Annotated in this window: 49 protein-coding genes and 1 pseudogene; 12 read left to right on the top strand and 38 right to left on the bottom strand. The window is 60.2% G+C overall.

All coding sequences use genetic code 11. From position 1 onward, the window contains the following. Positions 1-235: 235 nt before the first annotated feature. On the bottom strand, positions 236-1,411 hold the full coding sequence (locus AOA62_RS04165; protein ID WP_056861813.1) for a cell wall metabolism sensor histidine kinase WalK: 1,176 nt from the start codon (positions 1,409-1,411) through the stop codon (positions 236-238). A 5-nt stretch (positions 1,412-1,416) separates the two neighbouring features. Continuing rightward, complete coding sequence (locus AOA62_RS04160; RefSeq protein WP_056861814.1) at positions 1,417-2,106, bottom strand: response regulator; 690 nt, start codon at positions 2,104-2,106, stop codon at positions 1,417-1,419. A gap of 218 nt (positions 2,107-2,324) precedes the next feature. On the opposite strand from AOA62_RS04160, the gene AOA62_RS04155 reads away from it, so the two are divergent. Further along, a complete protein-coding gene (locus AOA62_RS04155; protein ID WP_099547933.1) occupies positions 2,325-3,137 on the top strand; it encodes a MipA/OmpV family protein in 813 nt (270 codons plus the stop codon). 114 nt (positions 3,138-3,251) lie between these two features. Next, positions 3,252-4,472 carry an alginate lyase family protein gene (locus tag AOA62_RS04150; protein ID WP_082463698.1) on the top strand — a complete coding sequence of 407 codons (1,221 nt, stop codon included), beginning with the start codon at positions 3,252-3,254 and terminating at the stop codon, positions 4,470-4,472. A gap of 684 nt (positions 4,473-5,156) precedes the next feature. Here AOA62_RS04150 and AOA62_RS32430 read toward each other — a convergent pair. From AOA62_RS32430 to AOA62_RS04090, 10 genes and pseudogenes are all read right to left on the bottom strand, one after another. Then, a pseudogene (locus AOA62_RS32430) lies at positions 5,157-5,333 on the bottom strand (integrase); the annotation flags it as partial. Positions 5,334-5,478: 145 nt separating this feature from the next. Next, positions 5,479-6,039 (bottom strand): fasciclin domain-containing protein, encoded by a 561-nt coding sequence (locus AOA62_RS04140; protein ID WP_017136558.1) that lies wholly within the window; start codon positions 6,037-6,039, stop codon positions 5,479-5,481. Positions 6,040-7,030: 991 nt separating this feature from the next. Then, complete coding sequence (locus AOA62_RS04125; RefSeq protein ID WP_099547932.1) at positions 7,031-7,441, bottom strand: VOC family protein; 411 nt, start codon at positions 7,439-7,441, stop codon at positions 7,031-7,033. 217 nt (positions 7,442-7,658) lie between these two features. Beyond that, positions 7,659-7,985, bottom strand: a complete 327-nt coding sequence (locus tag AOA62_RS04120) for a DUF2388 domain-containing protein (protein WP_099547931.1) — start codon at positions 7,983-7,985, stop codon at positions 7,659-7,661. 110 nt (positions 7,986-8,095) lie between these two features. Continuing rightward, positions 8,096-8,527 (bottom strand): hypothetical protein, encoded by a 432-nt coding sequence (locus AOA62_RS04115; protein WP_099547930.1) that lies wholly within the window; start codon positions 8,525-8,527, stop codon positions 8,096-8,098. A gap of 144 nt (positions 8,528-8,671) precedes the next feature. Further along, entirely contained in the window at positions 8,672-8,890 is a 219-nt protein-coding gene (locus tag AOA62_RS32425; RefSeq protein WP_099547929.1) for a hypothetical protein, read from the bottom strand. Positions 8,891-8,937: 47 nt separating this feature from the next. After that, positions 8,938-9,279 carry a hypothetical protein gene (locus AOA62_RS04105; RefSeq protein WP_099547928.1) on the bottom strand — a complete coding sequence of 114 codons (342 nt, stop codon included), beginning with the start codon at positions 9,277-9,279 and terminating at the stop codon, positions 8,938-8,940. A 647-nt stretch (positions 9,280-9,926) separates the two neighbouring features. Further along, complete coding sequence (locus AOA62_RS04100) at positions 9,927-11,396, bottom strand: serralysin family metalloprotease (protein WP_256592281.1); 1,470 nt, start codon at positions 11,394-11,396, stop codon at positions 9,927-9,929. 224 nt (positions 11,397-11,620) lie between these two features. After that, the gene (locus AOA62_RS04095; protein ID WP_017136551.1) at positions 11,621-11,986 is read right to left on the bottom strand and encodes a hypothetical protein; all 366 of its coding nucleotides are present in this window, start codon (positions 11,984-11,986) and stop codon (positions 11,621-11,623) included. Positions 11,987-12,164: 178 nt separating this feature from the next. Further along, a complete protein-coding gene (locus AOA62_RS04090; protein WP_017136550.1) occupies positions 12,165-12,545 on the bottom strand; it encodes a DUF1090 family protein in 381 nt (126 codons plus the stop codon). Positions 12,546-12,948: 403 nt separating this feature from the next. On the opposite strand from AOA62_RS04090, the gene AOA62_RS04085 reads away from it, so the two are divergent. Beyond that, entirely contained in the window at positions 12,949-13,245 is a 297-nt protein-coding gene (locus AOA62_RS04085) for a putative quinol monooxygenase (protein WP_099547926.1), read from the top strand. A 260-nt stretch (positions 13,246-13,505) separates the two neighbouring features. On the opposite strand, the gene AOA62_RS04080 is transcribed toward AOA62_RS04085, so the two are convergent. The 15 genes from AOA62_RS04080 to AOA62_RS04010 form a co-directional block, all read right to left on the bottom strand. Continuing rightward, a complete protein-coding gene (locus tag AOA62_RS04080) occupies positions 13,506-14,555 on the bottom strand; it encodes a hypothetical protein (protein WP_099547925.1) in 1,050 nt (349 codons plus the stop codon). 11 nt (positions 14,556-14,566) lie between these two features. Then, complete coding sequence (locus AOA62_RS04075) at positions 14,567-16,375, bottom strand: hypothetical protein (RefSeq protein WP_099547924.1); 1,809 nt, start codon at positions 16,373-16,375, stop codon at positions 14,567-14,569. Positions 16,376-16,378: 3 nt separating this feature from the next. Beyond that, the gene (locus AOA62_RS04070) at positions 16,379-17,665 is read right to left on the bottom strand and encodes a hypothetical protein (RefSeq protein WP_017136545.1); all 1,287 of its coding nucleotides are present in this window, start codon (positions 17,663-17,665) and stop codon (positions 16,379-16,381) included. A gap of 11 nt (positions 17,666-17,676) precedes the next feature. Continuing rightward, positions 17,677-18,600 carry a hypothetical protein gene (locus AOA62_RS04065; protein WP_099547923.1) on the bottom strand — a complete coding sequence of 308 codons (924 nt, stop codon included), beginning with the start codon at positions 18,598-18,600 and terminating at the stop codon, positions 17,677-17,679. A gap of 59 nt (positions 18,601-18,659) precedes the next feature. Beyond that, positions 18,660-21,023 (bottom strand): hypothetical protein, encoded by a 2,364-nt coding sequence (locus AOA62_RS04060; protein WP_099547922.1) that lies wholly within the window; start codon positions 21,021-21,023, stop codon positions 18,660-18,662. 10 nt (positions 21,024-21,033) lie between these two features. After that, on the bottom strand, positions 21,034-22,173 hold the full coding sequence (locus AOA62_RS04055; RefSeq protein WP_099547921.1) for a hypothetical protein: 1,140 nt from the start codon (positions 22,171-22,173) through the stop codon (positions 21,034-21,036). Continuing rightward, positions 22,152-23,588 (bottom strand): alkaline phosphatase family protein, encoded by a 1,437-nt coding sequence (locus AOA62_RS04050; protein WP_099548036.1) that lies wholly within the window; start codon positions 23,586-23,588, stop codon positions 22,152-22,154. The genes AOA62_RS04055 and AOA62_RS04050 overlap by 22 nt, the downstream gene beginning before the upstream one ends. Continuing rightward, entirely contained in the window at positions 23,578-24,798 is a 1,221-nt protein-coding gene (gene eboE, locus AOA62_RS04045) for a metabolite traffic protein EboE (RefSeq protein WP_099547920.1), read from the bottom strand. The genes AOA62_RS04050 and eboE overlap by 11 nt, the downstream gene beginning before the upstream one ends. Beyond that, positions 24,795-25,679, bottom strand: coding sequence for a TatD family hydrolase (locus AOA62_RS04040; RefSeq protein ID WP_099547919.1), 885 nt, complete (start codon positions 25,677-25,679; stop codon positions 24,795-24,797). Before AOA62_RS04040 ends, eboE begins: the two co-directional genes overlap by 4 nt. 32 nt (positions 25,680-25,711) lie before the next feature. Further along, positions 25,712-26,395, bottom strand: coding sequence for an EboA domain-containing protein (locus tag AOA62_RS04035; RefSeq protein WP_099547918.1), 684 nt, complete (start codon positions 26,393-26,395; stop codon positions 25,712-25,714). After that, complete coding sequence (locus AOA62_RS04030) at positions 26,392-27,261, bottom strand: UbiA family prenyltransferase (protein ID WP_099548035.1); 870 nt, start codon at positions 27,259-27,261, stop codon at positions 26,392-26,394. Before AOA62_RS04030 ends, AOA62_RS04035 begins: the two co-directional genes overlap by 4 nt. Positions 27,262-27,266: 5 nt before the next feature. Further along, positions 27,267-29,132, bottom strand: a complete 1,866-nt coding sequence (locus AOA62_RS04025) for a 3-dehydroquinate synthase (RefSeq protein WP_099547917.1) — start codon at positions 29,130-29,132, stop codon at positions 27,267-27,269. Between the two features lie 512 nt (positions 29,133-29,644). Further along, on the bottom strand, positions 29,645-29,953 hold the full coding sequence (locus tag AOA62_RS04020) for a hypothetical protein (protein ID WP_099547916.1): 309 nt from the start codon (positions 29,951-29,953) through the stop codon (positions 29,645-29,647). A gap of 609 nt (positions 29,954-30,562) precedes the next feature. Next, positions 30,563-30,829 (bottom strand): acyl-CoA-binding protein, encoded by a 267-nt coding sequence (locus tag AOA62_RS04015; protein ID WP_099547915.1) that lies wholly within the window; start codon positions 30,827-30,829, stop codon positions 30,563-30,565. A 152-nt stretch (positions 30,830-30,981) separates the two neighbouring features. Then, on the bottom strand, positions 30,982-31,920 hold the full coding sequence (locus AOA62_RS04010; RefSeq protein WP_099547914.1) for a LysR family transcriptional regulator: 939 nt from the start codon (positions 31,918-31,920) through the stop codon (positions 30,982-30,984). Between the two features lie 109 nt (positions 31,921-32,029). Between AOA62_RS04010 and AOA62_RS04005 the strand changes: the two genes are divergently transcribed. Then, the gene (locus tag AOA62_RS04005) at positions 32,030-33,529 is read left to right on the top strand and encodes a CoA-acylating methylmalonate-semialdehyde dehydrogenase (RefSeq protein WP_099547913.1); all 1,500 of its coding nucleotides are present in this window, start codon (positions 32,030-32,032) and stop codon (positions 33,527-33,529) included. A 64-nt stretch (positions 33,530-33,593) separates the two neighbouring features. Here the strand turns inward: AOA62_RS04005 and AOA62_RS04000 are convergent, their stop codons facing one another. The 4 genes from AOA62_RS04000 to xylA all read right to left on the bottom strand — a co-directional run bounded on the left by AOA62_RS04000 (position 33,594) and on the right by xylA (position 38,673). Then, on the bottom strand, positions 33,594-34,730 hold the full coding sequence (locus AOA62_RS04000; protein WP_017136532.1) for a sugar ABC transporter permease: 1,137 nt from the start codon (positions 34,728-34,730) through the stop codon (positions 33,594-33,596). Then, positions 34,731-36,275, bottom strand: coding sequence for a D-xylose ABC transporter ATP-binding protein (gene xylG, locus AOA62_RS03995; RefSeq protein WP_169988318.1), 1,545 nt, complete (start codon positions 36,273-36,275; stop codon positions 34,731-34,733). It abuts the gene before it with no gap. Between the two features lie 5 nt (positions 36,276-36,280). Continuing rightward, positions 36,281-37,282, bottom strand: coding sequence for a D-xylose ABC transporter substrate-binding protein (gene xylF, locus AOA62_RS03990; RefSeq protein WP_017136530.1), 1,002 nt, complete (start codon positions 37,280-37,282; stop codon positions 36,281-36,283). A gap of 74 nt (positions 37,283-37,356) precedes the next feature. Next, positions 37,357-38,673, bottom strand: coding sequence for a xylose isomerase (gene xylA / locus AOA62_RS03985; RefSeq protein ID WP_099547911.1), 1,317 nt, complete (start codon positions 38,671-38,673; stop codon positions 37,357-37,359). A gap of 139 nt (positions 38,674-38,812) precedes the next feature. On the opposite strand from xylA, the gene AOA62_RS03980 reads away from it, so the two are divergent. Then, the gene (locus tag AOA62_RS03980) at positions 38,813-39,994 is read left to right on the top strand and encodes a XylR family transcriptional regulator (RefSeq protein ID WP_017136529.1); all 1,182 of its coding nucleotides are present in this window, start codon (positions 38,813-38,815) and stop codon (positions 39,992-39,994) included. A gap of 50 nt (positions 39,995-40,044) precedes the next feature. Here AOA62_RS03980 and AOA62_RS03975 read toward each other — a convergent pair whose 3' ends face one another. The 4 genes from AOA62_RS03975 to AOA62_RS03960 all read right to left on the bottom strand — a co-directional run bounded on the left by AOA62_RS03975 (position 40,045) and on the right by AOA62_RS03960 (position 45,981). Further along, on the bottom strand, positions 40,045-41,310 hold the full coding sequence (locus AOA62_RS03975; protein ID WP_099547910.1) for a carbohydrate porin: 1,266 nt from the start codon (positions 41,308-41,310) through the stop codon (positions 40,045-40,047). A 72-nt stretch (positions 41,311-41,382) separates the two neighbouring features. Then, the gene (locus AOA62_RS03970; RefSeq protein ID WP_017136527.1) at positions 41,383-43,791 is read right to left on the bottom strand and encodes a glucose/quinate/shikimate family membrane-bound PQQ-dependent dehydrogenase; all 2,409 of its coding nucleotides are present in this window, start codon (positions 43,789-43,791) and stop codon (positions 41,383-41,385) included. 321 nt (positions 43,792-44,112) lie between these two features. Further along, complete coding sequence (locus tag AOA62_RS03965) at positions 44,113-45,003, bottom strand: proline iminopeptidase-family hydrolase (protein WP_099547909.1); 891 nt, start codon at positions 45,001-45,003, stop codon at positions 44,113-44,115. Positions 45,004-45,105: 102 nt separating this feature from the next. After that, positions 45,106-45,981: a bestrophin family protein gene (locus tag AOA62_RS03960; protein ID WP_017136525.1), complete on the bottom strand. Its 876-nt coding sequence runs from the start codon at positions 45,979-45,981 to the stop codon at positions 45,106-45,108. 324 nt (positions 45,982-46,305) lie between these two features. Between AOA62_RS03960 and AOA62_RS03955 the strand changes: the two genes are divergently transcribed. Both AOA62_RS03955 and AOA62_RS03950 read left to right on the top strand, forming a co-directional pair. Further along, on the top strand, positions 46,306-47,196 hold the full coding sequence (locus AOA62_RS03955; protein ID WP_017136524.1) for a hypothetical protein: 891 nt from the start codon (positions 46,306-46,308) through the stop codon (positions 47,194-47,196). After that, positions 47,186-48,226, top strand: coding sequence for a GGDEF domain-containing protein (locus AOA62_RS03950; RefSeq protein ID WP_169988330.1), 1,041 nt, complete (start codon positions 47,186-47,188; stop codon positions 48,224-48,226). Before AOA62_RS03955 ends, AOA62_RS03950 begins: the two co-directional genes overlap by 11 nt. A 4-nt stretch (positions 48,227-48,230) precedes the next feature. Here AOA62_RS03950 and AOA62_RS03945 read toward each other — a convergent pair whose 3' ends face one another. The 3 genes from AOA62_RS03945 to AOA62_RS03935 are packed head-to-tail and all read right to left on the bottom strand — an operon-like array spanning position 48,231 to position 51,458. After that, complete coding sequence (locus AOA62_RS03945; RefSeq protein WP_017136522.1) at positions 48,231-48,908, bottom strand: SOS response-associated peptidase family protein; 678 nt, start codon at positions 48,906-48,908, stop codon at positions 48,231-48,233. A 42-nt stretch (positions 48,909-48,950) separates the two neighbouring features. Further along, positions 48,951-49,673 (bottom strand): FadR/GntR family transcriptional regulator, encoded by a 723-nt coding sequence (locus tag AOA62_RS03940; protein ID WP_017136521.1) that lies wholly within the window; start codon positions 49,671-49,673, stop codon positions 48,951-48,953. A 48-nt stretch (positions 49,674-49,721) separates the two neighbouring features. Beyond that, on the bottom strand, positions 49,722-51,458 hold the full coding sequence (locus AOA62_RS03935; RefSeq protein ID WP_099547907.1) for an IlvD/Edd family dehydratase: 1,737 nt from the start codon (positions 51,456-51,458) through the stop codon (positions 49,722-49,724). Positions 51,459-51,650: 192 nt separating this feature from the next. Here AOA62_RS03935 and AOA62_RS03930 point away from each other — a divergent pair, with 192 nt between their 5' ends. Genes AOA62_RS03930 through AOA62_RS03910 form a run of 5 tightly spaced genes read left to right on the top strand, consistent with a single transcriptional unit; the run spans position 51,651 to position 57,489 of the window. Further along, positions 51,651-52,973 (top strand): MFS transporter, encoded by a 1,323-nt coding sequence (locus tag AOA62_RS03930; RefSeq protein WP_099547906.1) that lies wholly within the window; start codon positions 51,651-51,653, stop codon positions 52,971-52,973. Positions 52,974-52,988: 15 nt separating this feature from the next. Beyond that, a complete protein-coding gene (gene araD1 / locus AOA62_RS03925; RefSeq protein WP_099547905.1) occupies positions 52,989-53,978 on the top strand; it encodes an AraD1 family protein in 990 nt (329 codons plus the stop codon). Positions 53,979-53,988: 10 nt separating this feature from the next. Further along, entirely contained in the window at positions 53,989-55,569 is a 1,581-nt protein-coding gene (locus tag AOA62_RS03920) for an aldehyde dehydrogenase (NADP(+)) (protein WP_099547904.1), read from the top strand. Positions 55,570-55,583: 14 nt separating this feature from the next. Beyond that, complete coding sequence (locus AOA62_RS03915; RefSeq protein ID WP_099547903.1) at positions 55,584-56,447, top strand: SMP-30/gluconolactonase/LRE family protein; 864 nt, start codon at positions 55,584-55,586, stop codon at positions 56,445-56,447. 37 nt (positions 56,448-56,484) lie between these two features. After that, positions 56,485-57,489: a substrate-binding domain-containing protein gene (locus AOA62_RS03910; RefSeq protein WP_017136516.1), complete on the top strand. Its 1,005-nt coding sequence runs from the start codon at positions 56,485-56,487 to the stop codon at positions 57,487-57,489. Positions 57,490-57,671 lie beyond the last annotated feature (182 nt).

The raw sequence follows: 57,671 nt of genomic DNA, 5'->3' as shown, positions 1-57,671 counted from the left end.
GCCGCAAGCGACGCGACCTAAGTGTCCGCCCAGTACACCTTCCCGAGACATCATCGCCAATGGCAGGGACGCCAGCTATAGCATGTTCCTGCCGGTCGGCAGCAACGAGATATTCTCGTTGAAATTACTTCACCCCTGATCACGCAAGGCCCTGTTAGCCTTGGCAGTTTTCCGGCTCTACGATCATTACGACTTCACCGCCTTGAGCGCCGGTTGCAAGGCAAGGAAGAAACGCCTACACAGGAACCTCCGTCCTGATCAGCGTACCGCCTTCGGCCAGATTGCGGGCAGTAATGGTACCGCCATGGGCCTGGCAGATCGCACGGGCGATGGACAAGCCTAGCCCGCTCCCCCCTGAGTAACGTGCCCTGGATCGTTCTGCCCGCCAGAAGCGGTCGAACACGCTGTCCAGATGCTGGGCTTCGATACCTGGCCCTCGGTCACCGACTTCAATCACCACCGAACCGTTAACCCTGCGCGCCGTCATATTCAACTCGCCTCCCCCAGCCGCATAGCGCAGCAAGTTATCGACCAGAATGTTGATCACCTGGCCCAGGCGATCACGATCGGCGTGCATTCGAAGCCCATCGGGAATACTGACCTGCGTTCGCACGCAAGCCTCATCCAACTGTGGCTGGAACCAGGCCAACCGCTCCGCCACCAGAGCGCCCAGAGAAAACTCGCTGCGCTCCAGCACCATCCGGCCAGCACGGGCCATCGATAACAGATGCAGGTCATCCACCAGTTTTCTGAGTTGATCGAGCTGACGTTTGACCATGCCCAACTGCGTGGCATCGCTGGGGAACACCTCATCGAGCATACCCTGCACGCGCCCCATGGCGGCGTTCAATGGCGTGCGCAATTCGTGGGCAATGACCGCGCTGGATTCACGCACATCGCGTTCATAGCGCTCCAGTCGCATGGTCATGCTGTTGAAGTCGCTGACCAGTCGTCGCAGCTCGTCGGGGGTATCGCGGTGCACAGGCAGGCGCGTAAGGAAATCACCGCCGGCGACCCGCCGGGCTCCCTGGGCAATCGCAGAGAACTGGCTGGACAATGGCCGCGAAAACCACAGGCCGCAGGCTATGATGGTGGGGATCGCGGCCAGCACCAGGCCGATCAGTATCAGCCAGTCGCGATTGGCGATAGCCGGCTGGAAATAGGCCAGCGGATAGTACTGGGCAACCAATTGACGCAAGCGTGCCTCATTGAGCCCTGGCTCGGCACGCAGCGCCAGCAACTCATCGCGTGGCCCCGGCGGAAGATGCTGCACAAAATACCAATCCGACAGTGTGACGTTGATCCACATGCACACAGAGATCACTACCACCGCGCCAATTGCCAGCAGGCTCATGCGTAGGCCGATCCAGCGCCACATCGGTTTGTCGTTGACCTGCGGTTGCTCAAGCATGTGAGTTACCTGAATCGATAGCCGATAGAGCGCACCGTTACCAGTACGCCGGTGATGCCATGGGTTTCCAGCTTGCGGCGCAGGTTGTGCACGTGGGTGTCGACGACGCGGGCCAGGGCTTCGCTTTCCGGCAGGCAGATTTCCAGTAACTCATCGCGGGTGAAGGCCTTGGACGGCGTCTTGAGCAACGTCACCAGTAGCTTGAACTCCGTTGGGGTCAGGTCCAGCCATTCCGGTGGTTCATCGCCTTGCTCGATGGCCGCGGTAAAGGCGACAAGATCCACTCGCAGGTTTTCATGGCGAAGTAAGTGTTCCACCGGTTGGTTGCCGGTGGTGCGCCGCAACACTGCGTGCACCCGCGCCACTACTTCGCGCGGACTGTAAGGCTTGACCACATAGTCGTCCGCGCCATAGCGCAAGGCACCCAGCTTTTCCGGTTCGTCACCCATGGCCGTTACCATGATCACCGGCGTGTCACTGCTGCGGCGTACGGCCGACAACACCTCGGTACCACTCAAACGCGGCAGCATCACGTCGAGCAAGATAAGGTCGGGCTGCCAGCTTTTGTGCAGGTCGAGCCCGCGCTGGCCGTCTTCGGCCAGGGCCACCTCATAGCCATCCCGGAGCAAGTAGGCTTCAAGAATGCTGGCGCTGTCGGCGTCGTCTTCGACGATGAGAATACGTTTTCCTGACACAAAGAAGCCTCTTGATGAAATCTTGATAATTTACGAACGGTTTATTGAAAGTGTGCTGCCAGTATTGCCCTACGCCCGCTTTCGCGAGCCGATCCTATGCCGACCACTGTATCGCTGTCCAAGCCTATCAACGTGCCTGAACAGCTCGATAAGGGAGAGGCGCCGTATCGCTCGCCGGCGGGCGCACTGCTGTCTTCTTTTGCACAAAGGGCTTGACCATGAACTTCACCGCTCCCCCTACCCGCAAGGTCCTATTGGGCGCCGCCACGCTGATGTGCTTCGCGCTCGCGCCCCAGGCTTACGCGGCCGACGCCAGCCCGGCAGCCGATGAAACCACCATTACCCTGGGCCTTGGCATGGGGGGCACGCCTCGCTACATGGGCGCTGACCGCTATCGTCCGCTCGTACTTCCGATGCTCAGCATCCAGCACGGAGCGTTGTTTGCCGACACCACTCGCGGCGTGGGCCTGCAATTTCAATCCGACAGTGGTTTCGGCACCAGCGCGGCGATCAATTACGACCTGGGCCGCAAGCAGCGGGACACCACAACCAGCCCCGGCGGCGACGAGCTCAGAGGTATGGGCGATATCAACGGCGCAACCGTCGCCAACTTTACCCTCAGTCAACAACTGCTTGATTGGCTGTCGGTCAACGCTGAAGCCGACATACGCATGGCCGGCGAACACCGTGGCAACCGTTACCGATTTGGCCTGGAAGGCATCCTGTTGCACACAGGCCGCGACACCCTGAGTCTGGCCGTGGACGCCCATGCAGGCGACAGCCGCTACAACCAGACTTTCTTCGGGGTCACACAGGCACAGAGCCAACGCTCGATCTACAGCAAATACTCCGCAGACGCTGGGATCTTTGCTTATTCCGCCAGCTTGAACTGGCAGCATACCCTGGATACGAACTGGTCAACGCTGGCCAGCCTGACGGTGACTCAATACGACGACCAGGCCAGCGACAGCCCGCTGGTAAGACACCGAAGCTCAGGCCTGGGCCTGTTTGCAATCAACTACACCTTCTAACAACAAGATCCCAGGTATGCAGGCGCCAGATGAACTATCCCAGGGGCAGATTCTGACTCTGAGCGAATGGCTTTTCGGACCGCGCAAGGTTCTACCCATCCGGGTGAACACATGATGATCCGTTTGAAGCACCTATCCAAAAGAGCCGTGCTGCTCGGCGCGCTATTGATGAGTATCGGCAGTCAAGCTTCCCCCACCCTGCATACCGAAGCGTTCGTGCATCCTGGCCTGCTCCACACTCAGGATGACTTCTCACGAATACGCGAAAAACTAGCCAACTATAACCAGCCGTGGCTGGCCGGCTGGCAGAAGCTGATCGCCAACCCCCATGCCTCATTGGCATGGCAGCCCAACCCGGTGCCGGTGGTTTACCGCACTTCAGAAGAACCGAATAACCACAGCATGCTGTTCAGCGATAACGCCACCGCGTATGCACTGGCCCTGCGCTGGCAGATTTCGAACGACCCGGCATATGCCGACAAGGCGGTGAGCATTTTGAACCGGTTGTCCTCAACCCTCACCGCGACCAAAGGCAAGCCCGTCAAAGCCTTGGCGGCAGGCTTGCACGGTTATCAACTTGCCAATGCGGCCGAACTGCTGCGCACCTATCCGAAGTGGGAGCCGGCAGACTTCCAGCGCTTTCAAAGCCTGATGCTCACTGTCTTCTACCCAATCAATCATGACTTTCTGGTGTACCACGATGGCACCCCGCCTGATCACCATTGGGCCAGTTGGGATTTAGCCAACATGAACTCGATGCTGGCCATCGGCGTACTGACCGATCGCCGCGACCTCTACAACGAGGCTGTCGACTACTTCAAGCACGGCAGGGGTAACGGCGCCATCGAACACGCGGTGTGGAAGATCTACGGCCGTGGCTTGGGTCAAGTCCAGGAAAGCGGGCGTGATCAGGCACACGCCATGCTCGACATCGCGTTGCTCGGCAGTTTCTGCCAAATGGCCTGGAGCCAGGGCGACGATCTGTTCGGCTACCAGAACAACCGCGTGCTGCAAGCCGCCGAGTATGTGGCCAAGTACAACTTGGGCCAGGAGGTGCCGTTTACTCCCGTGATCCGCCGCAGTTTCAAACAGGCGGCCATCTCGACTAAACACCGGGGCGACACCCGGCCGATATGGGAACTACTTTACAACCACTACGCCGTGCGAAAGGACCTCAGCGCGCCGAACGTGCAGGCCATGGCAAATAAAGTACAAGTGGAAGGAGGGGGCGGGGATTATGGGGCTGACAACGGTGGCTACGAGCAACTGGGGTATGGGACGTTGCTGTATTCGTTGGGGGAATACGGTTTGTCGGAGATGCAATTGATGCCGTAGAGATATATCACCAAAGTTGCACTGCGCATTACACAGCGTCGTTTTTACCTATCAATACGCAAAGGTGCGTAGTCAACGAGGAACGTTAGCAGGCGCGCCAAAGAACAAAGACACCGACAGGGGTTGGGCACCGTGGGCCTGCACAGGCTATATGCCGTACTGCCGGTGGATTGCCTCGGGAGTATTCGTTGTTCATAAGCACTGGAAATGGCTGGAACAGCAGTCGATTATCTACCCGTTTGGTTTGAATGTCTGGGTATTTGCTTTGAGTGGATTTCGGACCTCGCGACAGGCAGAGATCGGCCGAACGCGGCCATACGATTGTCTCACGACTCGTGGGCTATTGGTGGTTTGTGTTCGGTCGGCAGGACGCCGGGGAGGGGTGAAAAAGAGTTCCAAAACTAAAACCGCACCCCTTGTAGAATGCGGTCTGTAGCCCGGTCATTTTTCCTGAGTAATGGAACTCCGCAGGCCTTCAACGCCCCGGCCCGCTGGAGTTTGCAAAGCGGTCTTGAAAACCGGCGGACGTTAATAGCGTCTCCAGGGTTCGAATCCCTGGTTTCCCGCCAAGATTTACACGAAAGCCCCGCGAAAGCGGGGCTTTTGCGTTTCTGGGGGTTGGTCGTGGCGGGGTTGTTTTTTTTTCGCGTTCCATAGCTATTATGGAAGTGTTCCAGAACTTTTCTATTTTGACGGCTTCGCAGTGGCGCCAAGCCTTCTGTAAACGCGCTTTGCGATTTCCTGATTGCTATGCCCCAGCAACAGGCTTGCATCGCCAATATCCACGATTTCTGACCCCGCTTTGGGTCGAATATTCCTGAACTGATACCCGCCGATCTTTGCGGCAAGCGCCGGATCTCCCTGCCCAATTCAGTCACTACGATCGCCTCGTTAGCATCTGTGTAAAACAGTAGCGATGACATAGCTCTTCCTTGAATTGACAGTAACTGCCTATATGCGCGCCTCAACACCCGGCAAACTGCACGCCTGCCGGGTTCAAGAGCGTTTAAGGCATCAAGACCGAGTCGATAACGTGGATTACGCCGTTGGACTGCATAACGTCTGCGATGCTGATACTCGCCTTACCGCCTTTGGCATCGACAACCCAAAGCTTGCCGTCGTGCAGCTTAATATTCAGCGACTCCCCCTGAACTGTTTTCAACACAACGGTGCCGCCATTCTTCTTGGCGTCGGCCATCAGCTGTGCTGATGTATGTGTGCCAGCAACTACATGGTAGGTCAGAATTTTAGTCAGGTCGGCTTTGTGCTCAGGCTTGACCAGAGTTTCGACGGTGCCTGCTGGCAGCTTGGCAAAGGCTTCGTTTGTCGGAGCGAATACGGTAAAAGGACCTTTGCTGTTGAGTGTATCAACCAGGCCGGCAGCTTTGACTGCCGCTACCAGTGTGGTGTGGTCCTTTGAATTGACTGCGTTCTCCACGATGGTTTTGCTTGGGTACATCGCTGCGCCTCCGACCATCACAGTGTCGGCAGCAAAGCTGAGTGTTGCAGTAACGGAGAGAAACGCGAAGCAGGCTGCAGCAGCAATTTTTTTGTAAAAGGCGTGCATGATGAATCTCCTTGGCTCTTGTGCCCTCCGAGTGAGGGTATTGAATCTACGAGCCAACGATCAAAGTGGATGCACCTTTTCAGAAAATAACTTTTTAAGCGCAACGCCTGCCGGTTCAAACCTGTCGGTCGCTGTTCCTGACATTCCATCCACACTGAATGCCTGGGCAGGGGCGCAATTGTGATTTGTCCGTTCTTGGTCAAAAATGGTCATTCCACCTGCCTGCCAAATCAGCGACGATTCAGTATGAGTAGTTTAAAAAGCCCGAGATTCAAAAAAATCAGGTCTGTAATTGCGACAGTGTTGGTCGTCGTGATAGCAGGGTTTGTGCTGAGATACTACGAGGCAAAGGATGAGGCGAATATTGCGTTTCAGGAGTATTTACGTTCAAACCAACAGGTGACTACTCAGATAGGTAATGTTGCTTCCTTAACCTTGTTGAAACGGTTTGTATACGATGAAAGTGACACTGGGCCAGGTTTTCATCTTTACCTTTACTTGGTCAAAGGCGAGCATGGGAGCATGACTGTAGAAGTCAAAAGGATCGAGGGGAGCTCGCAGATTGTGATCAGTGATATACAGCAGTAGCTGAATCGCCCCGAATTTCGTAGGCACTCCTGGTGGTCGGCCATTTGCCGATATCCCTGACTCGATATCCTTTCGGCAGGTCGCCAGGCTATTCGACTTTCTCGCCTGGCAGACGGATGACAACGGATCAACGATGACTCGCACCGCTGAGTGCTGGCTCGTCGAAGGCACAGATCTGCGCAAGATTCAGATCGCTCTCAACCTCGAGGTTTACCCGTTTGCGGACGAGCATGAGATGTACCGCGTGTTGTCTGATGTGGCTGTATCCCTCCCGCAGATGGCGGGTAGATGCCAGTTGCTGATTAGCGCTCGGAAAGTCGGTAGATAGCACCTGGTCACACAGTCAATTCAGCACATTCAGCCCGCGCAATGGCGGGCTTCAAGCCAATGCCGTGAGCGGCGCCTATCCCGCCACATGCAAATCGCCACGATGAGCGATGTGCACCTTGTTGCCATCTGGATCACGCAGGTACGCACCGTAGTAACCGTCACCATAGTGAGGGCGTTGGCCAGGTTCACCCTCATCAGATCCACCTGCAAGAAGCCCGGCTGCATAGGCGCTATCTACCGCATTTGGAGAGGGTGCAGTGAAAGCCACCATGCTGCCATTCCCTGCTTCGGCCTCATTGCGGTCATAAGGGCTGTACACATAGAAGCGAGGGAGAGCGTTATCTGGCTTGATCCAGCATGCCGAAGGTGGCCCGCCATCAGGGGTTACAGGCCGACGACAGAGCCCCAAAGGGATCAGCACCGCGTCATAGAAGCTAGACGCCTTATCAAGATCGTTTGTCCCAACGGTTACGTGACTGAACATCCTGTATTCCTGCTTACGAAGGCAAGGCGTTATCGTGTCATTTTGAAGGTGGGCGTGTATAGCGGTCGTCGGGTAAGACGTCGAGGGCACGTCTCGGCTCTCCAAATCGCAGACAAAGAAAAGCCCGCGATGGGGATTAGCGGGCTTAAAGGGATGTTCTCTAGGAGCTGGGGTAACCCTAAGCGCCCGAGTGTGAAAGGGATGTGAAAGGATGCGCTCAGTAGGACGCCGCGATCGCCTTGGCCAGTTGCATATCGGACATGAGCGGTGATCTGTAACTCAATCGATAGTGTCGGCAGGCTTGCTCAAACTGTGCTCCGCGAATCTCGCCGTCCGAACCTATGAACGCCAGTGCGTCAGTCTTGGCTGACTTGAATATCTTTGGCGGCTCGGTGGTGAGGGATGTGGTTGCCCCAATTAAAATGGTTGGCAAGGAAATGGTGATAAATATTCCTGCAGCGACAGGGTTGACGTTGTCACCTGATACGGCCTGTGTGCTGGCCGATGCCAGTAAGGCGATTGCCAGAGTCTTCCATGAATTCATGCTTCGATGCTTCCACTGCGATCAGAGCGGGCCACGATAGCAGAGCAGGGCGCCTGCCAGAAACAAGAAGCCCGGCGCTGGGCCGGGCTTCGATGTAACAGTGTCAGAACCTAACGATGCTTGTTCTTGTGTTTATGCTTGTTGTTGCCTTTGTGCTTTCTGCCATCGGATCGATGATTGCTCTCATCGTCCGCCAGGTTGTTTCCCAGCGCGCCACCCGCCGCGCCGCCGAGACCTGCACCGATAGTCGAGCCGGTTGTACCGCCGAGGCGATTACCAATCAATGAGCCACCCGCGCCGCCAATTCCTCCACCTAATGCAGCTTCCGCTCTATTGCCTTTTTGAGCACCGACAGCACTGCCGGCAGCACCACCTACGCCTGCGCCTACCGCCGCGCCCGTTGAGCCACCGAGCTGTTGACCTACGATGTTGCCAAGTGCACCACCAACGCCGCCTCCAAGGGCGGCTGTGCCATCTCCGGCAGCCATCGCTCCTTGCGAAATGAGGACGCCCAGAAATAGGGCGGGCAGTGTCATTTTCATTTTGTGAACCTCTATGGGTTGTCAGCAGGCGCTCACGGTTTAAAGCACGCCTGGCATTAGGACTAGGACAAAAGTTTGAAGTTCTTTGCGGGTGGTGCCTGCGGGCAAATGGTTGTAACAAGATATAAGCGTACCGCCTTCACCTCATCCTCGCACACCATAGAAGTGGTTCAGCGCTATCAGCTCAACCACAGCCACGAAAACGCACAGCGCAACGAAGCCAGGGCTGAAGACTCGCTTGCGATTGGACGAGCCTGCGCCCATCCAGCCTGCGTCGCAAGCGCCAGGAATGACCATGAGGAACGTCAGCCAGGCAATGACCCCGACCTTGCTCCAGAAGCTCTGATTTCGCCATACTGTCATGCGTTATCTGTTATCCATGAATGTCATCGCCAGTCCACTTTTGGCGTCTACGGCTCGTGATACAAGAACATTCCCTTCTCGTTACTTTCATCGGCAGCGCTGAGCGCTCGAGCCGCCAAGGCCATCGTTTCACGGTATTGAAAGTGATGCCGGGGCGGCAGTACAAGCACGCTTGTCCACGAGGGGTCGCCTTCTATAGCCAGCGGTAGATTATGGCAAATCAGCTGATGCTCAGCAGATCTATTGCCCAGCGCGGCTCTTAATTCCTTAGTCAGATCCGATGCGCCGGGGCGGGTGTAGTAGTTAGCCAGCACCAGACCATAGGCCTTCAGCGCGCCTAAAATCTCACCTTGGTCTGACTCATCATTCAGCACAGCTACCACTGGCATATCGCGCTCCTTGCAATGCAGATTTAAGACTCTCGACTGCCGAATGGATGTCGGCGTTACTGGAACTCCATCCATGCTGGATGGGCCCACAAGCCAATGACAAGTTTTCTGACACAGAGATCACACTTACATACCAAGAGTAGGCATGATTACCCGGCCGCACTCTATGAGTTGGCCGGCTGTTACTTGAAGTTCGCGGGTGGGTTTCGCTGCATACCCGGCAAGGAAGCCAGCGGCGACAAGCGCAATGTACAGTAAGGTGTTTCTCAAAATCATGCTGGGCGCTCGCTAATTGATTGATGTAAAAGCAAGCAGCACTGATTCCAGATTATGGAAAAGGTTCCTGATGGTAGCCCTCATTGAGCTATGGTAATCACTGACGCTGGCGACCAAGGACTGATCATCAGGCACGTGATATTGCACACTGAGAACACTCAACTACTCTGATTGGATGCGTTCGTATTGCCGTCATCCGGTTTTTGATAGGGCACAATGGATAAGCGGCTCGCAGGTCTATCATTTTTGCTTACCCTAGGATGGGTTGCCACCGTGATAGCTGTAATGTGGTACTTCTACGACAATTAGTCTAAAGGCCAGTATCCACTTCTGGCTCCTCAGAACGCAGCGCCGGAGCGCCGCGCTTTACATCACGCCACGATGTCGCTGATGGCCGCCTGGCCCACGGTGGTGACGAGGAAATCGGCCACGCCGTGCCCGGAGAAGTCCACCGCCAAGGTGCCCAGGTTGGTACCCGAGGCATAGCTCAGCACAGCATCGCCGGCATGCCCGGTGAATGCATTGACGAAGCTCAAGCCTGCACCTTTGGTAATGCCCGACAGGTCGATCTTGTCGGAGCCCGAGGTGAAGTCGAAGATCGTATCTGCAGCCCCTGGCCTGGAGTCGGAACTGGCACCATACACGAAGGTGTCGTTACCGGCGCCGCCCCACAGCTGGTCCGCACCGCCACCGCCGTAGATGATGTCGTTGCCGGCACCGCTTTTAATGATGTTGGCAGCGTTGTTGCCAATGATCAGGTCGTTGCCCGCGCCACCAAAAGCGTTCTCGAGGGTAACGCCCTTGGCGATGGACACGTTACCCACCAGGCCGCCGACGTCGGAGAACGCGCCTTCAGTGAGGTTGATCTTCTGGTTCTGGGTGAAGCCGGAGAAGTCCAGGGTGTCGTTGCCGCCACCGTCCCATACCGAGAACACCAGCTTGTCGGTATTGGAGGCGGCACTGTAGAAGTCCCGTCCGGTATTGGAGTTGAACCCGTAAGTGGTGTCGCCGGCGCGGGTGGCGTAGTTGGCGCCGTAGAGCTTCTGGATCGCAGCGATGTCGTCGATCAGCGGGCCGGCTGCATAGGCTTCGCCCCCGCCTTTACTGAAGTTTTGATGGGTGTTGCTCTCGTTCCAGTAACTCATCACGGAGTAACCGTGTGTATCTTCGGCATATTTCACATCCGAATAGGACGGCTGACCCACACTGGCATCGTAGGTGCCTGGGTGTTGCAGGCCAAGCGTGTGACCAATTTCATGGGTTAGCGTTTGACGGCCGTAATTGCCGTTCGCTGGCGTTAAATTTTCCTGGTAGCTTTTATTGGTATAAAACAGGGCGTCACTGTTTCCACTGTTGTTTGGGTAGAACGCGAAAGCCGACCGGGCACCACCATGCTGCAGATCATTGCTATAGTTACCCAAGGATATATGTCCGTCGCCTCCGCTTTTAGATTCACGGAATGAGATATTAGCGACGTCCGACCAGGACTGGAACGAAAGGGCTGCCTGGGACTTTTGTTGTGCGTTGAAAGCGGTGAAGCCGGAAACTTTCTCGGCGGCGTAAGATTTACTTTCTGAGGTCAGAAAGCTGTAGGTGAAATTGTATTTGCCGTTATGGTCATTGTCGCCCCAATAGTAACCGCCTCGGGTTATTTCATCCGCTGCCTGCGTAATGGTGTAAGACGGCTTTCCATTTAAATTAAATCCTCCTCGATCATAAGCGTGTGAAAAATTCAGGAGGCTTTGGTAATCTTCACTCGTCTGGATTCCTGCCGAAGAGGCAGTTGGATTAACAAGATTTTTCGTTGAGACAGTCATAAGTTTACATTCCTTCGTGTCCATTGAGCGTGGAGTGCTATAGGCTTATCACGTGTTCGCTGTTTTCTTGTTGTGTTGATCTTTATAAAGGAGTTATGCGTTTAGTGTTATTTGAAAATTAAATATAATATATAACGTATTGAAATATCCTTAAATATTTTGAGAGCCTCAGTTTGGTGAGAGGTCGCTGACCATGGAGTGGGCGCTCCGTTAGATAAATATGAGCGGGTGGCAATAACTTCCAGCGCTTACTTGTAAGCCTCAGGAAACCAGCGTTGTGCCAGCTTCACCTTGATCGCCAGGTCCTCTTTCGACTTCTGGCATTCGAGTGCTCGCTGCTCAACGCTCGGGATGGCCGGCCAATTGCGCTCACCCCGGGAGACGACTTGCTCGTAGCCTTCATCGTATTCCGCGCTTGGCCCTGCAATCAGCTTGGATGCCTTTACGTAATCGGCGACGAGATCGGCGGGCAGCGCCCCGCAGGTGAATTGCGCCCGGGAGTACATCAGGCCATCGCTTGCCCCGAGTACCTTCCCGTCGGCAGGTTGGGTGGCTGCAACGGATAGCGTGGGGTGGGCAAGCAACATAACGACCAGCAAGGTGCGTCCGTTCATTTGAAATATCCTTAACACTCCGAGCACTGGAGGTATTTTCTCATCGGGCAATTCCCTTTGCAGGGTGATAGGCGTGCATTAAAGCATGTCTACCTCCTCGGGCTGCACACGGCAGATAGCCAAGTACCGGTCGTAAAAAAGCCCGCAACCGCGGGCTCTTCTCACATCAAATTTCGACTTACTTGAACAAACCACCAATGGCATTAATCGCATCCGCAGCCTTGTTCACGTTTTGCTGGTGTTGTGGGTTGGTATCCACCTGCGCCTGGGTGTTGTAACGCGCGTTACTGCAGCTTTTGTTGGTTTGCGTCAGGGCCGCCTGAAAGGCTGTCGCGCGCAAGGTGTCGCCTTTGGCGTTGGCTGCATTGATGTTGGCCTGCAGATCGCGGATCTGCTGCTGGCAGGACGCGTTGTTGGTCGTGGTGTTGACGGTGTTGTTGCTGCTGCCACCCAGGGCGGAGGACAGCGCGCCCGTCAAGGCTGTCAGGTCGGCGGCGTGGGCGGGCAGGGTAAACAGGCTGAACAGGGCGGCGGCGGGTGCGAGTTGGGTAAGACGCATGGCAAACCTCAATGTTTGATTGCCTGCACACGTGTCAGCGCCCGAGCTGGCGCAGAGCAATATCCGTATAAAGTTGGGCGCTCGGGTGGAGGGAAATACTATTGGGGCAATTTTTGTGCTTCAACACTGGCGTTGCGGAAGTGTGAATGCCTTCACGTTGTTGGCGGGGCATGGCCTGGGCTGTCTACACCTCTAACCGCTCGGCACGCAGGTAAAACCAGACAAAGAAAAGCCCACGATGGGGGCGCGGGCTTAAAAGGTGTTCACTTAGGAGCTGAGTTCAGGCTAGGCGCGCCACTGTGAAAAACGCGTGAAATCTGCATGTGAATTATGTTTTTTGCACCCAGGCATCACGCTCAAGTACTGTGCTGCTTCCTTATCCAGCCTAAGTGACGGTGTGTTCATGCCAAATGAAGTGCGGCTTGTCGTGATGATCAATACCCAGCCCGGCAAGGGCTTGCAGCAGTTGGCAGCGTTTCAGGCGCTGGCACCTAAGGTGCGGGCCGAGCACGGGTGCCTGAACTATGATTTGCATCCCGTGGTGGGCAACCCCGACAGCTTTGTCCTCATCGAAAAATGGGCTTCAAAGGCTGCATTGGACGCCCACCATGTCGCCCCTCATATGGTGGAAGCGGCCCAACACAATCCGTCGTTTCGTGCGGGGCCTGCGACCGTCTTGCTGCTGGAGGACGCGGTATAAGGCCGCTTTCAGAGCCAGCGCTTTCAAGGTCTTTGAATAACCCGCGATACCCTTTAATCAAGGACGAACACTGTCACTGTGGCGAGCAGGCTTGCCCTGCGTTGGGTGGCGAAGCCGCCCCAAATCAGGCGACTCGGTGAGCCAGTTACAGCGGGCTGGGGCTGCTGCGCAGCCCATCGCAGGGCAAGCCTGCTCGCCACGGGTTGCTTTTCTTCAGCTCGATTTCTGATTCGACTTGCTTGACTGCGTAGGGCATGGTTTCAAAGCGGCACCCGCCTTATCTTGCCGCTCAATGGCACCACTGTGTTGTAGGGCGTGGGGATTGGCCGCCCGGCCAGGCCCATGCCTTCGCTGATCAGCACGGCGTCCTGTACCACACATAAGTTGGACGGCGTATCCAGGCCGCGCACCAGTACTTCGACTTCCCGGGTGTGCAGGTTGCAACGCAGCAAACGCCCACTGAATCGGGTAAAACCGCCGTGCAGCGGTTCGCCGCTCCAGTCCGGCAGCAGCGGTTGTTGCAGGTGGCTGCACAGTTCCAGCACCAGCAGCCTGCCGCGCGGGCACAACGCCAGGCCCGTGGGCAATTGCAGGCCGCGTATCACCACTTCCATCTGCCCGGTGGCCGGGTACACGCGGATCACTTGGCCGGCAAAGTCGGCAAAGTCGATGCCCTTGCGCGCCGGGTCGCCGTGCAGCTCGCCAGAGAACAGGCTGATCAGCACTGCATCCGTCTGCGGTTCGTACACCAGGGTCACGGGCACGGCTTCCTGGCCCTGATCGAGTTCCGGCAGTTGCGCCAGCACCCGTTCGTCCCTGCCTTGTGTGAACTCAACCAGTTGATTGGTATCAGGCTTTACCGCCAGCCAGCTGCGGCGCGTGGGGTGGTAGCACAGCGCATTCAAATTGCCCCGGCTGTGGAACACCGGCTCAGGCGGGTTGTATTGCAGGTCGAGCAGTTGCGAGCCGCCGACATAATCGGTCAGGCTGGCCAGGCAACGCCCATCAACACAGGCGATGTCCGACACGCCCATGATTTCATCGCGCAGCATGCGCGCCTGCATGTTCATGCTGCGAAAGCCTTGGGCGATGACTTTGCCGGGCAAGTATTCACCAGGCCGCGCAGGGTCGGGTTGAAGTTGGCTGATGCGGCCGCTGAAGGGCTGGTCCGCCAGGCCGGAGCCGGCTTCGGCCAACAGCAGGCTGCCATCGTCTTGCAGGCACAGGCCGCGTGGGTTGAGCAGGCCGTCGGCGATCAGTGTAATGGGGTGCAGTGCCTCAATGGGCTGCGCCGGAATATGCAAGGTCATGGGGTGTGCTCCTATTGTGGCGGCTGCCATGGGCTGCCGGTGAGGTAGGCGCGCAGCAACGCACGCTGGGCCGGCGACATCGAGCGCACGACCGGCATGAACAGCGTGGTGCCTTTGTAGGCGTCCGAGGTGCGCGCCAAAATCGCGTTTTTGGCGCCCATGATCGCGTCGGGCTGGTTGAGCGGTACGTAGCGCGACATGGCGGGGAAGGCCAGGTAGTGAAAGCGCAACACGTTCGGGTAAACCTGTGCCCAGGTGATGGTGCTGCCCTTGGCTATGCCGAAATCAGTCTGGGCGTATTTGCGCAAGTTGGTGAAGAAGGCGCCATCGTCCACGCCGTTGGCCGTGCAGGTCAGCGCGACAAAACCGGCCTGGCCGGCACTGCCGCTTTTGAGCGTGACCGGGAAGCTCACCGTCTGTTGCCCGGGATTCACGGTCAGAGACGTGGGGAAGTTAAGGAAGTCAAAATACTGCTTTTGATCGTAAGCCCCCGGCGCGCTGGCTGCGAGGCTCACCTTGATGGCGTTGGGCACTGGTCCGCCCAGGTAGCTGACGCGCAAGGTGATGGTCAAACCAGTGGGGTAGTCCTCCAGGTACACATTGCGCTGGTCGGCATACACCCGGTACGTCGCTTCGGTGGCGTTGAGTTTTTTACCGTTTACTGCATTGGGGGCGGTGATGTTCAGCGCCGTGGTCCTCACGGCTTGCTGTTGGCTGGTATTCAGGGGCAGGTCAACGATACCGCCATACACGTAGTAATTGACCAGCGGGCTGGCGGTGGGATTGAGTGTCGTCAGCGGCGCGGCACCGGCGGCAATGGTCACCGGCCCGTAATTGGCATTCGGCCCGATGGGGCTGGTGATGTCATCGCGCACGGCGCGGAAGGTTTGCTTGGGGATGACGTTGACCATATCGAGGCTCAGCAAACCGTTGTTGCCCAGCGCCGCATAGGCGGCGTTGCCCGTGGCCTGGTTGACTATCTGGCGGCCTGGCTGGCAGCCCGGCAACTCGCCGGCAAACGCCGGGGCCAGGGTGCCGATCACCCGGCCGATGCTCGGGTTAGGCGTATATTTACCGGCGGCGTAATCGGCGTCCAACTGCGCCGTGGTCATCTGCGGGCACATCTCAAACATCACAAACCGCAAGACAATGCCCGTCGCCCCCGGCGCCTGGATAATCGCCTTGAGGCCGGCGCTGTTCTGGTTCCAGCTGACGATACTGCTCAGCGGGAAGGTCAACTGGAACGTGCCACTGGCATGGAACGAGCCCGGTGCGTCCATTTTTGCCGGGTCGAGCACGCGGCCGGTCACGTCGTAACTGCTGCACACCGCATTGTTGCGGATCAGCAACTGGATGTTGTCGTTGCCACCAATTTGCAGGCCACCGACAAAGATCTGCGTGGTGGTCGAGGCGCTGGGGTCCAGGTCCACCATCATCGGGCCGGAGACCGGGCCTTGGCCGGTCACGGGGTCTACCGAGCCGAGCAGATACACCGGCTGGCCAATCAGGTCGCCGGTGGTGCTGATGTTGCCCGGCACACCTTGGGAACTGATCAGGGCGTTCTGCATGTCCACCACATGCTGGCCATAGTGGTTCCAGCCGCCGGCGGTGTAGTAGTTGCCGGCCGGCGCGTTGATCATGTTGTTCAGTTGGTCATCGGTATAAGACTGCGCACCCGGCGCCAGGGTCGAGGTGGTCAGGTCGAACAGCGGCCAGTTCGGGTTGCCATTGAACGGGATGGTCGGCGAGTTGTTCGGCAAGCTCACGTCGGTGCGGATGCCGCCCCAGAAATTCAGTCGTGGTCCATTGAGGATGCTCATGGTCTATTCCTTGTCCGTGGCGTGTGGGGTGACGGGCGGGTTGGCAAATTTGAACAGGTACGAGAAGTCAGACTTGAACGGGCTCTTCACCGGCGTGGCCATGGAATGGCAATTCATGCAGCTGCTGTTGGGCTGGATATAACTCTCCATGGTCACGTTGGCCGACAGCGCCGGTGTCGGCTGGCCCAGTGGGTTGCTCGGGTTGTTGGGCATCAGCGGGCGCTGGGTGGTGATCAGCTGGTAGTACTTCAAGACGCTGCGTTGCAGGCCGGGGTTGGCTTGGTAATTGGCATTCACCCAGCCTGTGGCGTCGGCAATCGGCGTTACGCGGTTAAGCGGGTTCGGCGTCTTGAACGTGGTGCCGGGCTTGGGCACACAGACCAGTTGCGTGCCCTGGGTCTGCCAGTTGCACGGCGACTGGTTGAGCGTGGCGGCCGGGGCCAACGGGGTGTAGTAGGAATACGCCGTACCGGACACCGGCTGATCGACCCACTGGCCATTGACCTTGGCCTTGGGCGGCACGTTTTCGATCTGCTCGAAGGTCGACCAGATCCACTGCGGGTAGCCATTGACCTTGGTAATGATATGCAGGCCCACCAGCCCCAGATACGCCTCGGTCACCCCGGTGCGTTGGCCCTGGCTGTTGAAGGTGGCCACGCGCGCAATCTGCGTCAGGTAATGGCTGGCGTTGTCCCTGGGCGTGAGGATACGCCAGCTCGATTTGATCTCGATCACCCCATTGGGGAAGCTGATGTTATTGGCTTTGGACACCACATTCGCGTTGTAGAAGCGGTTGCCGACAATGTAGTTATAGGACGCCTGGTTGGCCGAGATATCGTAGTAGGTCGGGTTGCCCGCCTGGTCGATCAGCCAGCCACCGACCGCCTGGTCGATGGAGTTGACCAGCGAACTGTTCTTCAACGCAGCGATATTAATGATGCCCAGGCTGCGGGCCGTCAGCGGGCTGTTCCACGGCCCAGGGTTGGCGGCGCCCGGCAGGAAGATCTCACTGACGGTCTTGTAGGTCTGCCACACGGTGTAGCCAGAATCCCCAGGCTGTTTGTTGCAGTTGGGCGTGCCACGCTGCCCGTCCTGGGCCGGCCAGTTCAGGGCGACGAACATCTGCCAGCTGTATTGATCGAACTGGTCCTGCGGCGCATTCGCGGCGGGGGCGCTGGTGGGTGGCTGGCAGTTGAGCTGCGTGGCCAGTGTCGACGGCTGCGGTGCTTCGCGCGCCAGGGCCGGCAGGCTGACCAGCCCCAGCAGCATCACACTCAGTAGTGTTTTCATGATGATCTTCCTCAAGGCTTACGCTGCATCAACTGGTTCCATTGCGCCTTATGGCCGTTGCTCTGGGAGGCCGGCGGCTCGAACAGCTGGCAAGGCGGCGGGTTGGACGGGCACATCGCAGCCACTTGGTCCCAGGTCTGCCTGGGGTCGGGTTTGGCGATACGGAAGTTGGTGTAGTTCTGGCTCACGATCGGCGCATTGGCCACGCTGGTGTCCCCGGAAAAGAAGAACGACTGCGGCGAACGGTAGGGTGGTGCGCCGGTCTGGCGCTTGTTGAAGGCATAACCAAACAGGATCGGCCCCGACGGTGATTGCAGGTCCAGGGCATAGGCCTGCACGCTGGCGTTGAGGTTTTTGCTGCGCTCGGCGCTGTAGGGCAGGTGCTCGATAAAGTCCTGGCGCGGTGGGTGGTTCATCGGCGAAAACATGCAGCAGGCCGGCATGTCTTTCGGGCGGTCCTGCGGGTAAGTCAAAAAGTACGCCTTGTTGCCCAGGGACACGAACGAGCAGGTGTAGTTGTTGTTCTTGATCGGGAAGATCGGCAGGCAGTACTTCTCGTAGTGCTCCATCATCGCGCCGAAGCCGTCGCCATCCGGCGGGATATACGTGGTGTCGTAGTAGCTCGTCCCGCGCGAGACCGTGTAGTCGGCAGGTGTGAGGGTCGAGGGTGGATTGCTATAGGGCGGCGGGTTTTTCGCGTAGTTGTTCATGACCCGGTACATCGTCCAGTCGCTGATCCATTGCGCCGGGAAAAACGGATCGGACGGCTCGCCTGGCGCGCGTTTGGCGATGCAGTTGCCGTTCTGCGCGTTGCACCCTTCGCTGTTGTGTACACCATTGGTGAAGTACACGGCGCCGCTGTCGTCGGCGGCAAACGCGGCGGGGCTGAGCAGCACAAACAGCAGCAACAGTCGGCTCAAAAGGCTGGTGTTCATAGGACACTCCTGTGGGGGGCCGGGCAGCCGTCAGGCCACCCGGCGCTCCTGCGTGTGGCTTAGTGGTAGTCGCTCATGCTCAATTGCACGGGCGGGTAGTTGCGTTTCACCAAGGCTTGCGCCCACAACTCCAGTACGGCTCGACGGCTTTGCGGCATGTCTCGCGTAATGGGCATCGCCAGGGTGCTTTCTTCCTGATAGGGCTTGCTGATCAACACAATCAGTTGGTCCACCGCGCCCTCAATGCGCGACAAGGAGTTGAGCGGCATGAACTTGCTCATGATCGGGTACAGGTAATAAAACGGCTGCAGGATGAAGGGGTAGATGAAGGTCTCCCAGATCAGCTGGCCGGCGTTTTCGCGTTGATAAATCAGGTTCCAGGCGTTGACGAAGTTCTGCTGCAACTGCGGTTCCAGCGGCAGCACCCGCAGCGGCGCGAGGAAGTCGGTGAAGGCCGTGGGCAGCGGGAAGCTGAACGGGATCGCCGGTGCCTGCTGACCTTCCTGCACAAAGAAACGCAAGGTCGGAAAACCCGGCGCCTGGGCGGTGACGGTCAGGTTGGCGATGCCGTTGGCGTCGGTCTGGATCTTCGCCAGGCTGTATTGCACCGTATTGTTGAGCGGGTCTTGCAAGGTGCCTTGCATGGCGATCGGGTTGGCGAACGTGAGCGTCGGGCTTAAGGCCACTGCCGCAGGTGTCGGTAAAAATTCCTGGTAGGTCACCGGCGTCATTTGATCGGCCGACACCGCCAGCCGCGTGGCCATCAATTGGCGACCGGTGCCCTCGGTCACGTGGCTGCGCAGCGTTGTTGCGCCTTGAAATTGCGGCCAATTGGCGCTGTTATTGGCCGGGTTGGCCGGGTCGTTGTTGAACAGGGTGAAGTTGGCCGCGTTGCTGAAGGCCAGGTAATAGTCGGTGGTACACAGCATGTAGGCATTGCCGTATTCGGCCACCCACAACGTGGTGCCGGCAGGCGCGGGCAGGCCGTCGTATTGCACCATCACCTGCAGGGTTTTGGTGTCGCCCACGTCGATAAAGCTCGCGCTCTCGACGACTTCGGCGGTCCACATCTGCTGGGTCGCGGCGATCACGGGCGTGGTGCCGGGCTGTTGCAGTTCCAGGGTGCCGGTTTGCAGGAGTGCCTGGGCGTCCACGCCCAGCGGCAGGTCGAGGATGCCCGAGCGTTTGTCGAAGGCCGCCTGTTGATAATCGTCATAACCAAAACTGGCCAGCGGGCTGAATTGCGTGCCCTGGCGGATGCCGATCTGGTAATTGCCGGCCTGGAATTTGGCCGCGACCGGGATGTCGGCCGTCTTGTCGATCGGGTAGAACGGGAAGGCATTGCCCAGGTCCAGCGACAGGGTGTTGTCGTGGGCCTGCGCCGAGATCACCCCGAGCTGCGCCTGGGTGGCCGTGCCCGGCGAGGTCTTGTAGATGGGCACTGCACCGGCCGGTACCAGGCGCCGGCCGGCGGGGGCGGTGGGGAACTCATCGTCGAGCCACAGGCCCAGGGTGCCGACCGTGCGGCTATAGGCCGGGTTGAAGAAGATATCGCCGACGTTATCCAGCCCCTGTTGGTACATGGCCTGCACCTGGGCCTGGGCCGCCGCGCTGGAGGAGTGGGTGTCGATCGGCGGGTAGTTGTTGAGGATGCCGTTCTTGTCGTAGCACGTCAGGTAGGTCGAAAAACGGAACATCAAGCCCTTGGCATTTTGCTGCGCCATCTGGGTCTGCAGGTTTTGCAGCAAGGCGGAATTGCCGATCACCCATTCCAGGTTCTCTTTGGGGAAACAGGTTTGCCAGGTGGTGGTCACGTAGGCCAGGCCACCGAGGTTGGCCCAGTTGAAGTTGAGGAAACGGTCGAGCATGCGGAACTGGCGATTGAGCGTCAGGCCGCACTCGGCGTTGCCCAGCACCAGCTTGTCGAAGTACAGCGCGGTAAAAGTGTTCTGCCAGGGGCTCACGTCGACAAAGCGCGCCGGCGAGCTGGGGGCACCGCCGAAGGGGTTGCCGAGCAACTGGAAGCTCTGGTTGATCAGCGGGTCCTGGTCCACATAGCCACCGCCGGGTAACTCGCCGCCGGTGATCACCGACTGGGTCTGGTTGTAGCTCACGGTGCCGCAGGCATTGTCGCCGAACAGGTTCCACTCGCCAGGGATCATCGGCGTGGTCAACTGCCCGGCATTGCCTGGCACCTGCATCACGTAGTCGGGCACGCTGGCGGGCGGCAGCGGGGCGATGGTCCAGGGCAGCAAGGTGCTGGCGGCATTCAGTGGCGTGATGTCGAAGGCCTTCAAGAACGGCCAGTTCATCTGCATTTTTACCGCATCGTACAGCGGGTACATGTCGTTGTTGTTGGCGGTCGGCGGGTTCCAGAACATATGGCCGCCCAGGTAGATACGCGGGAAATTCAAGACGCTCATGTGAGGCTCCTTAACGTTGCCACTGGGCGCGTTTGAGCGACCAGACAAAGTCCAGTTTGTGGTAGCCGACAAAGTCGGAGGCGGGCAACGGCGCGGTGGGGTAGACGATGCCGCCGTCTTTGTTCAAGGCGAAATTGAAGTAGCCCTGCTTGGGCGAATAGGCCGCGGTGCCATGGCAGGCAAAGCATGAAGATTCACTTTGGAACGCCGATTCCAGCTGGGAGTTGGCCAGTAACGTTGGCGTGGTGTTGGATTGCACGCCTATCAGCTCGTACTGCGCCAACGCCGGGTATTGAGCCTGGAAGGTGGCGTTCACCGGCTGCGCCGCCGCTGTTGGCCCGGTGCTGTTGGTCATCGGCGCGGCGGGTGCGGCGTTGGTCACCGTGTACTGGCTGTTGTTACGGTTTTCGAAGGTGGTCCACACCCAATCGGGGTTCAGCTTGTTGATCACATGCAAGCCGCTCAGCGCCGCATAGCCAACCTGATACTGCTTGCCCTGCTGGTAGTAGGCCTGGGCAATGTAGTAACCCTGGCTGGCCAGTTGTTGCTGGTAGGCCGTGTCGTTACCGATCCACAACCACGCGGCTTTCAGCTCCCAGGCGGTGGAGGGGAAGTTCAGGTCGCTGGTGAGTGCGGCCTGGCCGTTCACGTTGTAGACCTTCTGCTGCACGATGTACTCGAACGTGTCCTGGCCCATCAGCAGTTGGAAGCGCACCGGCTGGCCTTTCTCGGCTGCCGGCACCTGGCCGCCCATTTGCAGGATGAGCCCGTCCACCTGTTGCGTGGCGTTGAGGTTATGCAAGATTCGGTTGGGGTTCATGCCCATCGCCTGGGCCTGGCTCAGCACGGCGGCGGGTGGCGGCACGCTTTGGCCATACGGCAGCGGTTGGGCGCCGTTAGGCAGGTAGACCTGGTCTGACGGTTTGAGGGTTTCCCAGACCCGGTCAGGGCTTTGTGCGCCGGCAGGCTGGTTCAGGCAGGCAAACCAGTTCCAGGCGAGGGTGTCGGGGCCTTGGGTGAAGGCGGCCCGGGTGGCGTCGAGATTGCCTCCAAACTGCAGAAAGTTGCTGCAATCGAAGGGGGTGGGGTCCTGTGCCTGGGCCAATCCGGCCAGTGCGCTCAGGACCGTTATAGATAAGGCTCGCCGCATGAAAGCTCCTTGGCATTCGCCAGTTCGAGGTGAGGGCGCCCCAGGAAGTGCTCCAGGAGCAGTTGCTTGACTGCCGTCGCCGCCAGTTGCTGCGGCAACGCCAGGTCGCAATTGGTGATCAGCAGCGGGCCGGTCTGCGCACTGCTGGGCAGACGACCATGGCTGCCACGGACTAACCCTGTGTCCAGTGGGATCAGGTCCATGTAGTAGCGAAAACCGAGCTTTTTTTGCAGCAGGCGGCGCGCCACTTTGAGCTTGGGCAAGCGAATGGCCGGGTCGATAAACAACTCGACCGGGTCGTAGCCGGGCTTGCGGTGAATGTCCACGGTGCGCGCAAAATCCGGCGCTTTGCGTTCGTCCAGCCAGTAGTAGTAATCGAACCAGAACCCGGCGGCGGCCACGGCCACCAGCTCGCCGCTGCGTGGATGGTCGAGCTGCCAAACGCGTTGTTCGGCTTTGTCCAGCACCTGCTCGATGCCGGGCTGGCGCTGCAACAGGGCTTTGACGCGCGGGATGTCTTGCGCGTGCTTTACGTAGATATGCGCGACCTGATGGTCCGCCACCGCAAACGCCGCGCTGGCGCCGGGGTCGAGCAGTTCCCAGCTCAAGGATTGGCGCACCTGCAACAGGCCTTCGGCGCGCAGCACGCGGTTGATCGACACCGACTGCGCGACGGCTTCGATGCCGTACTCAGACAGCAGCATCACCGCCGCACCCTGGGCCTCGGCGAAGGCCAGCAAACGCCCGACTTCGTGGTCGATGGCGCGCACTTCATCAGCAATCGACGGGTGCTCAGGCCCCACGCGCTGCAAGCTGTAATCAAGGTGCGGCAGGTAGATCAATTGCAGGTGCGGCCGGCTGATCTGGAACTCGGCCATGGCGCACTCGACAATCCAGCGGCTCGACGCGATGCCCGCCGCCGGCCCCCAAAAACCATGGAAGGGGAACTCGCCAATCTGTGCCTCGATCTGCTCATGCAACCCGGGCGGCGACGAATACAGGCCAAATTGCTTGCGCCCATCGGCCGGGTAATGCGGGCGCGGTGTGATGGAGGCGTCCACATCGGCGTACATGTTGTACCACCAGAACAACTGGCTGCAGCGAAAGCCCGGCATTTCACGCTTGAGGGTGTGCCAGACCTTTTCGCCCTGGATCAGCGCATTGGGTTGCAGCCAGAAACGCACTTCGGCCTGGTCGCGAAAGTACCAGCCATTGCCGACGATCCCATGCTGCGACGGCGGCGCGCCGGTGAGGATCGAGGCCTGCACCGTGGACGTCACGGCAGGGAACACCGGTTGCAGGCTGGCCATCTTGGCGGTCTTGAGCAGCGCGTTGATCTGCGGCGTCGCCTCGCCCAGCAGCGACGGCGTCAGCCCGACCACATTGATCAGCAGCAGCGGTTGCTCAGAGCGCATCGGCATACGCCTCCTGCATCAGGGTTTGCAGCAGGTTGCGCTGGCGCAATTGGCTCTCGACCCAACGCAGCTCGGCGGCGATGCCTTCCAGCTGCGCCTGTTGCGTGGTGGGCCGCAGTTGCGCGGGCAACACGCCCCAGCTGTAGGTTTCCACCTCCAGCACCGGGCGGAACTCAGTGTGGGCGGCCAGGTAGTCGAAGGTCTGGGCCAGGGCCGCCTGGCTGCCGCGCAGCTCGGGCAACAGCAAGTGTTCGCTGAACAGCGGGATATGGAAGTGAATGCGCAGTTCAGCGAACCCGGTGCAACCTTGCAATGCCGCCGGCAGATCGGCCCAGGCCACGCGACGGCCCTGTGCATCGAGTGCCTTGACCTGGTGCAGGTAGGTGGCTTCGGCAAAGCTTGCGAGGGTGTCGAGCACGGCTTCGCGCCGAACGGCATCGTCGGGCGGCAAGTGGCAGATCATCGCATTGGACAGCTGGACCTTGCCCACCGGCACGCCGGCGGCACGCAGCCGTTCCAGGGATTGATAACAATCCTCGAACATCACCGCTTGGTGGCACACATCAAAACACAGCGCCAGGTAGGCATGGTTCGGGTCCATGGCCTGCCGGTGCTGGAAGAATGCGAGGGTCTGCTCGGTATTTTCCAGCACACAGTCGGGCTCCATCTCCAGGCAGAACACAATTTTCTTGCCGGTTTTGTGGTGCAGCCTGGCAAGTGCGGCTGTGAGTTGGCTGAGGTGTTCATCGGCGCGCAGTTGCCGCGCTTTGCTCCAGGTTGCGGCATAGCCCAGCGGCACCGTGGAAATCACCCCTTGGCGGCAATCGTCGGGCAGGGCGTGGGCAAGGATGCGCGCCAGGTCCAGGCTGTAAGCCAGCCGTTGCGGGTCGGCCCAACTGGGCAAATACACCTCGGCCTTCACCGCGCCCTGGTGGAAGTCGCCATAGGGAAAACCGTTCAGTGAGGTCAGGCGCACGCCGCTTTGCTTGAGTAACAGCACAAACTGCGTGCGCGCAGGGGCGTGCTGTAATTGCGCCGCCGCCTGGGCGCAGATCCACAGGCCGCTGTCTTGTTGGGCCAGCCCGCGCAAGGTGCGCACGCCCTGAAAATGCTCGGTGATGGAGGCGCGCAGCCCGGCCAGGTCGCGTGCCGGGTGTACATTGCTGCAATAGCCGATCTGGCTGGCCGCCCAGCCCTTGGCGGCGCTCATTTGACCACCGGGTCCTGGCCACGCAGGGCCGAGTTTTCTTGCCATTGCTTGCGTTGGTCGATGGGCAGCGGCGTGCTCACCAGGGCCTTGTCGAGTTGGCCGCTCTGGGCAAAAAAATCCACCGGGTTATGGAACAGCACCTGTTCCACCTGGGCTGCACTGAAGCCGGCCGCGAGCATCGCCTGGCCGGTCTTGGGCACCTTGAGCGGGTCGCTGATGCCCCAGTCCGCCGCGCTGTTGACCACCATTTTTTCGGTGCCGTATTCCTGCAGCAACGCGACCATGCGCTGCTCCGACATCTTGGTGTTGGGGTAGATCGAATGGCCGCGCCAGCAGTCGCTGTCGAGCACCAGCGGCAAGGTCAGTTCGTTGAGGTGGTCGATGATTACCAGGTGTTCGGCAATCCCCACTTCGCGGATGACGGCGAGGGTGCGTTTGGTGCCGCCGATCTTGTCACGGTGCGGCGTGTGCACCAGCACCGGCAGGTTGAATTGCTTGGCCAGTTCCAGTTGCGCGGCGAGGAAGCGGTCCTCTTCGGGGGTGATGTCGTCGTAGCCGATTTCACCCACCGCCACCACGCCATCCTTGACCAGGTAACGCGGCAGAATCTCCAGCACTTCATTGGCAATCGACAGGTCATTGGCCTCCTTGGGGTTCAGGCCGATGGTGCAGAAGTGATGGATGCCGAACATGCTCGCGCGAAAGCGTTCCCAACCCAGCAGCGTGTCGAAATAGTCGACGAAACTGCCCAGGCTGGTGCGCGCCTGGCCCTGCCAGAATGCCGGTTCGATGACCCCGGTGATGCCGGCGGCGGCCATGTTCTGGTAGTCGTCGGTGGTGCGGCTGACCATATGGATATGCGGATCGAAGTACTTGAGCATGGTGAATCCTCGTCAAGGGAAGGCGATGTGCATCAGTTCAGGTTGGCGTGCCATTCGGGCGGCAGGCGCAGGCCGCGCAAGCGCTGTAGTTGCGCCGGGCTGAGCAGGTCAAAGGCGATCGCTTTGGGTAAGCCTGGGGACACGGTGCGTGAGGCCGCGAGCTGTTCGTCGAGCAGGTCGAGGGCGAGCTGGTTGAGGGTCACGCTGTGGTGTTGCGCCAGGTTCACCAGGCGCCCGATGTCGAGGCCCATGCCGAGCGCCTTGAGCACCAGTTGGTGAAAGGCGCGTTCCGGGTAATGACGTGACGGGTAGGCGGTGTCGAGGGCGAGCGCGGCAAACACCTGCGGGTTGCTGGTGCGCCCGGCCTGCAACGCCAGCTCCAGGCACAGCCCGTCGCGGTCGAGCCAGTCGAGGGCGCTGAGCAGGGCGATTTTTTCCTGGTCATCGCCCCACAGGAACAGTTGGCGCAGCAGCGGCAGGTGATCGTCTGCCGGCGTGTGTTCCAGCGCCTTGGCCACCACCAGTGCCCGGGCTGGCGCGACAACGGCGGCAGGCAACTGGCGTTTGCACTGGTCGCACAGCAGCGCCGCCGTTGAAGCATGCGGTTGTTCTTCAAGCTGTGCATGTGCCTGCAACCACCAATGCAGCTGCGTGGCATCCAGCCGTTGGGTGAGGCTCAAGCGAAGGTCGGCGAGGTTATCCGGGCGCATGTTCATGTCGGCTTGATCCAACGCTGAAAGTGGGGAAGCAGGAAAAACACCAGCACACACACCAGGCTGCCCAATGGCTGATTGGCCACCGCCAGCACCAGTGCATCGAACAACGGCAGAGCGGCCAAACCTGCGCCGATAAACGCGCGCACCTGGTGCTGTTGCGGGTGGGCCAGGTGTTTCCAGTAATGCCAGCCCAACCAGCCCAGCCACAGCAGCAATACCGGCCAGAACCACAGGTTGTTGGAGTAGAGCGCCAGGGCCAGCGGGCTGAGCATCAACAGCAGCGGCAGGCGGCTGATCAGTTGGTTGCGGTGCTCCTGGCGGGCCAGGTAGGTCAGGCCGCTGATGTACACGCCAAGCAGAATCGCGCACAGCCAGATCGGCTCCGGCGGCACCGCCAGGCTGGCGGCGGCGGTGAGGTACAGCGCCGAGCGGCAGGCGCCCATCAGCCACACGCTGTGCGCATATTTTTTGTGCAGCAGGTTGTAGCCGAAGATGCAGCCCACCAGCAGCACCACGCCGCCGAGCAACCAATGCGGCGTGTCGATCAAGCGGCTCAGGCCCAGCACCGCCGCTGCCGCGAGTACCAGCAGCAAGGTTGTGGCCAGGCCGACTTGTTGACGGCTGGCAAGTCCCAGGGTAATGGGGCGCGGGTTGTGGTGTTGCTCGTCCCAGTCGGCATCCAGCAGGTCATTCAAGAACATGCCGGCCAGGTACAGCAGCGACAAGGTGGTCAACAGCAGCACCCACACCAGCGAGGAGGGCGGCGCCAAGGCCCCGGCACTGCTGGCGAGCAGGGCGGCGGCCAGGGTGTTGGTCCACACCGTCGGCAGGTTGGACACGCGGCCGAGGGTCATCCAGGTTTTCATCGGGCTCATCGCGCGTAGTCCTCGGTGGCCGCCAGTGCCGGGCTGCTGTGGGCCGCCAGCCGTTGCAGCGCCGTTTGCATTTTTGCGCTGTCGATTGCATGCAGGTCCACCGATTGGCCGATGCAGGTGAGCATGGGGATCGACAGTTGCCCGCCCAAGTGCTGGCGAAATTCCTCCAGGCCGAGCAACAGCGGTGAGCGGCCCTGTGCGTCGGTCACACTCAGTTCCGGCGGGCACAGGTTGAAGCCCAACGTGTGCAGCAGGCTCATCACCCGCTCAGTTTCGGAATCGCTCAACAGGCCCAGTGCGTTCGCGTAAAGCCCATCCAGCGCCATGCCCACGGCTACTGCTTCGCCATGGCGCAGCCGGTGGTGGCTAAGGTTTTCCAGTTTGTGCGCGGCCCAATGCCCATAATCCAGCGGGCGGCCGTTACCGCGCTCGAACGGGTCACCGGCGCCGGTGATATGCCCCAGGTGCAGCTCGGCGCAACGGCGAATCGCGTAGCGGCTGGCCGCGTGGTCGAAGTGGGCGAGGGCGCTGGCATTGGCTTCCATCCACTCGAAGAACGCGGCGTCCTTGATCAGCGCCACTTTCACCGCTTCGGCCAGCCCGGCGATCTGGTCGCGGCGGGTGAGGCTGGTGAGCAACTGGAAGTCGTTGATCACGGCGGTGGCGGGGTAGAACGCGCCGAGCAGGTTCTTCTGGCCAAAGGCATTGATGCCGTTTTTGACGCCGATACCGGCATCGTTCTGGGCCAGCACTGTGCTGGGGATGCGGATCAGCCGAATGCCCCGGTGGAAGGTCGCGCAGGCGTAACCCACCGAATCCAGCACCGCGCCGCCGCCCAGGGCGAGCACGTAGCAATGCCGGTCCAGGCCGTGTTGCAGCATGTCGCTGTAGAGCTGCTGCAACACCTCTGAGGTTTTACTCAATTCACCGGCCGGTACGGCGATGGGCGCGGCGAGCAACTGCAGATCGGCATGGGCCGCGAAGTAGGCGTCGATCTGGTCGCGCAACGCGGGCGCGCTGTGCAGCAGTTGCTCGTCGGCGAACACCATCACTGTCACTTGGCCGCTGTGCGCTGCGGTGAGTTGCTGGTGCAAGCATGGGTTGTGCGGGTCGAACAGGTGGTCGGTGAAGATCACCGGGTAGTCATAAGCGACCGTGAACCGCCCACGCAGAGGCTGATCCCCACTTGGCTTGCGTTTGAGCAGGCTGTAAATCGCCACAAACGCCAGCGGCAACACCATGCTGGCCAGCACCGTGACCAGCAATGAATTCTGCTCGATCAGGAAGGTGCCGATGGCCGTGTAGGCCAGCGCCAGGCCGGCATTGGCCAACGTGGTGATCAGCAAAAAGGCCCGCAGCGGGTAGCGCTGCATCCCGGCGGCCACCACCGAGGTTTCCGCCAGCACCGGTACACCGCGCAGGCAAATCAACGACAGCGTGCCCAAGCGGTACGCCAACTGCCCGGGCGAGCGCTGATGCAAGCCAAGGCGGCCGGACAGCAAACGAAAATAACCGGCGCCCAACGCATACCCCAAGCCTGCACCCAGGCACAGACCGATAAAAATCACCAGGTAACCGCCAATGCTGCCGAGCATGGCCACCGCCAGCAACGCCACCATGCTCGACGGCACCGGCAACACCACGTCCAGCGCGAGCAGGGCGACCAGCAGCAGGGCCAGGTTGAACGCCTGGGCAGGCGAGGACGGTTGGTACAGGTTGAGGTGAATCAGGAAGTCTTGGATTTGTTGTTCAAACAACAGAAAGCTGGCAATCACCAGCGCAGAAAAGCACACCAATGACAGCCAAAAGTGTTCGGCTGGCGCCTTTTTCGAGCATGCACGATACCACCGGCTGCGCTTCATCAAAGCATCCCTTTTGAGTATTGAGACTTAAGTTCCGTGTCTGTGTTTGCGCCGTTTTTAGAGCAATAAAACCCCTCACCTGGCTGGCAGGTTTTGTGCGTAATGGCTGATGGCTTTCACGGTATTCATGAACGTAGCCGGTTGTGGTTGTTTTGCAAGTTTGTGCGGGCGGGAGTTTAAAAAGGGCGCTTGAGTGGAGCAGGAGTGGCGATGATTATTCAATATTTACAATTAGTTGTATGGCTTTTTTGTCGGCGTCAAGAAGCTGTTGGTGAGGGGCTTTGAAAGTAACAAGTTGATTACATAACGGTGGGGTTTGTTTGGTTAATTATTGCGGCTGGCTATAACAAGTTTATGCGCGCGTAGTTGTCGAGAACTATTCCGTTTAGTGGGTGCGACGATGGTCAATTGTGGGAGCTGGCTTGCCTGCGATAGCGGTGTATAAGTTAGAAAATCAGGTGCAGATATACCGCCATCGCAGGCAAGCCAGCTCCCACATTTTTTTACCGCGTTTAAGCCATTGCCTTGGTGGGTTTCAGGCACTCGATAGAGCGATCCACCGTGGTGCGGGCAAGCTCCAGCAAATGCCACACCGCCAGAATCTTCGCCCGTTCGGGGCTGGCGAGCATTTCACTGCAATTGAGTGTGGTGGCCGAAGCGCTGTCGAGCAGGCTGGCGGTGTAGAGCAAGGCGTCTTCAAAGCTCAGGTCTTCGATCACGCTGTGAACGCCGGGGGTGGGCAGGTAATGGTCGAGGGCGCGGTTGAAGGCGGCGCGGTCTTTGGCGCAATTGCGGGGTGGGTCGGGAACAATTTTCTTCATCGTTTAGTACCTGTCTGGTCAAGGAGCCGACACGCTTCGCGACTAAACGAGGGTGGCGGCTGTACGCAGGTTAGTCGACCGGTCAGAACAGGAACCCGGCGCGCCCGAAGGCGCCCTGCGCACAGCCACCATAAACTTCGGAGGACGATGCGCCTGTTCTGAAACCGGGCGACTAAACCCGATCACTGATGAGCAGTGACGGATCGCAGACTAGCCATCGATTCCAACAGGCACAAGGCGGCAGGGATTGTCTAGGAAACGTCCTGCAATTAAAAGGGACGCGCCTTGCTGGCCCTTTACAAACCATGTCGAAAGGCCACTGACTGATCAGCCACACGGAGCAGCAGCCACACGATCCAATGTGGGAGCTGGCTTGCCTGCGATAGCGGTATATCTGCACCTAATTTTCTGTCTGATACACCGCTATCGCAGGCAAGCCAGCTCCCACATTTTTGACCGTGTTTAAGCCATTGCTTTTGCAGGTTTCAGGCACTCGATAGAGCGATCCACCGTGGTGCGGGCAAGCTCCAGCAAATGCCACACCATCAGGATCTTCGCGCGTTCGGGGCTGGCGAGCATTTCACTGCAATTGAGTGTGGTGGCCGACCCTTATGAGGTGCTCTCTCGGTTGATCAGGCTATTCGCTAATTCGATATACCTATTTTGGGCCTCACGTTGTGACGTACCTTTTAGTTTGTTCCAAGCTTCCCATTTAGCTTTTCCTGCAAAATCAGTGAAGCCAGGCCTTGCAGAGTCATTGTCACCCTGTGTGGATTGTTTGTATAACCCATACAGTTCAACAAGTTCATCGTCGGCTGGTCGTTTTGATAACCGTTTGACCGCTTCCACTGCTGAGTCGAAATCTGCAATGCTCATGGTGCCTCCAAGGTATTTAACCGGGTTAGGTGTGCGCTTCAAATAGTAAGTGGCAGGCGTAAACGATACGCCTGGTATAAATGACAGTTATCAATACCTGTTGGCTATAAGCGCCACGCTTAATGGCGCTGATTTATTCGCGCAACCTCGCCTCATCCCACAAACCGAAACCCACCCGACAGTTTCTCCTTCAGGTACCCCACCAACGCACTCACCGACTTCGGCACATGGGGCGAATACGGGCGGATCAAGTAAATCTCATCGGCAAACGCGCCCTTGAGCGTCCAGCCCTTGAGCACTTGCACCAACGTGCCGCTGGCCAGCGCCGCCTGGGCGCTGAAGTCCGGGAGCAGGGCGATGCCCAGGTGGTTGAGCGCCGAGTCGCGCAGGGCTTCGCTGTTGTTGGTGGAAAAACTGCCGGCGATGGGCACGGTGACGCGTTCGACTTTTTTGCCGCCGCGCTCGAATGTCCAGGCCGGCTGGTCGGCGCCGCGTGGGTAGTAGAGGCAGTTGTGGGCGCTGAGGTCGGCAGGCTCGCGGGGTTCGCCGTGGCGCTGCAGGTAGTCCTGGGTGGCGACCAGCACCGAGCCGGTGTCGCACAACTTCCAGGCCACGTGGGTTTCTGGCACCTGAAAGCCGTGGCGCACCGCCAGGTCGTAACCTTCGGCTGTCAGTGAACTCAGGGCATCCGACACGTCCAGTTGAATACGCACTTGCGGGTATTGCTGCAGGAATTCCGACAGATGCGGCACCAACTGCTGCCGGGCAAACGCCACCGGCGCGGTGAGGCGCACCAGCCCGCGAATCTCTCCGGCCGAGTCGCGCACCGACGAGAAACTGCGGGCGATATGTTCGTAGGCGCTGCGCACTTCGCGGGTCAACGACAGCCCCGCATCGGTAAGCCGCACACTGCGCGTGGTGCGGGTGACCAGGCGGGTGCCGGTGGCCTTTTCCAGGTCCGAGATGCGCTGGCTGACGGCCGACTTGCTCACCCCCAGGCGCGCTGCGGCGGCGGTATAGGTGCCTTGCTCCTCCAGCACCGACAACCAGTGAATATGGGTCCACAGCCCTTCGATCTCGGATTTTTCCATGATGCTATTGTTCGCTTGCAAGGACAATAAGTTCAGGATTCTGCTCTGGTTTGGAACAAACTGAAAGCCTATCGTGTGCCTCAACGCTACCCACCTGGGATCACCTGCCATGACCAGTACGATCGAGCACTACATCAACGACCAACGCGTGAGCCGCGATGATCGCTATCAGGACGTCTACAACCCAGCCACCGGCGAAATCACCGGCCGCGTCGCCCTGGCCAGCCGCCAGACCGTCGGTGAAGCCGTCGCCGCTGCCCAGGCCGCGTTCGCCGGTTGGGCCGATACGCCACCAATCCGCCGCGCTCGCGTTTTGTTCGAGTACCTGCACTTGCTGCGTGAACGCAAGGACGACCTGGCGCGCATCATCGTCGCCGAGCACGGCAAAGTCTTCACCGATGCCCAGGGTGAAGTTGACCGTGGCATCGATATTCTGGAATTCGCCTGCGGCATTCCCAACCTGCTCAAGGGCGAGCATTCTGACCAGGTTTCCCGTGGTATGGACAACTGGACGATGCGCCAGCCGCTGGGCGTGGTTGCCGGCGTCACGCCGTTCAACTTCCCGGTGATGGTACCGATGTGGATGTACCCGATTGCCATTGCGGCAGGCAACACCTTTATCCTCAAGCCAAGCCCGACCGACCCGAGCGCCTCGCTGTTCATGGCCGAGTTGCTGCGTGAAGCCGGCCTGCCCAAAGGCGTGTTCAACGTGGTGCAGGGCGATAAAGAATCGGTGGATGCCCTGCTCGAACACCCGGACGTCAAGGCCATGAGCTTCGTCGGCTCCACGCCGATTGCCCAATACATCTACGAAACCGGCGCGCGCAACGGCAAGCGCGTACAAGGCCTGGGCGGCGCGAAAAACCACATGGTGGTGATGCCCGACGCCGACATCGAAAAAACCGTGGATGCGCTGATGGGCGCCGCCTACGGCAGTGCCGGCGAGCGCTGCATGGCGATTTCCGTCGCCGTGTTGGTAGGCGATGTGGGTGACAAAGTCATCGCTTCCTTGACCGAGCGTGCCAAGCAATTGCGCATCACCGACGGCCGCGATTTGAAGGCTGAAATGGGCCCGATCGTGTCCCGCGCCGCATTGGAACGCATCAGCGGCTACATCGAACAAGGCGTGCAAGCCGGCGCGCAATTGCTGCTCGACGGGCGTGATTACGTGCCAACCGAGGCAGGCTTGGAAAACGGCTTCTGGCTCGGCGCGACCTTGTTCGACCACGTGACCCAAGACATGAGCATCTACCGCGAAGAAATCTTCGGCCCGGTGCTGGCCTGCGTGCGCGTGAATGACTTTGCCGAGGCGATCAAGCTGGTCAACGACCACGAGTTCGGCAACGGCGTCAGCTGCTTCACCCGCGACGGCAACATCGCCCGCGAATTCGCCCGGCGCATCGAAGTGGGCATGGTCGGCATCAACGTGCCGATTCCGGTGCCGATGGCCTGGCACGGCTTTGGTGGCTGGAAGAAGAGTCTGTTTGGCGACATGCATGCCTACGGCACGGAAGGTGTGCGTTTTTACACCAAGCAGAAGTCGATCATGCAGCGCTGGTCGGAGAGCATTGAGCAGGGCGCGGAGTTTGCGATGCCGGTGTCGAAATAACTTAAATACACTGCAGGTCAATGGTGGGAGCTGGCAAGCCAGCTCCCACATTGGCGCGACCCTGTCAGCGCCGCCCCGTCCGCGTACTCACATCCACCCACACCGCCAGCACCAGAATGCTGCCCTTCACAATCATCTGCCAGTAGCTGTCCACGTCCAGCATCGACATGCCGTTATCCAGGCTGGTAATCACCAGCGCGCCGAGCAACGCGCCATACACCGTGCCCGAGCCGCCGCGCATGGAGGTGCCGCCGATAAAACACGCGGCAATCGCATCCAGTTCGCCCATATTGCCCGCCGACGGCGAACCCGCAGCCAGGCGCGCGGTGTTGACGAGGCCGGCGAGGGCGCACATCACGCCCATGATGCCGAAGATCCACAGTTTTACCGCCTGCACGTTGATGCCCGACAGGCGTGTGGCTTCCATATTGCTGCCCACCGCGTAAACGCGACGGCCGAACACGGTCTGGCTGGTGACGTAGCTGAACACGCCGAGCAGCACCAGCAACAGCAGCACCGGCACGGGGATGCCGTCGTAACTGTTGAGGGTGGTGACGAAGCCGGCCAGCACTGCGCCGATCACAGCCACGCGCAACAGGTCACGCACCAACGAATGCGCCGCCAGGCCATGCAGTGCGCGGTTGCGCCGTTGCTTCCAGGTCAGGAACAGGGTCAAGGCAAACAGCAACACGCCCAGCCCCACACCGACGGCATGCGGCAAATACCCCTGGCCCACATACACCAGCGACGGCGACACCGGCGCAATGGTGGTACCGCCGGTAATGCCGAGCAAAATCCCGCGAAACGCCAACATGCCGCCCAGGCCGACAATGAACGAGGGGATGCGCAGGTAGGCGGTCATGTAGCCGTTGGCCAGGCCGATCATCAAACCGCACAGCGCCACCAGGCTCAGGTTGGCCAGTAGCGGAATGTGGTAGACCACGTCCAGAATCGCCGCCAGCCCGCCCAATAACCCCAACAGTGAACCCACCGACAAATCGATCTCGCCGCTGATGATCACCAGCACCATGCCGCACGCCAGGATCCCGGTGATCGACATCTGCCGCAGCAGGTTGGACAGGTTGCGCGGCGTGAGAAAGCCGCCTTCGGTCTGCCAACTGAAAAACACCCAGATGATCGCCACTGCGATCACCAGGGCGAGCATTTTGTAGCGGGTAAAAAGGTGTTTGACCTGGTTCATCTACGCGGTTTTCCCATTCTTATTGTGTTGGCTGAGCGCAGCGGCGAGCACCTGTTCCTGGGTGAGCCCCTGGTTGATGAAGTCTCCACGCAACTGGCCGTCGCCAATCACCAGCACGCGGTTGGAAACCCCCAGCACTTCGGCCAGTTCCGAGGAGACCATGATGATCGATACACCCTCGGCGGCCAGCGCGCCCATCAGTTTGTAGATCTCATACTTGGCGCCCACATCCACGCCGCGTGTGGGCTCGTCGAGGATCAACACCCGTGGCTTGGCCATGAGCATTTTCGCCAGCACGGCCTTTTGCTGGTTGCCACCGGACAGGCTGGTGACCGGCAAAAACGGGCTGGCGGTCTTGAGGTGCAGGCGCGCGATTTGCTGGTCGATGCTGCCAAGCTCGGCCTCGGCGTCGATGCGGGTCATATGCGCGTAGCGGTCGAGCACCGCCAGGGTGATGTTCTGGCCCACGCCGAAGTCGGGAATGATGCCTTGGCGCTTGCGGTCTTCGGGCACCATGCACAGCCCGGCGCGGATCGATTTGAGCGGCGTGCGCGTGTCGATCAGTTGGCCGTCCAGCCATACTTCGGCGCTGTAGCGGCCGGGGTAGGCGCCGAACAAGGCCGACACCAGTTCCGTGCGCCCGGCACCGACCAGCCCGGCAATGCCGAGAATTTCCCCGCGCTTGAGCACGAAAGAAACATCGTCCACGCGTTTGCGCTTGGGGTTGTCGACGTCATAGCAGGTGACGTTGCGCGCCTCGAAAATCACCTCACCGACTGCATGGGGCTCGGTGGGGTAAAGGTTGCTCATCTCGCGGCCGACCATCTGCGTGATGATCTGCGCGATATCCATGTCGGCCATGGCCGTGGTCGCGATGTGCTTGCCATCGCGAATCACTGCGATGGTGTCGCACACGGCCGCCACTTCATCGAGCTTGTGAGAGATGTACACGCAGGCCACGCCCTTGGCCTTGAGACCTCGGATAATGTCGAGCAGCACTTCGATTTCCGAACGGGTCAGGGCCGAGGAGGGCTCGTCGAGGATCAACAGGCGCGCCTGTTTGTTCAGCGCCTTGGCGATTTCCACCAGTTGCTGGTAACCGCCGCCGTATTGCGACACCGGCAGCGCCACATTCATGTCCGGCACCTTGAGTTCGCGCATCAGCGCTTCGGCGCGCTGCAGCATGGCCGGGTAGTTCATGCGCCCGCCGGGCAGGGTCAATTCGTGGCCCATGAAGATGTTTTCGGCCACCGACAAGTCCGGCACCAGGGTCAGTTCCTGGTGAATGATAACGATGCCGGCGGCCTCGGTTTCGCTGATGGAATGGGCTTTAAGCGGCTGCCCGTCCCAGAGTATTTCCCCTTCCCAGGTGCCATACGGGTAGACCGCCGACAGCACCTTCATCAAGGTGGATTTGCCGGCACCGTTTTCACCGCACAGGCCGACGCATTCCCCCGGCCGTACCTTGATATCGATGCCGTTCAGAGCGTTGACACCGCCAAACGTTTTGACGATGCCGTTCATTTGCAGCAAGTAGTCGGCCATGGCGGTCACTGCCCGGCAATCTGCTCTTTGGTATAGAAACCATCCTTCTCCAGCAGGTCGATATTGGCCTTGGTCAGCGGGGTCGGCGTGAGCAGGATGGTGTCGACTTTTTTGCTGCCATTATCGTATTGCGAGCTGTAGGTAGGTTTTTCATTACGCGCAAGCTGTACCGAGAGCTTCGCGGCTTCGGTGGCGATCAGCTTGAGAGGCTTGTACACGGTCATGGTCTGGGTGCCGTCGATCACGCGCTTGACGGCGGCGAGGTCGGCGTCCTGGCCGGAAATCGGCACCTTGCCTGCCAGTTTCTGCGCGGCCAGGGCCTGGATCGCGCCGCCGGCGGTGGCGTCGTTGGAGGCCACAATGGCATCGATCTTATTGTCGTTTCGGGTCAGGGCGTTTTCGACGATGCTCAGGGCCTCGGTGGGGTTCCATTCCTTGACCCATTGCTGGCCGACAATCTTGATATCGCCCTTGTCGATGGCCGGTTGCAGCACCTTCATCTGGCCTTCGCGCAGCACTTTGGCGTTGTTGTCGGTGGGCGCGCCGCCGAGCAAAAAGTAATTGCCCTTGGGCGCCGCTTGCAGCACGCCGTTGGCCTGCATCTCGCCGACTTTTTCGTTATCGAAGGAGATATAGGCGTCAATATCGGCGTTGAGAATCAGGCGGTCATAGGACACCACCTTGATCCCGGCCTTCTTGGCTTCGGCGACGGCGTTGGTCAGCACGGTGGCGTTGAACGGCACGATGACGATCACGTCAACGCCGCGAGAGATGAGGTTTTCGATCTGCGAGATTTGCTTCTGCTCGTTGGCATCGGCCGACTGCACAAACACCTTGGCGTCGAGCTTTTCGGCCGCGGCGACAAAGTAATCGCGGTCGCGGGACCAGCGCTCCAGGCGCAGGTCGTCGATGGAAAAGCCGATTTTCGGGTGGGCCGAGTCGGCCATCACCGGCAGGGCGAGCAGGGCCAGGGCAGTGGCGAGCAGGGTACGTTTGAATGCTTTCATGGTGGTGCGTCCTTTTATTGTTGTTGGAAAGACACTGATTTGATGAATGTACCGTACCTGTGGCGAGCAGGCGGTCAGGTGTAGATAAACCGGTTGACCACGCCTTCGAGCATCTCCTGACGGCCGCTCACAGCCTGCGGGTTCAGCTCATGGGCAAACGCGTGCTCGGCCAACGATGCCAGGCTGTACTCACCGGCCAGCACCGCCTGGCCCAAGGGCTGCTGCCAGCCGGCATAACGCTGGTCCTTGAACTGCTGCAATCGGTCGTTTTGCACCATGGCCGCCGCACGCTCCAGAGACAGGGCCAGCACATCCATGGCGGCGACATGCCCGTGGAACAGGTCAACCTCATCCAGGCTCTGGCGGCGCACCTTGGAATCAAAATTGTAGCCGCCGTTCTTGAAGCCCCCGGCCTTGAGGATTTCATAGGTGGCCAGGGTCATCTCCTCGACACTGTTGGGGAACTGGTCGGTGTCCCAGCCGTTCTGCGGGTCGCCGCGGTTGGCGTCGATGCTGCCGAAAATCCCCAGGGACACGGCGGTGGCAATTTCATGGTGAAAACTGTGCCCGGCCAGGGTGGCGTGGTTGGCCTCGATATTCACTTTGATCTCGTGTTCCAGGCCGAACTCATGCAGGAAGCCGAACACCGTGGCGCTGTCGTAATCGTACTGGTGCTTGGTCGGCTCCTGGGGCTTGGGTTCGATCAGCAGGTCACCCTTAAAGCCGATCTTGTACTTGTGCTCGACCACCATGCGCATAAAACGCCCGAGTTGTTCGCGCTCGCGCTTGAGGTCGGTGTTGAGCAGGGTTTCATAGCCTTCGCGACCGCCCCACAGCACGTAGTTGGCACCCTTGAGGCGCTGGGTGGCGTTCATCGCGCTGAACACTTGAGCGGCCGCGTAGGCGAATACCTCGGGGTCCGGGTTGCTGGCGGCGCCAGCGGCAAAGCGTGGGTGGCTGAAGCAGTTGGCGGTGCCCCACAGCAACTGGATACCGGTTTGTTCCTGATGGCGCTCAAGGTGGTCGACCATCTGCGCGAAGTGGTTGCGGTATTCCTTGAGCGAGCCGCCTTCGGGCGCCACATCGGTGTCGTGAAAGCTGTAGTAATCAATGCCCAGCTTGGAGAAAAACTCGAACGCCGCTTCAGCCTTGCCGATGGCCACGTCCATCGGCTCGCCGCTGCGCTGCCACGGGCGCTTGAAGGTGCCCATGCCGAACATGTCCGCCCCCGGCCACACGAAGGTGTGCCAGTAGCAGGCGGCCATGCGCAGGTGTTCACGCATGGGCTTGCCGAGGATCAGTTTGTTGGCATCGTAGTGGCGAAAGGCGAGAGGGGCGTCGCTGTTGGGGCCTTCGAAGCGAACCTTCTCGACACCTGGGAAGTACGGCATGGTGTTTTCCTTATTGTTCTTGGCGGTGCCCCGATACTAGCAACGGCATCGGGACTGCCGATTATGAAAATCACCAAGACGTAGTGCGATTTTGACCAGCCAGGGCTAGTCTGTAGCGACCGGCCCCAGGATAAAAACAATGAAAACCCTACCGCCCGTGCACCGCATTGCCCTGTTGTTCAACGGCAGCAAAATCTACGATCGCGGCATCATCACCGGCATCGGCAATTACCTGAGCAGCACGCGTGTGTCCTGGGACTTGTTTCTGGAGGAAGACTTTTTGTGCCGTTTAAGAGGCATCGAGCGCTGGCAGGGCGACGGCATCATTGCCGACTTCGATGACCCGCTGATCGGTGAGGCGCTGGCCGATATTCATTTGCCGGTGGTGGCAGTGGGCGGCTCCTATCAGGATGCACGCGCCTACCCCAAGGGCATTCCCTATGTGGCCACCGATAACCATGCACTGATCAAGTTGGCGTACGAACATTTGATTGAGGCGGGGCTGACCCGCTTTGCCTGCTTCAGCCTGCCCGAAGCCCAGGCCAACCGCTGGGCGCAGGAGCGCGAGAAAGCCTTTCGCCGCCTGATGCAACGCGATGGTTTGCAGGTTGAGGTTTACCGTGGGCTGGGCACCAGTGCGCCGCTGTGGGACAGCGCGGTGGAGCAGCAAATCGCCTGGCTGCAAGCCTTGCCCAAGCCCATCGGCATCATCGCCGTCACCGACGCCCGCGCCCGGCAATTGCTGCAAGCCTGCCTCACCGCCGGCATCGCCGTGCCGGAACAGGTCGCGTTGATCGGCATCGACAATGACCCGCTGACCCGCACCCTCACGCGCGTGCCGCTCAGCTCGGTCATCCAGGGTACCGAAACCATGGGCCGCACGGCCGCCGCGTTGCTGCACCAGATGCTGCACGGCAAACCCTGCGCGGGCACGCAGATTTTGGTGCCGCCGGATGCAATCAATGTGCAGGCCTCCAGCCTGCATCAACCGTTGGGCAACCCGTATGTGATGCAGGCGTTGCTGTTTATTCGCCAATACGCCTGCCAGGGCATCAAGACCGCGCAGGTGGCGGCGTATGTGGGGGTGTCGCGTTCATCCCTGGAGTCGCACTTTCGCAAGGTGCGTGGGTGCAGCGTGCATGACGAGATTCTGCGCTTCAAACTTGCGGCGGCGGCCAAGGGCCTGGAAAACCACGCCCTGGCGATCGCCGACATTGCCCAGGGTTGCGGCTTCAAATCGGCGCAGTACCTGCATACAGTGTTTCGGCGAGAGTTTGGCTGTACGCCGCGCGAGTACCAGCATGGCGCAAGTGTTCCTTGAAGTGAGATCGTTCCCACGCGGAGCGTGGGAACGATCCTCATTTCATGCTTTTAGAATACGGCTTTGACCTGCAACCCCAGTACCAGCGCGTTATCGATGCTCTCACCGGAGAACGCCCCAGGCTCGATGATGTATTGCACATCCGGGCGCAGCGTCAGCCACGGCGTGGCCTGGTAGCCATAACTGAGTTCGATCAATTGCTCGGCATTGTTCAGGTTGGGGTAGTCCGTCCCCGCATTGAACGCCGCCAACTCCTGCACGTCACGGCTGCGTGGGTTGGGCACCGCACGGCCATAACCCAAGGCGATTGTGTCGCGTGGGCGGCCTTCAAACGGCTTGTACAGCACCACGCCCGCGCCATACCACTTGCTGAACGGCGAGGCGGCTTCGCTGGCGGCCGAGTATTGGCCGAAAGCGTGCAGCACACGGCCTGCGGATGTGCTGGAGGCCCAGACGGCCTGGTCGATCAGCAGGTAGTGACCGCCGCGACCGTTCACGTCTTTGTTGCTGCCGATGCGCTTCACATCGGAGCTGTCGTAGTAATAACCCAGCTTGTACTCACCCGGCAGCGTGCCCGCGTGTTTGTACACCAGCTCGATCGGCACCACGGTGCCGGTGGTGTGTTTGGGGTCCAGGCGCCAGGCGCGGCTGGAGTTGCCGTTGCTGTCGGGGTCGACATTGAATGCCGCCACACGCAGCTGCCAGTTTGGCGAAAAGTCGTATTTCACCCGCGCACCCAGGCGTGCATTCGGGTAGTTGGTCCAGCCGCTGCCGCCGGACATGTTCAGCGGGTGCCCGCAGAAACCGGCGTTCATGAAGTTGCACAGGATGCCGCTGTCGAGGCCGCCGAGGTCGTTGCCCATCGCCATGTAACCGAGCTTGATGTTCAGCGCGGGCGTGAACAGCGTGCGCTCGTAGCTCAGCTCGGTAAGGCGGGTGTAGAGGCCGCCATAGTTTTCCTGGATCGGCAGGCGGTTGCCTACCAGGTCTTCGGAGGCGCTGTTGCCGCGCCGGTCGTTGATGGTCAGCTGAATGCGGTCGCCGTTGGTGAAGCCGTAGAGCTTGCCGAGGTCGAACTGCACACCGAGCTTGATGTTTTGCGAGTAGCGCGCCGAGCGGTGTTGACCGCCGTCGGCGTTGTAGGCGGTCTCGCCGCTGTAGTCGCCGGTGAAGCGGATGCCTTGATCGTCGAGTTCACGGCGCAGGCCGCCCCAGTCGCCGGTCAGGGTAGTGTCGTCGGCTTGAACGGGCAGGGCGGCAGCCAAAGCCAGGCCCAGCGCCAGGCGGCCGAAGGGCATAGGAGAAGTGAGGGTCATGCGGGGTCTTCCAAACGGCATGTATAGAAAGGCGCGCGCGGTGCAGGAGAGCACCGCGCGAACAGAGGGGCGTTACGGCAGGGCGTAGGCGATTACGTAGTCGCCACGGTCAGTGGACTGGCGAGCACCGCCGGCGGTGATGACGATGTACTGCTTGCCGGTTTTTGGCGAGACATAGGTCATCGGGCCGCCCTGGCTGCCCACTGGCAGGCGGGCTTTCCAGACTTCATCACCGTTGCCGCTGTTGAAGGCGCGCAGGTAGAAGTCCTGGGTGCCGGCGATAAAGATCAGCCCGCCCTGGGTCGACAAGGTGCCGCCCAGCGTCGGCAGGCCGACCTTGATCGGCAGGTGCATGCGGATGCCCAGCGGGCCGGTGTCCTCAACAGTGCCCACCGGCACTTGCCAGGCGATCTGCTGAGTCTTCATGTCGATGGCCGTCAGGGTGCCGAACGGCGGTGCCTGGCACGGGATGCCAGCCACGGACAGGAAGCGGTTTTTGTTCACCGCATACGGCGTGCCCTTGAGCGGCACGGCGCCCATGCCGGTGTTCAGCGCTTCACCACCGGACGCGGCCTGGGCCTTGTTCTGCGACGGCACCATCTGGATCCACAGGCCCAGGCGCATGTCATTGACGAAGATAAAGCCGTGCACCGGGTCGGTGGAAATACTGCCCCAGTTCATGCCGCCCAGAGAGCCCGGGAAACTCAGCGATTTATCCGTGCCCGGCGCGGTGTACAGGCCTTCGTAGCGCATGCCCTTGAAGTCGATACGGCACAGCAATTGGTCGAACGGCGTGGCGCCCCACATGTCCGATTCGGTCAGCGTCTGCGCGCCGATCTGCGGCATGCCCACCGATTTAGGCTGGGTCAGCGAGTAAGGCTCGTTGGGAATGTTGGCGGCCTTGACCGGTACTTCCTTCACGTCGGTCAGCGGCTTGCCGGTGGCGCGGTCGAGCACATAGATCTGCCCGGCCTTGGTGCCGATCACCACCGCCGGCACGGCCTTGTCGCTGCCCGGTGGGGTGAAGTCGATCAGGCTCGGCTGCATCGGCAGGTCGAAGTCCCACAGGTCATTGTGGACGGTCTGGTACACCCACTTTTCTGCACCGGTAGAGGCGTCCAGCGCCAGCACCGAAGCGCCGTATTTGTGGTTCAGTTGGGTACGTTCAACGCCGTAGATGTCGGTGGACGAGCTGCCCATCGGCAGGAAGACTGTGTTCATCAGCGGGTCATAAGACATCGGTGCCCAGCTGTTCGGCGTGCTGCGTACATAAGTGCTGCCGGCTGCCGGGGCCTGCTTGTCTTCGGGGTTGCCCGGGTCGAAGGCCCAGCGCATCTGGCCGCTGATCACGTCGAAGCCGCGGATCACACCGCCGGGCATATCGGTTTGCACGTTATCTGCCACGCGGCCGCCGACCACTACGGTGGTGCCGGCGATCAAGGGCGCAGAGGAGAGCTGGTAGTAGCTGTCGGGCACATTGCCCAGGCCGGCTTTGAGGTCCACCTGGCCGTGGGTGCCGAAGTCTTCGCAGAACTTGCCGGTGTCGGCATCCACCGCGATCAGGCGCGCATCAATGGTGTTGGTCAGCAAGCGGCGTTGGCATTGCGCCCCGGCCGGTACGCTGGCAGCAATGATCGGCGAGCTGTTTGGCTGGGTTGGCTGGGCAATCGGCGCAGTGGCATCGAAATACGCCATGCCACGGCAACGCTGCCAGACCGCCGATTTGGCGTTGACTTCGTTCTTCCACAGCTCTTTGCCGGTGTCGGCATCCAGGGCGATCAGGTTGTTGTGCGGGGTGCAGATGAATACCTTGTTGCCGATCTGCAGGGGCGTCAGTTGGTCTTCGGCACCGTTGCCGTCGCTGATCGCCACGTCGCCGGTGTGGTAGGTCCACGCCACTTTGAGCTTATTGACCGTGTCGCGGTTGATCTGGTCCAGCGCCGCAAAACGGCTGCCGCCTTCGGTGTTGCCGTAATGCGCCCAGTCCTTCTGCGCATCGGCGGCGGCCACTGGCGTGACGCCAGGGCCTTTGCCGGTGGGCGCAACGCTTGGGTGTGCAACGAACATATTGCTCGCCGCCACCGCCACGCCGACGGCCAGCACGGCGGCAACGCCATAGGCGCCACGCGCCGGTCGGCCGGCCAGCAGCGGATACACCAGCGCCACCACCAGGCCGATCACGGCAAACATGAACAGCCGCGAGAACAGCGGCCAGTACACCAGGCCCACGTCCGCAATCGCCCACACGGCGGTGCCAACCAGGAACGCGGCGAACAGCCAGGCGCCCGCCGGCTTGCGCCGCGCGATCAACATGCCGGAAACGGCCATGGCCACGCCACCGACCAGGAAGTACCAGGAACCGCCCAGGCTGACCAGCTTGGCGCCGCCCACAGCCAGCGCTACGCCGAGCAGGGCGATAACCACGCCCAGGCCCAGCAGGAGAAATCTAGAGGCGCCAGCGGCGCGCGATGCTCTTTTCATGTCGACAGGACTCGAAGGTGAGAGGGCAAAGACGCGATTTTAGCAATATAAGTAACCAGTTAGTACATTGTGCTGCGTAATAGTCTTTTACAAATGTGGGTACAACAGCAAAACCCCGGTTCGCAGGGCGCCGATGCGAACACAGATGTCCCCAGCGACAAAAACCAACTGTGGGAGCTGGCTTGCCTGCGATGCAGACACCTCGGTACATCAGGTACACCCAGTTGATGTCATCGCAGGCAAGCCAGCTCCCACACCAGCCCCATTCCACATTGGCTTTAGTGTAGAGCGTCAGCCACAAAGCTCAATTTGGCTATTTGGCTATTGCTCCACGTGCGCCAGAAACGCCCCCACACACGCCATGCACGCCTCACGTTCTTCGACATGCGGCATATGGCTCGACTGCTCAAAAATCTGCCAGCGCACGTCGCGGATGCCATCGGCAAACGGCTGTACCGTGGCGGGTGTGGCTTCATCAAAGCGCCCGGAGATCAACAACGTCGGCACCTGGATGCGTGGCAGTCGCTCGATGATGCTCCAGTGGCGCAGGCTGCCGATCACGTGGAATTCAGTGGGGCCGTTCATGGTGTGATAAACGGTCGGGTCGTCTTCGATGGCGGCATTGGTGCGCAGCACTTCGGCGGGCTCCGGCTGGAGGCGGCAGACGTGGCGGGCGTAATACACATCCGAGGCTGCGCGGTACTCGGCGCTGTCAGTGGTGCCTGCCGCCTCATGGCGCAGCAGTGTGGCCTGCACTTCGGTGGGCAATGCCTGGCGCAGCTCATTCGCGGCGGCGCACCACAGGTCCATGGAGGCGGGCGAATTGGCGATGATCAATGCCTTTAACCCGGCGGGTTGGCGTACCGCGTGTTCAGCCCCAAGCATGCCGCCCCAGGACTGGCCCAGCAGCGCGTAGTCGCTGATGTCCAAATGCTCGATCAGGTTGTCCAGTTCCGCCAGGAACAACGCCACGTTCCAGAAGTCAGCGGATGCGTCGCGCAGGTGAGTGGAGCGGCCATTGCCCAATTGGTCGTAGTGCACCACCGCGCGCCCCGTTTCGGCCAGGTCCTTGAAACTGTCGACGTAGTCATGGGTGCAGCCGGGGCCGCCGTGCGCGACGATCAAGGGCAAGCGCCCGGAACTCAAATCGCCGGTGACCCGGAACCATGTCCGGTAGCCACGGAAATCGGCATAACCTTCGCGAACCTGCATGCTGTGTGCCTCCTTGGATAGATGCGCTACAGGCTAGTCAAAACCGCGCGTCAGGGGCACTGGTAAAAATGATAGGTTCTTGAATTAAAAAGCACCTTGAGCTTAAGCCAGCGCATCCCGCTGCATCGACTGCAGGTTCTTCTCGATGGTTTCGCAGATGGTTTCCATCTGGATCTGGTGTTCGCTGGAGTGAAACGGGCTTTGCAAGTCGGTGCCGATGCGTTCGATCGCCAGCAGCATAAAGCCCACCACGGTCGAGGCCAGCGGGGTGAACCAGCCCAGGGATTCAACCAGGCCCACCGGCACGATCAGGCAGAACAGCGAGATAAACAGCCGCGGGAAATATACGTAAGGGTAGGGCAGCGGCGTATTGGCGATTCGCTCCATGCCGCCTTGGGCGTTGGACAGGTCCACCAGTGTCGACTCCAGCCGCGCCAGGCGAATACTGTCCAGGTGCCCGGCCTTGTATTCGCGGGCCAACAACGTCGCTGAACCGGTGAGGATGTCATTGGCAAAGTTGTTGGTGGCGCCATTGCGCGCAAACTCTTCGGCGGGGATAAACGCACGTACTTCATCCGGGCACGGGCGGCCCTTGAGGTGCGCCGCCAGGCAATTCACATAGGCCACATGGCGGCGCAACAGGGTGGCCTTGACCGGGTTTACCTCGCCCTCGGGGTCATCCAGCAGTGTCAGCACCTGGCGGGCGAAACTGCGCGAGTTATTCACCATCGCGCCCCACAACGTGCGTGCTTCCCACCAGCGGTTATAGGCGCTGCTGTTACGAAAGCTGATCAACACCACCAGCGCCGACCCCAGCAGGGTCAGCGGCATCAGCGGCAAGTTGATCTTGGTGGTCAGGAACAACATGAAATCGACCGTGACGGCCACATCCCACAACAACAGCCAGAACAAGGCCCAACCCACATAGCCCATGGTTTTGATAATCAGGCGGTACTTTTTGATGATGGCGGCTTTCAAGCGAGGACCTCACGGCGAGCAATAGGCAATAAATACCCTAGCTCGGACGCCCGGGGGCGGTGAAAGGTTCGCGGTCATATTTCTGGCGCCATTTATTGGCTCTGCTTCACACGCAATCTTTGCACTGCTATTTCAAGCAAGTTCACCGCTTGCGCGTTAGCAAATAGCCCAGGAAGTGCAGTTGGAACAACTTTGGTAATGATGCTGTGCCACGCGGCAATCACTGTACATTGACCCCAAAGGCAAAGCGCCATCAGGGGCCGTTTTACGACGTGATTTGTTTTGGGACCTGACTACGTGAACTTTGTAGTCTAGATCAGTGGGATGAAGTTGGTTGATCAGGGTTCTTTCATGCGTGTCAGTTCGTTAAAGTTGGATATCGGTAATACTGCACAAGCACTTGAACGTCATGAGGACTTTGAATCTTGTATTCGGGCACATTATCAGGTGCTTCTTGGCCCTTACTCGAAACGCCCGTTTTTCTACAAAAGTGCAATGAAATACAGCCGTTTGATGGTCTCATTTGCACTGTTCAGCGAGTACTTTTCCAAACCGACAGCCTTGCTTTGCGAGGTGAAAGCCTTTTGTGTGGCGCGGGGGTATTGCTCAAGAAACAGCCTGGAGTCGATCTTCCTGCTGTTTCGGGCGCTGGGGTTCATGGTGGTCGACGCACACCCGGAGGACAGCCGGTTCAGGGTGTATGCGCCCTCGGATGAAGCCTGCCGGGAAGTGCGGCTGATGCTGACGTCCATTACCGACTCACTGGCGCTGATGTGCCCTGAGAAGGAGCGTTTTCGCACAATGCGCGAGATGGACGACCGCAGTTTTCTAGCCCTTTATTTCAAAGGCTTCGCTCAGATCCTGGCCGACGAAATGACCGTTGATGTGTTGCTGCCCGACTGTTTTTGGCTGGTGAAGAAAGATGCAGGCCATTTGTTGATGCTGGCGATATATAACGATGCCTTTTCACCGGAAAACGAGCGCATGACCTTCAAATCGTCATCTTATCTTGCGCTCGCCCAGCAGCTGTCGGTATCAAAAACCCATATTATTAGAATGGTCCGGGAGGGTGTCGAGAAGGGCTATTTCAAAGTGCATGCGAAAAAACAGCTGGAAGTGCTGCCGGCTTTTGTTTGCCTGGTAAGACGGTTTATGGCGTTTTCATTTGCGGTTGGCCTGCACGCGGTTGAAAGAGGGGAAAGGGATGCCTGCTAATTTGAAGTTAAGGCCACGGATGCGCCGGTTACTGTCGCCAGCGGTCACCCAGGCCGAGTTAATCGGGATTATTGCCTGGCTCGGGGTGTTGTTGATTCATCCGGACATGCAGCTGGATATATATCTGGTGGCGATCAGCCTGTGCCTGATGGCGGTGTGTCGACTGCACCATATGACCCCCCACTTTTACCTGTGGCGTGCGCTCGGGGTTGTGTATGTCGTGCTACTGTCCGTGGGGTTTGCCTATGTCATCAGCGCGCATGGAGAGTTGCGCCTGTTTGGCTTGCCGCTGGCGGTTATCCTGGTGATCAGCAGCGCCATCCTGTTTATCAGTGTGCAGGATTATCTGGTCTGCGCCACGTTGGTCTGGTTGATTTTATGGCCGTGCATCCAGGCGGACATTTACGGCGATGCCCAGGTCTATCTGTATATTTTTTGCGTCGCGTCGGTGGCCATCGGTTTTATCCTGAGTTTTTCCTATTTGAAGAACCTGCGCTCGGTGTTGCTGGTAGAAAGTGAGTTTCGCGAGCTGGCAGAGACGGATTACCTGACCTCCATTCTCAACCGGCGCGCCTTCATGCAGGGCTTTGACGCGTTGATCGCCAGCGGCCACAGCGGCTATTTCATGATGTTGGATATCGACAGTTTCAAACTCAAAAATGACCGGTATGGCCACGATGTGGGCGACAGCATTCTTTGCGCCATGGCCACCTGCCTGAAAACCGCCAAAGGCAGCCACAGTTTCGGCAGGATCGGCGGCGAAGAATTCGGCGTGCTGCTGTTGGGCGACGACCCGGCTGTCGCCTGCGAGTTCGCACGGGATTTGTTGCAGGCTATCCGGCACAGTGTGGCGGCGCCGCACAATTACACGTGCAGCGCGGGAATGGCGCGGTTTTCGGCGGGGGACCAGATGTCGGCAGTGCTTAAGGACGCTGACCGCAACCTGTATGGCGCCAAGCAAAATGGCAAGGACCGGGCCTATGTGGAGGGCAGGCCGATTAATCCGCACGGGTGTGCAGTCGCCCAATGAGTGCTCAGCGCGGCTGGATCAACGCTGGCCCATGGTTGCGTGTGTTGCCCACGGCACTGTCGACCTTGAACCATTCGAACACGTCTGCCGGGTCGCCCTGCAACAGCACCATCTGCTCGGCGCGACTTCGGGAGGTGGCCGGGTCCAGCCACTCACGGGCCAGTTCCGGAGTGAACACCACGGGCCTGCGGTCATGGATGTCGAGCATGCCACCGGCGCTGTCGGCGGTGATGATCACGAAGCCATCGTGCGCGTGCGCGCCCTCATCGGCGTCGGGCAGTTGGCCTATGGCGGCACAGAATACCGGCGCGCCGTCGCGGCGACGAATCAGGTAGGGCTGTTTTTTCGCGCCGCCTTCATCCACCCATTCAAACCAGTTGTCCACCGGCGCAATTGCGCGATGCGGCCAGATCGCGCGAAAGAACGCGCCGTGCGCGACCTTCTCGACACGCGCGTTGATCGCCAGCAGGCGTTCTTTGCTCCAGTGCGGGCGCCAGCCCCAACGCACCGGGTCAGCGTGCAAAAGATCATTGTCCAGGTGCAGTAACGCCACGGGGGTGGTCGGCGCCACGTTGTAGCGCTCAAGCGGCTGGTCGCCCACGCTATTGGCCAGCGCATTGGGCATGCTCAGCGCCGCCACAAAGTCATGAATACCGCGGTACTGCGAAAGTCGTCCGCACATGGCCGGTTCCTCGAACTGACTCCCTGAGCGTAGACGATCAATTTACAGCGGCGTGAGCACGTTCATCACCGTGTCCAGCGCCACCCGCGTGTCATCCAGTTGCACCAGCGAGGCGTGCCGGGCGCCGAGGGCGTCACGGTTCTGGATGGCGGTGAGGATCGCTTTGTGGCGGGGCAGGCTCAGGCCCTGGATGTCAGGACGGCGGTTGGTGATGTTGATCGACTCGCGCAGCGGCAACGACAGCATGTTGCACATGTAGGCGAGCAAGTCGTTGCGGGTCGCGTCGGCGATGGCTCGGTGGAAGTCCAGGTCGGCCTGCAGCAGGTCATCGTGGGTCTTGGCGGTTTCCATGCCCCGGTAGGCGGTTTCGATGGTGGCGATGTCTTCGGCGGTGGCCGTGGTCGCGGCCATGGCGGCGATTTCCGGTTCGAGGATGCGCCGCACGCCGGCCAGGGTGTTGAAGAATTCGCTGTGGGGCGTGGACTGCATCAGCCAGGACAGCACGTCCGGGTCAAGCAAATGCCATTTCACCCGTGGACGCACCACCGCGCCCACCCGTGGTTTGGAGTACACCAGGCCCTTGGCGCTGAGCACGCGGGTCGCCTCACGCAACACCGAGCGGCTGACCTGGTATTCCTCGCACAGCGTGGCTTCCATGGGCAGGCGTTCTTCGGGCTTGAAGCGACCGGAAACGATGTGCATGCCCAAGTCCTGAACGATCTGGGCATGCTGGCTCTTGCGCGGCTTGGGCGGCTGGTGATCCATAACGACGGGGAGGCTCTGGCTTAGGTTCGCGGCATCATAGCATCCCAATTAGTGGGAATGCCGGGGGACTTCAGCGCCACGGCAGCCCACCAGGAAGTCGAAGTCGCAGCCTTGATCGGCCTGCAGCACGTGATCGATATACAGCTGGCGGTAGCCGCCGACGATCAGGTTTTGCGCTGGCGCAAGGTCAGCCATGCGCGCCGCCAGTTCGGCGTCGGGGATATCCAGGTGCAACCGGCCGTTGGCGCAGTCGAGCTCGATCCAGTCACCTTCCTGCACCGTGGCCAGCGGCCCACCGGCGGCAGCTTCCGGTGCCACGTGCAGCACCACCGTGCCGTAGGCGGTGCCGCTCATGCGTGCATCGGAAATGCGCACCATGTCAGTCACGCCCTGGGCCAGCAGCTTGGCGGGCAGGCCCATGTTGCCGACTTCGGCCATGCCGGGGTAACCCTTGGGGCCACAGTTTTTCATGACCAGAATCGAGTTGGCATCCACGTCCAGTGCCGGGTCATTGATGCGTGCCTTGTACATGTCGAAGTTCTCGAACACCACCGCGCGGCCACGGTGCTGCATCAACTCGGGGCTGGCGGCGGAAGGCTTGAGCACGGCGCCCAGCGGCGCCAGGTTGCCGCGCAATACGCAAATACCGCCATCGGCGCGGATCGGGTTATCGAGGGTGCGGATCACCTCATCCTGGCCGTAGATCGGCGAGTCCTGGGTGTTCTCGCCCAACGACTTGCCATTGACCGTCAAGGCATTCGGATGCGGGATCAGGTTGGCTTCGCCCAGGCGACGCAGCACGGCCGGCAGGCCGCCGGCGTAGTAGAACTCTTCCATCAGGAAACGGCCTGACGGCTGCAGGTCGACGATGGTCGGCACGCCACGGCCCATGCGGGTCCAATCGTCGAGGTCGAGCTCGACACCGATACGCCCGGCGATGGCTTTGAGGTGGATCACCGCGTTGGTCGAACCGCCGATGGCCGCATTCACCCGGATCGCGTTTTCAAACGCCTCCTTGGTAAGGATTTTCGACAGTTTCAAATCCTCACGCACCATCTCGACCGCGCGCTTGCCAGACATATGCGCCAGCACATAGCGCCGCGCGTCCACCGCCGGAATCGCCGCGTTGTGGGGCAGGGAAGTGCCGAGTGCTTCGGCCATGCAGGCCATGGTCGACGCGGTGCCCATGGTGTTGCAGGTACCCGCCGAGCGCGACATGCCGCCTTCGGCCGCAAGGAAATCGTCAAGGGTGATGGTGCCGGCCTTGACCTGCTCGCTCAGTTGCCACACCACCGTACCCGAGCCGATGTCCTGGCCCTTGTGCTTGCCGTTGAGCATCGGCCCGCCGGTGACCACGATGGCCGGCACGTCACAACTGGCCGCGCCCATCAGCAGCGCCGGGGTGGTTTTGTCGCAGCCGGTGAGCAGCACCACGCCGTCGATGGGGTTGCCGCGAATGGCTTCCTCTACATCCATGCTCGCCAGGTTGCGGGTGAGCATGGCGGTGGGGCGCAGGTTGGATTCGCCATTGGAGAACACCGGGAATTCCACCGGGAAACCACCGGCCTCGATCACACCGCGTTTGACGTGCTCGGCGATCTGGCGGAAATGCGCGTTGCATGGGGTCAGTTCCGACCAGGTGTTGCAAATGCCAATGATCGGTTTGCCATGGAACTGATGGTCGGCAATGCCCTGGTTCTTCATCCAGCTGCGGTACATGAAACCGTTCTTGTCGGCGGTGCCAAACCACTGGGCGGAGCGTAGGGCGGGCTTTTTATCAGGCATGATCGACTCTCTTATTGTATGACTATATGTTCTATATTTGCTTAAACATAAGCGCAAAAACGCAGCTTTGGAAGTGTTGTTTTGTAAATAGTCATACTATATAGTCCGGCTTAATTGAGGTTTGACCCTGGCGGATTTTCGCGAGAGGCAGCCCCCGGGCTTCTATAAAAACAACAATCGGAGATCGACCCCATGAGCCAGGAATTGCGGCTTGTTCGGCGTATCACGCTGAAACTGATTCCCTTCCTGATCCTGCTGTACCTGATCGCCTACGTGGACCGCTCGGCGGTGGGGTTTGCCAAACTGCACATGGGCGCCGACGTCGGCATCGGCGATGCCGCCTATGGTCTGGGGGCGGGGTTGTTCTTTATTGGCTACTTCCTGTTTGAAATCCCCAGCAACCTGATGCTCGACCGCTTCGGCGCGCGGCGCTGGTTTGCACGGATCATGCTCACCTGGGGCGCCATCACCATTGGTATGGCCTTTGTGCAGGGGCCGCACAGTTTTTATGTGATGCGCTTTTTGCTCGGCGCGGCCGAAGCCGGGTTCTTTCCGGGCGTGCTGTACTACATCACCCAGTGGTTCCCGGTGCGCCATCGCGGCAAGATCCTGGGGCTGTTTATCCTCTCCCAGCCGATTGCCATGATGATCACCGGGCCCGTGTCCGGCGGCCTGCTGGGCATGGACGGCATCCTTGGTCTGCACGGCTGGCAATGGCTGTTTATCGTGATCGGCACGCCGGCGTTGCTGCTGACCTGGCCGGTGCTGCGCTTTCTGCCGGACGGCCCCAAGCAGGTCAACTGGATGAGCGAAGACGAAAAAGCCTGGCTGACCGCTGAGCTGGCCAAGGACCTGCAAGCCTACGGCCAGACCCGCCACGGCAACCCGCTGCATGCCCTCAAGGACAAGCGCGTGTTGTTGCTGGCGCTGTTCTATCTGCCGGTGACCTTGAGCATCTATGGCTTGGGCCTGTGGTTGCCGACCCTGATCAAACAGTTCGGCGGCACTGACTTGGTGACCGGCTTCATTTCGGCCGTACCCTACATTTTCGGCATCATCGGGCTGCTGATCATCCCGCGCAGTTCCGACCGCTTGAACGATCGTTATGGCCACCTTGCCGTGCTCTATGTGCTCGGCGCCATCGGCTTGTTTTGCAGCGCCTGGCTGAGTATGCCGGTGCTGCAAATGGCGGCGCTGTGCCTGGCGGCATTCGCCTTGTTTTCCTGCACGGCGGTGTTCTGGACCTTGCCGGGGCGGTTCTTTGCCGGCGCCAGTGCGGCGGCGGGCATTGCCTTGATTAACTCGGTGGGCAACCTGGGCGGCTATATCGGCCCGTTCGTGATCGGCGCGCTCAAGGAATACACCGGCAACCTGGCTTCGGGCCTGTATTTCTTGGCCGGTGTAATGGTGTTCGGGCTGGTGTTGACTGCTGTGGTGTACCGCGTGCTGGAGCGCAAGCATGTGCTGCCTGCCGACCAGTTTGCCGCCAGCGCCCGAGGCGCCACACGTACTTAATCCTGGAGAAGTTTGATGCGTTTAGTTCAGTTCGAATTGCGTAACGGTGAGCGTCGTGTCGGCGTGGTGCAAGGCAACACACTGCGCGAAGTGCACACCGCGCGCAGCGTGCGTGAGTTGGCGCTGGCCGCCATCGATGCCGGTGTGGGCCTGGCGCAACAGGTTGACAGCCTCGGGCTGGGCGACAGTTACGACTACGCTGCGCTGTTGGCAGACCTCAAAGTCCTGCCGCCGCTGGACCATCCCGACCCCGCGCACATGCTGATCAGCGGTACTGGCCTCACGCATCTGGGCAGCGCCTCGGCCCGCGATAAAATGCATCAGGCCGGTGACGACAGTGCCTTGACCGACACCATGCGTATCTTCAAATGGGGCGTGGAAGGCGGCAAACCGCCGGCCGGCCAGGCCGGCGTGCAACCGGAATGGTTCTATAAGGGCGATGGCAATATTGTCGTGCGCCCAGGCCAGGCATTCCCGGTGCCACCCTTTGCTGAAGACGCCGGTGAAGAGCCGGAAATCGGCGGGTTGTATGTGATCGGCCGTGACAGCAAGCCCTACCGCCTGGGTTTTGCGGTGGGCAACGAGTTCTCCGACCACGTCATGGAGCGCAAGAATTACCTGTACCTGGCCCATTCCAAGTTGCGCAGTTGCAGCTATGGTCCGGAGTTGCGTGTGGGTGAGTTGCCCGAGCATCTGGCCGGCACCAGCCGCATCCGCCGAGACGGTCAAGTGATATGGGAAAGCGAATTTCTCAGTGGCGAGGCGAACATGTGCCATAGCCTGGAAAACCTCGAGTACCACCATTTCAAATACAGCCAGTTCCTGACCCCGGGCGACGTGCACATTCATTTCTTCGGCACCGCCACCTTGTCATTCGCCGACGGTATACGTACCCAGCCGGGGGATGTGTTCGAGATCAGCCAGGCCGAGTTCGGCGCGCCGCTGGTCAATCGGGTCGGCAGCGCCGAGGCGGCGTTCGCACCTGGCACTGTCATCAGCCTTTAAGGAGATCAGCATGAATCCGTTTCTCGGCCACAACTACATCGGCGGCCAGCGCAGCGCCCAGGGCAGCATCACCCTGAAAAGCGTCGACGCCAGCACTGGCGAGGCCTTGCCTCAGGATTTCTATCAGGCCACGCCCGCCGAGGTGGATGCCGCCGCCAAGGCCGCCGCTGCCGCCTATCCCGCGTACCGGGCATTAAGTGCATCGCGGCGGGCGCAGTTCCTGGAGACGGTGGCTGATGAGCTGGACGCGCTGGGGGATGATTTTATCGAGTTGGTGTGCCGCGAAACGGCATTACCTGCTGCGCGCATCAAAGGCGAGCGCGGGCGCACCAGCGGCCAGATGCGCCTGTTCGCTACGGTATTGCGTCGTGGTGATTTTTACGGCGCGCGTATCGACAGAGCCTTGCCCGACCGCCAACCCCTGCCGCGCCCGGACCTGCGCCAATACCGCATCGGCCTCGGCCCGGTGGCGGTGTTTGGTGCGAGCAACTTTCCCCTGGCATTTTCCACCGCCGGCGGCGACACCGCTGCCGCGCTGGCGGCCGGCTGCCCGGTGGTGTTCAAGGCGCACAGTGGGCATATGGCGACGGCTGAGCGGGTGGCCGATGCAATCATTCGGGCGGCCGAGGCCACCGAGATGCCGGCGGGTGTGTTCAACATGATCTTCGGTGGCGGCGTCGGTGAGGCGCTGGTCAAGCACCCGTCGATCCAGGCCGTGGGTTTTACCGGCTCGCTCAAGGGCGGCCGTGCCTTGTGTGATATGGCGGCGGCACGCCCGCAGCCGATCCCGGTATTTGCCGAGATGTCGAGCATCAACCCGGTGATTGTGCTGCCCCAGGCCTTGCACGCCAGGGCCGCGACCATCGCCCGCGACCTCACTGCCTCGGTGGTGCAAGGCTGTGGCCAGTTCTGCACCAACCCTGGCCTGGTGATCGGTATTGCCTCGCCACAGTTCACCGCGTTTACCCAACAGGTGGCGCAACTGATCGGTGAACAGCCGGCGCAAACCATGCTCAATGCCGGCACCCTGGGCAGTTATGGCAAAGGCTTGGAAAAGCTCTTGGCGCACCCTGGCATCCAACACCTGGCGGGCAGCGCTCAAGTGGGCAGTCAGGCGCAGCCGCAGCTGTTCAAGGCCGACGTGCGCTTGCTGATCGACGGTGATGAGGTGTTGCAGGAAGAGGTGTTCGGCCCTGCCACGGTGTTTGTCGAGGTCGCCGATCAGGCCCAGCTCAGCGACGCCTTGCACGGCCTGCACGGCCAGCTCACCGCGACGCTTATTGCTGAACCGGCCGACCTGCAGCACTTCACTGAACTGACGCCGCTGCTGGAGCAGAAAGTCGGGCGCATCCTGCTCAACGGCTACCCGACCGGCGTGGAAGTGTGTGATTCGATGGTTCACGGCGGGCCGTACCCGGCCACATCCGATGCCCGTGGCACCTCGGTCGGCACCCTGGCCATCGACCGTTTCCTGCGCCCGGTGTGCTTGCAGAATTACCCTGATAGCCTGCTGCCCGACGCGTTGAAAAACGCCAACCCGTTGCGTATCCAGCGGCTGGTGGATGGCACGCCATCGCGCGACCCGCTGTAACACCAGGAGGTTTTATGTCGTGTACCGCAGTCACTGCGCACCGTGCGCAGCTGGGCGAAGGCCCGTTCTGGGACGTGCCGACCCAGGCGCTGTATTGGGTGAATATCGCCGGCAAGCAGGCGCTGCGCCTGATGGGCGGGCAGTTGCAGATCTGGCAGTTGCCCGAGCACGTCTCGGCCTTCATCCCCTGTGAAAGCGGGGATGCACTGGTGACGCTGAGCAGCGGCGTGTACCGGCTGAACCTGGAAACCGAAGCCCTCACGCTGCTGTGCGTGGCCGACCCGCAACCGGGTAACCGTGGCAATGAAGCGCGCTGCGATGCCCAGGGCCGCCTGTGGTTGGGCACCATGCAGAACAACATTGGCGAGCAGGGTGAAGACCTGCCGATTACGCGGCGTTCCGGCGGCCTGTTTCGGATCGATGCCAACGCGCATGTCACGCCGCTGCTGCAAGGGCTGGGCATTCCCAACACCTTGGTGTGGAGCGATGACGGCGCGCACGTGCATTTTGGCGACAGCCTGGACGGCACTTTGTACCGGCATGCGGTCAAGCCAGAGGGTCAGCTCGAGCCTGCCCGGGTCTGGTTCGGCCCGCATGAGCGTGGTGGCCCGGATGGCTCGGCGATGGACGCGGATGGCTATATCTGGAATGCCCGTTGGGATGGCAGTTGCTTGCTGCGCCTGACGCCTGCCGGCGAGGTCGACCGCATTGTCGAGTTGCCCGTGAGCCGCCCCACCAGTTGCGTGTTCGGTGGCCCCAACCTCACCACCCTCTACATCACCAGCGCCGCCAGCCCACTCGATCACCCGCTGGATGGCGCAGTGCTGGCCATCGAGGTCGATGTGCCGGGCACCCCCTGTCACCGCTTTGCCGGATAAACCCAAGACCTGAAAACAATAACAAGGAGTCACCCGTATGAATCGTCGTCGAGGTATGCGTTCCCTGTGCTGCGCCGCTGTGGCGGTGTCGGCCCTGAGCTTGGGCGGTCTGTTGCAGGCCGCTGAAGCCGTGAAGATTGGTTTTTTGGTCAAGCAGGCTGAAGAGCCGTGGTTCCAGACCGAATGGGCGTTTGCCGAAAAAGCCGGCAAGGAGCATGGCTTTACCGTGATCAAGATCGCCGTGCCCGATGGCGAGAAAACCCTCTCGGCCATCGACAGCCTGGCGGCCAACGGCGCCAAGGGCTTTGTGATCTGCCCGCCGGATGTGTCGCTGGGCCCGGCCATCGTTGCCAAGGCAAAGGCCAACGGCCTGAAAGTGATTGCGGTGGATGACCGTTTTGTCGACGCCAAAGGCAACTTCATGGAGGACGTGCCGTACCTGGGCATGGCCGCGTTTGAAGTGGGCCAGAAGCAGGGCGCGGCGATGGCGGCGGAGGCGAAAAAACGCGGTTGGGATTGGAAGGACACCTATGCGGTGATCAACACCTTTAACGAACTCGACACGGGTAAAAAACGCACTGACGGTTCGGTTAAATCCCTGGAAGATGCCGGTTTTCCTAAAGACCACATTCTGTTCACCGCGGCCAAGACGCTTGATGTACCGGGCAGTATGGACGCCACCAACTCGGCACTGGTCAAGCTGCCCAGCGGTGCCAAGAACCTGATTATCGGCGGTATGAACGACAACACGGTGCTCGGTGGCGTGCGCGCTACGGAAACGGCCGGTTTTGCTGCGGCCAATGTGATTGGTATCGGCATCAATGGTACGGATGCCATTGGCGAACTGAAAAAGGCTGACAGTGGATTTTTCGGTTCGATGCTGCCCAGTCCGCATATCGAGGGCTACAACACTGCGCTGATGATGTATGAGTGGGTTACCAAGGGGACGGAGCCGCCCAAGTACACGGCCATGGACGAGGTGACGCTGATTACACGGGAGAACTTCAAGCAAGAGCTGACGAAGATTGGGTTGTGGCAGTGAGGTAGGCTTGGCGGGGGGGGGGATCAGACGGAGTACATATCCGTTGCTGCGGTAACGGCTACCTATGGTTCCGCCCTTACGGCGGGTCACTTTTGGCAAACGCCCTGTACGGACCGGACACATGGTTGACACATGTGCGGGGACATGGTGGACGCATTATTGACCATAATCAGGCTTACTAA

Origin of the sequence: Pseudomonas sp. 2995-3, assembly GCF_002742565.1 — a bacterium.
Taxonomy (GTDB): domain Bacteria; phylum Pseudomonadota; class Gammaproteobacteria; order Pseudomonadales; family Pseudomonadaceae; genus Aquipseudomonas; species Aquipseudomonas edaphica.
Note: the sequence above shows the minus strand (reverse complement) of the source record. Positions and strands in the feature narration are given on the sequence as shown.

Coding starts and splice junctions, on each gene's coding strand:
- AOA62_RS04165 (WP_056861813.1), bottom strand. CDS start 1,411: ATGCTTGAGCAACCGCAGGTCAACGACAAACCGATGTGGCGCTGGATC.
- AOA62_RS04155 (WP_099547933.1), top strand. CDS start 2,325: ATGAACTTCACCGCTCCCCCTACCCGCAAGGTCCTATTGGGCGCCGCC.
- AOA62_RS04150 (WP_082463698.1), top strand. CDS start 3,252: ATGATCCGTTTGAAGCACCTATCCAAAAGAGCCGTGCTGCTCGGCGCG.
- AOA62_RS04140 (WP_017136558.1), bottom strand. CDS start 6,039: ATGCACGCCTTTTACAAAAAAATTGCTGCTGCAGCCTGCTTCGCGTTT.
- AOA62_RS04125 (WP_099547932.1), bottom strand. CDS start 7,441: ATGTTCAGTCACGTAACCGTTGGGACAAACGATCTTGATAAGGCGTCT.
- AOA62_RS04120 (WP_099547931.1), bottom strand. CDS start 7,985: ATGAATTCATGGAAGACTCTGGCAATCGCCTTACTGGCATCGGCCAGC.
- AOA62_RS04115 (WP_099547930.1), bottom strand. CDS start 8,527: ATGAAAATGACACTGCCCGCCCTATTTCTGGGCGTCCTCATTTCGCAA.
- AOA62_RS32425 (WP_099547929.1), bottom strand. CDS start 8,890: ATGACAGTATGGCGAAATCAGAGCTTCTGGAGCAAGGTCGGGGTCATT.
- AOA62_RS04105 (WP_099547928.1), bottom strand. CDS start 9,279: ATGCCAGTGGTAGCTGTGCTGAATGATGAGTCAGACCAAGGTGAGATT.
- AOA62_RS04100 (WP_256592281.1), bottom strand. CDS start 11,396: ATGGACACGAAGGAATGTAAACTTATGACTGTCTCAACGAAAAATCTT.
- AOA62_RS04095 (WP_017136551.1), bottom strand. CDS start 11,986: ATGAACGGACGCACCTTGCTGGTCGTTATGTTGCTTGCCCACCCCACG.
- AOA62_RS04090 (WP_017136550.1), bottom strand. CDS start 12,545: ATGCGTCTTACCCAACTCGCACCCGCCGCCGCCCTGTTCAGCCTGTTT.
- AOA62_RS04085 (WP_099547926.1), top strand. CDS start 12,949: ATGCCAAATGAAGTGCGGCTTGTCGTGATGATCAATACCCAGCCCGGC.
- AOA62_RS04080 (WP_099547925.1), bottom strand. CDS start 14,555: ATGACCTTGCATATTCCGGCGCAGCCCATTGAGGCACTGCACCCCATT.
- AOA62_RS04075 (WP_099547924.1), bottom strand. CDS start 16,375: ATGAGCATCCTCAATGGACCACGACTGAATTTCTGGGGCGGCATCCGC.
- AOA62_RS04070 (WP_017136545.1), bottom strand. CDS start 17,665: ATGAAAACACTACTGAGTGTGATGCTGCTGGGGCTGGTCAGCCTGCCG.
- AOA62_RS04065 (WP_099547923.1), bottom strand. CDS start 18,600: ATGAACACCAGCCTTTTGAGCCGACTGTTGCTGCTGTTTGTGCTGCTC.
- AOA62_RS04060 (WP_099547922.1), bottom strand. CDS start 21,023: ATGAGCGTCTTGAATTTCCCGCGTATCTACCTGGGCGGCCATATGTTC.
- AOA62_RS04055 (WP_099547921.1), bottom strand. CDS start 22,173: ATGCGGCGAGCCTTATCTATAACGGTCCTGAGCGCACTGGCCGGATTG.
- AOA62_RS04050 (WP_099548036.1), bottom strand. CDS start 23,588: ATGCGCTCTGAGCAACCGCTGCTGCTGATCAATGTGGTCGGGCTGACG.
- eboE (WP_099547920.1), bottom strand. CDS start 24,798: ATGAGCGCCGCCAAGGGCTGGGCGGCCAGCCAGATCGGCTATTGCAGC.
- AOA62_RS04040 (WP_099547919.1), bottom strand. CDS start 25,679: ATGCTCAAGTACTTCGATCCGCATATCCATATGGTCAGCCGCACCACC.
- AOA62_RS04035 (WP_099547918.1), bottom strand. CDS start 26,395: ATGAACATGCGCCCGGATAACCTCGCCGACCTTCGCTTGAGCCTCACC.
- AOA62_RS04030 (WP_099548035.1), bottom strand. CDS start 27,261: ATGAAAACCTGGATGACCCTCGGCCGCGTGTCCAACCTGCCGACGGTG.
- AOA62_RS04025 (WP_099547917.1), bottom strand. CDS start 29,132: ATGAAGCGCAGCCGGTGGTATCGTGCATGCTCGAAAAAGGCGCCAGCC.
- AOA62_RS04020 (WP_099547916.1), bottom strand. CDS start 29,953: ATGAAGAAAATTGTTCCCGACCCACCCCGCAATTGCGCCAAAGACCGC.
- AOA62_RS04015 (WP_099547915.1), bottom strand. CDS start 30,829: ATGAGCATTGCAGATTTCGACTCAGCAGTGGAAGCGGTCAAACGGTTA.
- AOA62_RS04010 (WP_099547914.1), bottom strand. CDS start 31,920: ATGGAAAAATCCGAGATCGAAGGGCTGTGGACCCATATTCACTGGTTG.
- AOA62_RS04005 (WP_099547913.1), top strand. CDS start 32,030: ATGACCAGTACGATCGAGCACTACATCAACGACCAACGCGTGAGCCGC.
- AOA62_RS04000 (WP_017136532.1), bottom strand. CDS start 34,730: ATGAACCAGGTCAAACACCTTTTTACCCGCTACAAAATGCTCGCCCTG.
- xylG (WP_169988318.1), bottom strand. CDS start 36,275: ATGGCCGACTACTTGCTGCAAATGAACGGCATCGTCAAAACGTTTGGC.
- xylF (WP_017136530.1), bottom strand. CDS start 37,282: ATGAAAGCATTCAAACGTACCCTGCTCGCCACTGCCCTGGCCCTGCTC.
- xylA (WP_099547911.1), bottom strand. CDS start 38,673: ATGCCGTACTTCCCAGGTGTCGAGAAGGTTCGCTTCGAAGGCCCCAAC.
- AOA62_RS03980 (WP_017136529.1), top strand. CDS start 38,813: ATGAAAACCCTACCGCCCGTGCACCGCATTGCCCTGTTGTTCAACGGC.
- AOA62_RS03975 (WP_099547910.1), bottom strand. CDS start 41,310: ATGACCCTCACTTCTCCTATGCCCTTCGGCCGCCTGGCGCTGGGCCTG.
- AOA62_RS03970 (WP_017136527.1), bottom strand. CDS start 43,791: ATGAAAAGAGCATCGCGCGCCGCTGGCGCCTCTAGATTTCTCCTGCTG.
- AOA62_RS03965 (WP_099547909.1), bottom strand. CDS start 45,003: ATGCAGGTTCGCGAAGGTTATGCCGATTTCCGTGGCTACCGGACATGG.
- AOA62_RS03955 (WP_017136524.1), top strand. CDS start 46,306: ATGAAGTTGGTTGATCAGGGTTCTTTCATGCGTGTCAGTTCGTTAAAG.
- AOA62_RS03950 (WP_169988330.1), top strand. CDS start 47,186: ATGCCTGCTAATTTGAAGTTAAGGCCACGGATGCGCCGGTTACTGTCG.
- AOA62_RS03945 (WP_017136522.1), bottom strand. CDS start 48,908: ATGTGCGGACGACTTTCGCAGTACCGCGGTATTCATGACTTTGTGGCG.
- AOA62_RS03940 (WP_017136521.1), bottom strand. CDS start 49,673: ATGGATCACCAGCCGCCCAAGCCGCGCAAGAGCCAGCATGCCCAGATC.
- AOA62_RS03935 (WP_099547907.1), bottom strand. CDS start 51,458: ATGCCTGATAAAAAGCCCGCCCTACGCTCCGCCCAGTGGTTTGGCACC.
- AOA62_RS03930 (WP_099547906.1), top strand. CDS start 51,651: ATGAGCCAGGAATTGCGGCTTGTTCGGCGTATCACGCTGAAACTGATT.
- araD1 (WP_099547905.1), top strand. CDS start 52,989: ATGCGTTTAGTTCAGTTCGAATTGCGTAACGGTGAGCGTCGTGTCGGC.
- AOA62_RS03920 (WP_099547904.1), top strand. CDS start 53,989: ATGAATCCGTTTCTCGGCCACAACTACATCGGCGGCCAGCGCAGCGCC.
- AOA62_RS03915 (WP_099547903.1), top strand. CDS start 55,584: ATGTCGTGTACCGCAGTCACTGCGCACCGTGCGCAGCTGGGCGAAGGC.
- AOA62_RS03910 (WP_017136516.1), top strand. CDS start 56,485: ATGAATCGTCGTCGAGGTATGCGTTCCCTGTGCTGCGCCGCTGTGGCG.